This is a genomic window from Roseomonas sp. HF4, assembly GCF_005222755.1.
Classification (GTDB): Bacteria; Pseudomonadota; Alphaproteobacteria; order Acetobacterales; family Acetobacteraceae; genus Neoroseomonas.
On record NZ_STGD01000007.1, the window covers coordinates 1 to 54,191 of the forward strand.

The 54,191-nt window shown below is 72.7% G+C and carries 58 protein-coding genes (1 of these 58 running past the window's edge); 30 read left to right on the forward strand and 28 right to left on the reverse strand.

Annotated features, from left to right (window positions below; genetic code table 11):
• Positions 1-236 precede the first annotated feature (236 nt).
• On the forward strand, positions 237-527 hold the full coding sequence (locus E8M80_RS25945) for a hypothetical protein (protein ID WP_170979362.1): 291 nt from the start codon (positions 237-239) through the stop codon (positions 525-527).
• A 14-nt stretch (positions 528-541) separates the two neighbouring features.
• Here the strand turns inward: E8M80_RS25945 and E8M80_RS12075 are convergent, their stop codons facing one another.
• Complete coding sequence (locus E8M80_RS12075; protein WP_137125954.1) at positions 542-1,888, reverse strand: amidase; 1,347 nt, start codon at positions 1,886-1,888, stop codon at positions 542-544.
• Positions 1,889-2,039: 151 nt separating this feature from the next.
• Between E8M80_RS12075 and E8M80_RS12080 the strand changes: the two genes are divergently transcribed.
• Complete coding sequence (locus E8M80_RS12080; RefSeq protein WP_137125955.1) at positions 2,040-2,600, forward strand: hypothetical protein; 561 nt, start codon at positions 2,040-2,042, stop codon at positions 2,598-2,600.
• On the opposite strand, the gene araD is transcribed toward E8M80_RS12080, so the two are convergent.
• Positions 2,594-4,321: an L-arabinonate dehydratase gene (gene araD / locus E8M80_RS12085; protein ID WP_137125956.1), complete on the reverse strand. Its 1,728-nt coding sequence runs from the start codon at positions 4,319-4,321 to the stop codon at positions 2,594-2,596. The two genes, E8M80_RS12080 and araD, sit on opposite strands and share 7 nt — an antisense overlap.
• Positions 4,322-4,374: 53 nt before the next feature.
• Between araD and E8M80_RS12090 the strand changes: the two genes are divergently transcribed.
• The 5 genes from E8M80_RS12090 (at position 4,375) to E8M80_RS12110 (ending at position 8,952) form a co-directional block, all read left to right on the forward strand.
• Positions 4,375-5,088 carry a GntR family transcriptional regulator gene (locus E8M80_RS12090; RefSeq protein WP_137125957.1) on the forward strand — a complete coding sequence of 238 codons (714 nt, stop codon included), beginning with the start codon at positions 4,375-4,377 and terminating at the stop codon, positions 5,086-5,088.
• A gap of 146 nt (positions 5,089-5,234) precedes the next feature.
• Positions 5,235-6,236, forward strand: a complete 1,002-nt coding sequence (locus tag E8M80_RS12095) for a TRAP transporter substrate-binding protein (RefSeq protein WP_137125958.1) — start codon at positions 5,235-5,237, stop codon at positions 6,234-6,236.
• Positions 6,233-6,799, forward strand: coding sequence for a TRAP transporter small permease (locus E8M80_RS12100; RefSeq protein WP_137125959.1), 567 nt, complete (start codon positions 6,233-6,235; stop codon positions 6,797-6,799). The genes E8M80_RS12095 and E8M80_RS12100 overlap by 4 nt, the downstream gene beginning before the upstream one ends.
• A gap of 7 nt (positions 6,800-6,806) precedes the next feature.
• Positions 6,807-8,105, forward strand: coding sequence for a TRAP transporter large permease (locus E8M80_RS12105; RefSeq protein WP_137125960.1), 1,299 nt, complete (start codon positions 6,807-6,809; stop codon positions 8,103-8,105).
• 4 nt (positions 8,106-8,109) lie between these two features.
• Positions 8,110-8,952 (forward strand): NAD(P)-dependent oxidoreductase, encoded by an 843-nt coding sequence (locus E8M80_RS12110; protein WP_137125961.1) that lies wholly within the window; start codon positions 8,110-8,112, stop codon positions 8,950-8,952.
• Between the two features lie 47 nt (positions 8,953-8,999).
• Here the strand turns inward: E8M80_RS12110 and E8M80_RS12115 are convergent, their stop codons facing one another.
• Entirely contained in the window at positions 9,000-10,076 is a 1,077-nt protein-coding gene (locus tag E8M80_RS12115) for a branched-chain amino acid aminotransferase (protein WP_137125962.1), read from the reverse strand.
• 137 nt (positions 10,077-10,213) lie between these two features.
• On the opposite strand from E8M80_RS12115, the gene E8M80_RS12120 reads away from it, so the two are divergent.
• The 5 genes from E8M80_RS12120 (at position 10,214) to E8M80_RS12135 (ending at position 14,062) form a co-directional block, all read left to right on the forward strand.
• A complete protein-coding gene (locus tag E8M80_RS12120; RefSeq protein WP_137125963.1) occupies positions 10,214-10,765 on the forward strand; it encodes a MarR family winged helix-turn-helix transcriptional regulator in 552 nt (183 codons plus the stop codon).
• 5 nt (positions 10,766-10,770) lie between these two features.
• Positions 10,771-11,469 (forward strand): response regulator, encoded by a 699-nt coding sequence (locus E8M80_RS12125; RefSeq protein WP_137126189.1) that lies wholly within the window; start codon positions 10,771-10,773, stop codon positions 11,467-11,469.
• A 94-nt stretch (positions 11,470-11,563) separates the two neighbouring features.
• The gene (locus tag E8M80_RS12130; protein ID WP_137125964.1) at positions 11,564-12,895 is read left to right on the forward strand and encodes an ATP-binding protein; all 1,332 of its coding nucleotides are present in this window, start codon (positions 11,564-11,566) and stop codon (positions 12,893-12,895) included.
• 67 nt (positions 12,896-12,962) lie between these two features.
• Positions 12,963-13,541 carry a hypothetical protein gene (locus tag E8M80_RS25950; RefSeq protein WP_170979363.1) on the forward strand — a complete coding sequence of 193 codons (579 nt, stop codon included), beginning with the start codon at positions 12,963-12,965 and terminating at the stop codon, positions 13,539-13,541.
• A complete protein-coding gene (locus E8M80_RS12135) occupies positions 13,538-14,062 on the forward strand; it encodes a dihydrofolate reductase family protein (protein WP_170979364.1) in 525 nt (174 codons plus the stop codon). The genes E8M80_RS25950 and E8M80_RS12135 overlap by 4 nt, the downstream gene beginning before the upstream one ends.
• 153 nt (positions 14,063-14,215) lie before the next feature.
• Here E8M80_RS12135 and E8M80_RS12140 read toward each other — a convergent pair whose 3' ends face one another.
• Positions 14,216-16,228, reverse strand: coding sequence for a TRAP transporter fused permease subunit (locus E8M80_RS12140; protein WP_137125966.1), 2,013 nt, complete (start codon positions 16,226-16,228; stop codon positions 14,216-14,218).
• A 103-nt stretch (positions 16,229-16,331) separates the two neighbouring features.
• Positions 16,332-17,309 (reverse strand): TAXI family TRAP transporter solute-binding subunit, encoded by a 978-nt coding sequence (locus E8M80_RS12145; protein WP_137125967.1) that lies wholly within the window; start codon positions 17,307-17,309, stop codon positions 16,332-16,334.
• 142 nt (positions 17,310-17,451) lie between these two features.
• Here E8M80_RS12145 and E8M80_RS12150 point away from each other — a divergent pair, with 142 nt between their 5' ends.
• Positions 17,452-18,150 carry a CBS domain-containing protein gene (locus E8M80_RS12150; protein WP_240790005.1) on the forward strand — a complete coding sequence of 233 codons (699 nt, stop codon included), beginning with the start codon at positions 17,452-17,454 and terminating at the stop codon, positions 18,148-18,150.
• A gap of 111 nt (positions 18,151-18,261) precedes the next feature.
• Entirely contained in the window at positions 18,262-19,167 is a 906-nt protein-coding gene (locus tag E8M80_RS12155) for a transglutaminase family protein (protein WP_137125968.1), read from the forward strand.
• Here the strand turns inward: E8M80_RS12155 and E8M80_RS12160 are convergent, their stop codons facing one another.
• The 6 genes from E8M80_RS12160 to E8M80_RS12185 form a co-directional block, all read right to left on the reverse strand.
• Positions 19,168-19,752, reverse strand: a complete 585-nt coding sequence (locus tag E8M80_RS12160) for a nitrile hydratase subunit alpha (RefSeq protein WP_137125969.1) — start codon at positions 19,750-19,752, stop codon at positions 19,168-19,170. It abuts the gene before it with no gap.
• Positions 19,753-19,754: 2 nt separating this feature from the next.
• A complete protein-coding gene (locus tag E8M80_RS27025) occupies positions 19,755-20,048 on the reverse strand; it encodes an SH3-like domain-containing protein (RefSeq protein WP_137125970.1) in 294 nt (97 codons plus the stop codon).
• Positions 20,045-20,338, reverse strand: a complete 294-nt coding sequence (locus E8M80_RS27030; RefSeq protein WP_137125971.1) for an SH3-like domain-containing protein — start codon at positions 20,336-20,338, stop codon at positions 20,045-20,047. The genes E8M80_RS27025 and E8M80_RS27030 overlap by 4 nt, the downstream gene beginning before the upstream one ends.
• Before the next feature lie 44 nt (positions 20,339-20,382).
• Positions 20,383-21,294 (reverse strand): SH3 domain-containing protein, encoded by a 912-nt coding sequence (locus E8M80_RS12175; RefSeq protein WP_137125972.1) that lies wholly within the window; start codon positions 21,292-21,294, stop codon positions 20,383-20,385.
• A gap of 189 nt (positions 21,295-21,483) precedes the next feature.
• A complete protein-coding gene (locus E8M80_RS12180; protein WP_137125973.1) occupies positions 21,484-21,855 on the reverse strand; it encodes a DsrE family protein in 372 nt (123 codons plus the stop codon).
• Between the two features lie 181 nt (positions 21,856-22,036).
• Positions 22,037-22,858 carry a molybdopterin-synthase adenylyltransferase MoeB gene (locus tag E8M80_RS12185; RefSeq protein ID WP_137126191.1) on the reverse strand — a complete coding sequence of 274 codons (822 nt, stop codon included), beginning with the start codon at positions 22,856-22,858 and terminating at the stop codon, positions 22,037-22,039.
• 79 nt (positions 22,859-22,937) lie between these two features.
• Here E8M80_RS12185 and E8M80_RS12190 point away from each other — a divergent pair, with 79 nt between their 5' ends.
• Positions 22,938-24,203, forward strand: a complete 1,266-nt coding sequence (locus E8M80_RS12190) for a DUF4010 domain-containing protein (RefSeq protein WP_137125974.1) — start codon at positions 22,938-22,940, stop codon at positions 24,201-24,203.
• A 4-nt stretch (positions 24,204-24,207) separates the two neighbouring features.
• Here the strand turns inward: E8M80_RS12190 and ispH are convergent, their stop codons facing one another.
• The 6 genes from ispH to E8M80_RS12220 form a co-directional block, all read right to left on the reverse strand.
• On the reverse strand, positions 24,208-25,134 hold the full coding sequence (gene ispH, locus E8M80_RS12195) for a 4-hydroxy-3-methylbut-2-enyl diphosphate reductase (RefSeq protein WP_137125975.1): 927 nt from the start codon (positions 25,132-25,134) through the stop codon (positions 24,208-24,210).
• A 237-nt stretch (positions 25,135-25,371) separates the two neighbouring features.
• Positions 25,372-25,635 (reverse strand): hypothetical protein, encoded by a 264-nt coding sequence (locus E8M80_RS12200; RefSeq protein WP_137125976.1) that lies wholly within the window; start codon positions 25,633-25,635, stop codon positions 25,372-25,374.
• A gap of 79 nt (positions 25,636-25,714) precedes the next feature.
• Positions 25,715-26,824, reverse strand: coding sequence for an alanine racemase (locus E8M80_RS12205; RefSeq protein WP_240790006.1), 1,110 nt, complete (start codon positions 26,822-26,824; stop codon positions 25,715-25,717).
• A complete protein-coding gene (locus E8M80_RS12210) occupies positions 26,821-28,323 on the reverse strand; it encodes a M81 family metallopeptidase (protein ID WP_137125977.1) in 1,503 nt (500 codons plus the stop codon). Before E8M80_RS12210 ends, E8M80_RS12205 begins: the two co-directional genes overlap by 4 nt.
• Entirely contained in the window at positions 28,320-28,805 is a 486-nt protein-coding gene (locus tag E8M80_RS12215) for a DUF6653 family protein (protein ID WP_137125978.1), read from the reverse strand. The genes E8M80_RS12210 and E8M80_RS12215 overlap by 4 nt, the downstream gene beginning before the upstream one ends.
• Before the next feature lie 4 nt (positions 28,806-28,809).
• Entirely contained in the window at positions 28,810-29,934 is a 1,125-nt protein-coding gene (locus tag E8M80_RS12220; protein ID WP_137125979.1) for a pyridoxal-phosphate dependent enzyme, read from the reverse strand.
• A 51-nt stretch (positions 29,935-29,985) separates the two neighbouring features.
• Between E8M80_RS12220 and E8M80_RS12225 the strand changes: the two genes are divergently transcribed.
• Both E8M80_RS12225 and E8M80_RS12230 read left to right on the forward strand, forming a co-directional pair.
• Positions 29,986-31,086 carry a M20/M25/M40 family metallo-hydrolase gene (locus E8M80_RS12225; protein WP_137125980.1) on the forward strand — a complete coding sequence of 367 codons (1,101 nt, stop codon included), beginning with the start codon at positions 29,986-29,988 and terminating at the stop codon, positions 31,084-31,086.
• A 63-nt stretch (positions 31,087-31,149) separates the two neighbouring features.
• On the forward strand, positions 31,150-31,704 hold the full coding sequence (locus E8M80_RS12230) for an HPF/RaiA family ribosome-associated protein (protein ID WP_137125981.1): 555 nt from the start codon (positions 31,150-31,152) through the stop codon (positions 31,702-31,704).
• A 70-nt stretch (positions 31,705-31,774) separates the two neighbouring features.
• Here E8M80_RS12230 and E8M80_RS12235 read toward each other — a convergent pair whose 3' ends face one another.
• Both E8M80_RS12235 and E8M80_RS12240 read right to left on the reverse strand, forming a co-directional pair.
• A complete protein-coding gene (locus tag E8M80_RS12235; RefSeq protein WP_137125982.1) occupies positions 31,775-32,776 on the reverse strand; it encodes an asparaginase in 1,002 nt (333 codons plus the stop codon).
• A complete protein-coding gene (locus E8M80_RS12240) occupies positions 32,773-34,038 on the reverse strand; it encodes a glycosyltransferase family 4 protein (RefSeq protein WP_137125983.1) in 1,266 nt (421 codons plus the stop codon). The genes E8M80_RS12235 and E8M80_RS12240 overlap by 4 nt, the downstream gene beginning before the upstream one ends.
• Before the next feature lie 125 nt (positions 34,039-34,163).
• On the opposite strand from E8M80_RS12240, the gene E8M80_RS12245 reads away from it, so the two are divergent.
• Entirely contained in the window at positions 34,164-34,898 is a 735-nt protein-coding gene (locus tag E8M80_RS12245; protein WP_137125984.1) for an SDR family NAD(P)-dependent oxidoreductase, read from the forward strand.
• Between the two features lie 4 nt (positions 34,899-34,902).
• Entirely contained in the window at positions 34,903-35,610 is a 708-nt protein-coding gene (locus tag E8M80_RS12250) for a hypothetical protein (protein WP_137125985.1), read from the forward strand.
• On the opposite strand, the gene arfB is transcribed toward E8M80_RS12250, so the two are convergent.
• Complete coding sequence (arfB, locus tag E8M80_RS12255) at positions 35,607-36,029, reverse strand: alternative ribosome rescue aminoacyl-tRNA hydrolase ArfB (RefSeq protein WP_137125986.1); 423 nt, start codon at positions 36,027-36,029, stop codon at positions 35,607-35,609. The genes E8M80_RS12250 and arfB overlap by 4 nt on opposite strands.
• A gap of 172 nt (positions 36,030-36,201) precedes the next feature.
• Here arfB and E8M80_RS12260 point away from each other — a divergent pair, with 172 nt between their 5' ends.
• The 4 genes from E8M80_RS12260 to E8M80_RS12275 are packed head-to-tail and all read left to right on the forward strand — an operon-like array spanning position 36,202 to position 39,729.
• Positions 36,202-36,753, forward strand: coding sequence for a thiamine pyrophosphate-binding protein (locus E8M80_RS12260; RefSeq protein ID WP_137125987.1), 552 nt, complete (start codon positions 36,202-36,204; stop codon positions 36,751-36,753).
• A gap of 4 nt (positions 36,754-36,757) precedes the next feature.
• Complete coding sequence (locus E8M80_RS12265; protein WP_137125988.1) at positions 36,758-37,360, forward strand: thiamine pyrophosphate-dependent enzyme; 603 nt, start codon at positions 36,758-36,760, stop codon at positions 37,358-37,360.
• Between the two features lie 13 nt (positions 37,361-37,373).
• Positions 37,374-38,348 (forward strand): hydroxyacid dehydrogenase, encoded by a 975-nt coding sequence (locus E8M80_RS12270; protein ID WP_137125989.1) that lies wholly within the window; start codon positions 37,374-37,376, stop codon positions 38,346-38,348.
• 10 nt (positions 38,349-38,358) lie between these two features.
• The gene (locus E8M80_RS12275; RefSeq protein ID WP_137125990.1) at positions 38,359-39,729 is read left to right on the forward strand and encodes an MmgE/PrpD family protein; all 1,371 of its coding nucleotides are present in this window, start codon (positions 38,359-38,361) and stop codon (positions 39,727-39,729) included.
• A gap of 13 nt (positions 39,730-39,742) precedes the next feature.
• Here the strand turns inward: E8M80_RS12275 and E8M80_RS12280 are convergent, their stop codons facing one another.
• Positions 39,743-40,537 (reverse strand): hypothetical protein, encoded by a 795-nt coding sequence (locus tag E8M80_RS12280; protein WP_137125991.1) that lies wholly within the window; start codon positions 40,535-40,537, stop codon positions 39,743-39,745.
• Complete coding sequence (locus E8M80_RS12285; RefSeq protein ID WP_137125992.1) at positions 40,537-40,962, reverse strand: ABA4-like family protein; 426 nt, start codon at positions 40,960-40,962, stop codon at positions 40,537-40,539. The genes E8M80_RS12280 and E8M80_RS12285 overlap by 1 nt, the downstream gene beginning before the upstream one ends.
• Positions 40,963-41,045: 83 nt before the next feature.
• Between E8M80_RS12285 and E8M80_RS12290 the strand changes: the two genes are divergently transcribed.
• Positions 41,046-41,669, forward strand: coding sequence for a TetR/AcrR family transcriptional regulator (locus E8M80_RS12290; protein WP_170979365.1), 624 nt, complete (start codon positions 41,046-41,048; stop codon positions 41,667-41,669).
• A gap of 18 nt (positions 41,670-41,687) precedes the next feature.
• On the opposite strand, the gene trxA is transcribed toward E8M80_RS12290, so the two are convergent.
• The 3 genes from trxA to E8M80_RS12305 all read right to left on the reverse strand — a co-directional run bounded on the left by trxA (position 41,688) and on the right by E8M80_RS12305 (position 46,445).
• A complete protein-coding gene (gene trxA, locus E8M80_RS12295; protein WP_137125994.1) occupies positions 41,688-42,020 on the reverse strand; it encodes a thioredoxin TrxA in 333 nt (110 codons plus the stop codon).
• A gap of 77 nt (positions 42,021-42,097) precedes the next feature.
• Complete coding sequence (locus E8M80_RS12300; RefSeq protein ID WP_137125995.1) at positions 42,098-45,259, reverse strand: efflux RND transporter permease subunit; 3,162 nt, start codon at positions 45,257-45,259, stop codon at positions 42,098-42,100.
• A 4-nt stretch (positions 45,260-45,263) separates the two neighbouring features.
• A complete protein-coding gene (locus tag E8M80_RS12305) occupies positions 45,264-46,445 on the reverse strand; it encodes an efflux RND transporter periplasmic adaptor subunit (protein WP_137125996.1) in 1,182 nt (393 codons plus the stop codon).
• A gap of 156 nt (positions 46,446-46,601) precedes the next feature.
• Between E8M80_RS12305 and E8M80_RS12310 the strand changes: the two genes are divergently transcribed.
• Genes E8M80_RS12310 through lpxK form a run of 3 tightly spaced genes read left to right on the forward strand, consistent with a single transcriptional unit; the run spans position 46,602 to position 49,635 of the window.
• Positions 46,602-47,276: a lysophospholipid acyltransferase family protein gene (locus E8M80_RS12310; RefSeq protein WP_137125997.1), complete on the forward strand. Its 675-nt coding sequence runs from the start codon at positions 46,602-46,604 to the stop codon at positions 47,274-47,276.
• Positions 47,273-48,646, forward strand: coding sequence for a 3-deoxy-D-manno-octulosonic acid transferase (locus E8M80_RS12315; protein ID WP_137125998.1), 1,374 nt, complete (start codon positions 47,273-47,275; stop codon positions 48,644-48,646). The genes E8M80_RS12310 and E8M80_RS12315 overlap by 4 nt, the downstream gene beginning before the upstream one ends.
• Positions 48,646-49,635 carry a tetraacyldisaccharide 4'-kinase gene (gene lpxK / locus E8M80_RS12320; protein ID WP_137125999.1) on the forward strand — a complete coding sequence of 330 codons (990 nt, stop codon included), beginning with the start codon at positions 48,646-48,648 and terminating at the stop codon, positions 49,633-49,635. Before E8M80_RS12315 ends, lpxK begins: the two co-directional genes overlap by 1 nt.
• Before the next feature lie 82 nt (positions 49,636-49,717).
• Here lpxK and E8M80_RS12325 read toward each other — a convergent pair whose 3' ends face one another.
• Both E8M80_RS12325 and E8M80_RS12330 read right to left on the reverse strand, forming a co-directional pair.
• A complete protein-coding gene (locus tag E8M80_RS12325) occupies positions 49,718-51,037 on the reverse strand; it encodes an MATE family efflux transporter (protein WP_137126000.1) in 1,320 nt (439 codons plus the stop codon).
• Positions 51,030-51,515 carry a helix-turn-helix domain-containing protein gene (locus E8M80_RS12330; RefSeq protein WP_137126001.1) on the reverse strand — a complete coding sequence of 162 codons (486 nt, stop codon included), beginning with the start codon at positions 51,513-51,515 and terminating at the stop codon, positions 51,030-51,032. Before E8M80_RS12330 ends, E8M80_RS12325 begins: the two co-directional genes overlap by 8 nt.
• Positions 51,516-51,693: 178 nt before the next feature.
• On the opposite strand from E8M80_RS12330, the gene E8M80_RS12335 reads away from it, so the two are divergent.
• Positions 51,694-52,173, forward strand: a complete 480-nt coding sequence (locus E8M80_RS12335) for a GcrA family cell cycle regulator (RefSeq protein ID WP_137126002.1) — start codon at positions 51,694-51,696, stop codon at positions 52,171-52,173.
• 93 nt (positions 52,174-52,266) lie between these two features.
• On the opposite strand, the gene E8M80_RS12340 is transcribed toward E8M80_RS12335, so the two are convergent.
• A complete protein-coding gene (locus E8M80_RS12340; RefSeq protein ID WP_137126003.1) occupies positions 52,267-52,929 on the reverse strand; it encodes a hypothetical protein in 663 nt (220 codons plus the stop codon).
• Positions 52,930-53,080: 151 nt separating this feature from the next.
• On the opposite strand from E8M80_RS12340, the gene E8M80_RS12345 reads away from it, so the two are divergent.
• A complete protein-coding gene (locus tag E8M80_RS12345) occupies positions 53,081-53,932 on the forward strand; it encodes a SirB1 family protein (RefSeq protein WP_137126004.1) in 852 nt (283 codons plus the stop codon).
• A 72-nt stretch (positions 53,933-54,004) separates the two neighbouring features.
• Positions 54,005-54,191, forward strand: partial view of a (Fe-S)-binding protein gene (locus E8M80_RS12350; RefSeq protein ID WP_137126005.1) — the 5' end (the start) only. 587 nt of this gene lie beyond the right edge of the window; 187 of the gene's 774 nt are visible here — the first part of the coding sequence; its start codon is at positions 54,005-54,007; its stop codon lies off the right edge, out of view.

Consider the following 54,191-nt stretch of genomic DNA (forward strand, 5'->3'; position numbering starts at 1 on the left):
GGCCGGCCGGCCGCCCTTCGTGCCGTCCGCCCGCGGCACCGCCCGCTCCAGCTCGGCGCGGAACATGGCAAAATCCACCAGCGCCCCGATCCGCTCGAGGTCATCGCCCTTGGCCGACAGCTCCCGCAGCCGCTCCTCCACATCGAAGAAACCCGGCTGCCGAACCATCGCCATCCCCCGCGCCAATCCGCGTCAGTGAATCAGCCGAACGGCTTCAGGGCGAGGGGTTTCTGGAGGTGTCCAGCTTCTGGGCTGGTCGCGCGCAGGCGGAAATCCAGGTCAACCTCCGCCTCTTCGACCGGACCGGGGCACAAGTCTATTCGCGCGTCTACACTGGCCAGGGGGAGGTTCCCTCCCTCCAGCTCGCGACCGGATCGAACGCGGTGATCGCGCTCCAGGGCGGGCTCGAGCGGCTCGTGCAGGCCGTGCTGGAGGACCGCGCCTTCGTTGCGGCGCTGCTGGCCACCGCGCCGGCCAGCGAGCCGACGCGCGTCCGGGCGCCGCGGGCCGGGCGTCCCGCCGCCTGACGGCCGCAGCCTTATTATGGCCCGAGCGCCGCCTCCACGGCCGCCGCCACCTGGAACAGCCGCGCATCGCCCATGTGCTCGCCGGTCAGCATCAGCCCGACCGGCGGCTCGCCTTCCGCCTGGCAGGGCAGGCTGATCGAGCAGCGGTCGAGGAAATTGCCGACGCTGGTGTTGCGCAGCAGCGCCATGTTGATGCGGTTGTACGCGGCCTCCTCCGCCACCTCGGCGAGGCGGGGCGGGACGATCGGGCAGGTCGGGCAGATCATGGCGTCGAAGGGTGCCGTGCGCGGCGCGACGGCGGCGACGATGCGGGCCCGGGCGTTCACCAGCTCAACGTAGTCGGCGGCCGACATGCGTTCGCCGCGCTGGATGCGCTTGAGGATGCGCGGGTCGAAGGCGTCGCCCTTCTCGGCCGCCAGGCGGTGGTGGATCGCCCAGGCCTCGCTCGCCGCGAAACCGCCGGCGGCGTTGGCGGCGGGGATCTCCTCCAGCTCCGGCAGGTCGAACTCGACGATATGCGCGCCGGCCGCGGACAGCCGCGTCAGCGTCCGGCCGAACACGGCGGCGACGGTGCCGTCCATGCCATCGGTCAGGTAGGTGCCGCGCGGCAGGCCGAGGCGGAGCCCCGCCAGCGGCAGCGGCGCCGGCGGCGCGACATCCTCGGCACCGGCCATGATGGCATCCACGATCGCGCAATCCGCGACGCTGCGCGCGAGCGGCCCGGCGGAATCGAGCGAGGGCGCCAGCGGCAGGATGCCCGCAATGGTGACCCGCCTGGCCGTCGGCTTCCAGCCGACCACGCCGCAGAGCGCGGCCGGGATTCGGCAGGACCCGCCGGTGTCGGTGCCGAGGCCCGCGAAGCCCATGCCGTCCGCCACCGCCACGCCGGCACCGGAGGATGATCCGCCCGGCAGCCGCCCCGTCGCGCGGTCCCACGGGCTCAACGGCGTACCGTGGTGCGGGTTCACGCCGAGGCCGGAGAAGGCGAACTCCACCATGTTGGTGCGGCCGAGGATCACGAAGCCCGCGCGGATCAGCCGCTGCACGGAAGGCGCGGTCGCCTTCGCCGGCGGCGCGTCCTTCAGCACGACCGACCCCGAGGTCGTGGTCACGCCGGCCTCGTCGTACAGGTCCTTGATGCTGATCGGGATGCCGGCATGGGCCGAGGGCGCGCGCCCCGCGGCGCGCAGCGCATCCATCGCCGCGGCCGAGGCGCGCGCGCTTGCGGCATGCACGGCGATGAAGGCGCGCGCGCCTTCGCCGGAAGGATCGGCCATGCGCGCCAGCGCGGCCTCGGTCAGGGCCGCGGCCGTCGTGTGGCCGTTGGCGAGGGCGGCAGCGGCTTGGGTGATCGTCTTCATCGGGCGCGGCTCCTGCGTGCGCCGTCATCTTCCTGCGTTGCCCCGCCACGCGGCAAGACGGGCGCGGTCCATTTCCGCGTGCGCGCTACGGGCGAGAGGAATAAAATGGGTGGCGTAGGCCGGCATACCGGCCACGAGGGAGGACAGGGCCATGTTCGACATCGAACGCTTCATCGCGGAGTGCCGCGACGCGATCGCTCAGGACCGGACGCACCGGTCGGTGCGCGAGGTCGTTGCCCGTGCCGTATCCGATCCTGGCGCCGTGCTTGCCGCGATCGGCGAGCCACGCCGCGCGGGGCTCTTTCCGATCTACCGATCGCCCGGCCTCACGATCCTGAATCTCGTCTGGGGTCCCTACATGACGCTGCTGCCGCACGACCACCGCATGTGGGCCGTGATCGGCATGTACACGGGCCGGGAAGACAACATCTTCTGGCGCCGCATTCCCGGGGGCGACGCGCACCACATCGAGGCCGCGGGCGCGAAATCGCTCGGCGTGCGCGACTGCGCGGTGCTCGGGCGCGACATCATCCATTCCGTAACGAACCCGATCCCTCGCCTGACCGGCGCGCTGCACGTCTATGGCGGCGATTTCTTCGGCGCCGAGCGCAGCGAGTGGGACCCCGAGACCCTGGATGAGCGCCCCTTCGACGTCGAGATGGCCGCGCGGCGCTTCGAGGCGTCGAACGCCGCGCTCGCGCCGGCTCAGTAGATGTCGGGCTCCGGGGTCGGCAGCGTGCCTTCGAGGAAGCGGAGGTCGCAGCCCTCGTCCGCCTGCGTGACGTAGTCGAGGTAGAGCGAGGTCCAGCCCCGCCCGTAGCGCCGCGCGGGCGGCGTCCAGGCGGCGCGGCGGCGCGCCATCTCGGCCTCCTCCACCAGCAGGTCGAGCCGGCGGCCCGCGACGTCGAGGCGGATCATGTCCCCGTCGCGCACGAAGGCGAGCGGCCCGCCGACATGGGATTCCGGGGCCACGTGCAGCACGCAGGTGCCGTAGGACGTGCCGGACATCCGCGCGTCGCTGATCCGCACCATGTCGCGCACGCCCTGCTTCAGCAGCTTCTGCGGCAGCGGCAGCATGCCCCATTCCGGCATGCCGGGGCCGCCCTGCGGCCCGGCCTGCTTGAGCACCAGCACGCTGTCCGCCGTGACGTCGAGGTCCGGGTCGTCGAGCCGCTTCTTGAGGTCGGCGTAGTCTTCGAACACCACCGCCGGGCCGGTGTGCTGCAGCAGGCGCTGCTCGGACGCGCTGGTCTTGATGACCGCGCCCTGCGGCGCGAGCGAGCCGCGCAACACGGCAAGCCCGCCCTCGGCCTGCAGCGGCCTGTCGATCGGCAGGATCACGCTGTCGTCGAAGACCTCGGCGCCGCCAATGTCCTCGCCGATCGTGCGCCCCGTGACGGTGCGGGCGGACAGATCCAGGAAGTCGCGGATCCGGTTCAGGAAGGCGCGCGCGCCGCCGGCGTAGAAGAAATCCTCCATCAGGTATTCGCCGGCGTTGGGGCGCAGGTTCGCCACCAGCGGCACGCGGCGCGACAGCGCGTCGAAGCGCTCGAGGTCAAGCATGACGCCCGCGCGTCGCGCCATGGCGATCAGGTGCGGGATGGCGTTGGTCGATCCGCCGAAGGCCATTGCCGCCGTCACCGCGTTGTCCACGCTGCCCTCGGTGATGAGCGACTGGGGCGTCGCGTCCTCCCACACCATCTCGACGATGCGACGCCCTGTCTCGGTCGCCATGCGCGGATGCGCGGAATCCGCCGCGGGGATCGAGGATGCGCCGGGCAGGGTGAAGCCCAGCGCCTCGACCGCCAGCATCATCGTGGCCGCGGTGCCGGCGGTCATGCAGGTGCCGAAGGACCGCGCGATGCCGCCCTCCATGTCCTTCCACTGCGCGGGCGTGATGTTCCCCGCGCGCAGTTCCGCATGATACTTCCAGACGTCCGAGCCCGAGCCGAGTGTCTTGCCGCGCCAGTTGCCCCGCAGCATCGGCCCGGCGGGCACGAAAATGCTGGGCAGGCCGGAGCTGATCGCGCCCATCATCAACCCCGGCGGCGTCTTGTCGCAGCCGCCGAGCAGCACGAGCCCGTCGCAGGGATGGCTGCGCGCGAGCTCCTCGGTCTCCATCGCCAGCAGGTTGCGATAGAGCATCGAGGTTGGCTTCTGGTACTGCTCGGTCACCGGATGAGCGGGCAGTTCCACCGGGAAGCCGCCCGCCTGCCAGACGCCGCGCTTCACTTCCTCCGCCCGCGTGCGGAAGTGGAAGTGGCAGGGGCTGAGCTCCGACCAAGTGTTGATGATGCCGATTACCGGCTTGCCGCGGAAGTCGCTCTCGGCATAGCCCGCCTGCAGCATGCGCGACCGGTGGCCGAAGGCGCGCAGGTCGTCCACGCCGAACCAGCGGTGGCTGCGCAGTTCCTCGGGGCGCTTGCGGGGCATGGCTTCCTCCTCGTGCTTCCGCCGGAGGCTGCCAACTGCTATGGCAGATGTCCATGGCCGCCGAGACAGCCCGCACGCCACTTGCGCCGCTGGCCGAGGAGGACACGCTCTCCCTCGGCGAACGCGCCTATCGGCGCCTGCGCGAATCCATCGTGCAGGGCGCGCTGCCGGCCGGGCGCCGGATCTCGGAACGCAGCCTGGCGCAGGAACTCGGAATTTCCGCGCAACCCGTGCGCGAAGCGCTGCGTCGCCTGGAACAGGACGGCATGGTGGTCACGCTGCCGCGCCGCGGCACCGTGGTGGCGGAGATGGGGCCGGCGCAGCTCGCCGAGCTCGGCCGGATCCGGGCGGCGCTGGAAGGCGTCGCCGCCGCGCTGGCGGCCGAGCGGCTGGACGCGGGTGACCTGGCGGCCCTAGGCGCCATCGTCGCGCGCATGACCTGCGGGACGGCAGCCGCCGACACCGAGACGCTGGACGAGGCGAACGAGGAATTCCACGCCCTGGTCCATCGCGCGACGGGAAACCTGTTCCTGATCCGCTCGCTGGCCTCGCTGCGCGCCTACGACCACCTCGGCCGGCACCGCGCGGTCGGCAGCACGCCGCGCGACCTGCCCAAGGCGCTGGCCGAGCACCAGGGCATCCTCTCCGCATTGCGCAAGCGTGACCCGGCGCTCGCGGAGGCGCGGATGCGCGGGCACATCCTGCGTTCGCTCGTCACCAACGGGGTGCTGCCGCCGCCGCCGCGCGGCAGCGCAGCGAAGCGGTAAGCGCTCGCATGGCGGGCGCCAGCCGTGGCAGGCTGCCCCGTGCCCGTTGACGGCCAGCCCGCGGACGGTCAACCTGCCATCTGCTATTGCAGTCATAGTCACCCGAGAGGCGGCCCACCGCCCGACCCCCCCAGGAGGAGATGTCCATGACCCACCGGACCAGGCGGCCCCGCCGCTTCCTTGCCGCGGCGCTCGCCGCGGTGTCGCTCGGCGCGCTCGGCCTGGCCGCCGCGCCGGCCGCCGCCCAGGAATGGCGCGGCTGGAACATCCATGCCGCCGACTACCCGAACGGGCAGGGCATGGACGCCTTCACCCGAATGGTCGCGGAACGCACCAACAACCGCATCCGGATGCGGACCTTCCACTCGGCGCAGCTCGGCCAGCAGGACGAGGCGATCCAGCAGATGCGCCTGGGCACCATCGACTTCGCCAACTTCAACCTCTCGCCCTTCAACAACCTGGCGCCGTCCACCAACGTGGTCACGCTGCCCTTCCTGTTCCGCAACGTGGCCCACATGCAGGCCGCGATCGACGGCCCGGCCGGCGAGGCGATCGCCCGCGACCTCGAGAACATCGGCATCATCGCGCTGTCCTGGTACGACGCCGGCGCGCGCAGCCTCTACACGGTCCGCCCCGTCCGCACGCCGGCCGACGTGCGCGGCATGAAGATCCGCGTGCAGACCTCGGACCTCTGGATCGACCTGATGCGCGCGATGGGCGCCAACCCGACGCCGCTGCCCTTCGGCGAGGTCTTCACGTCGCTGCAGTCCGGCGTGATCGACGGTGCCGAGAACAACTGGCCGTCCTATGAAAGCACCCGGCACTTCGAGGTCGCGCGCTACTACACGACCACCGAGCATTCCAACGTGCCGGAGGTGCTGGCCGTCTCCCGCCAGCGCTGGCAGCGCCTGAACGAGGCCGACCGCGCCATCCTGCGCGACGCGGCGCGCGAATCCGCCGTGCTGCAGCGGCGCGCCTGGGCGGAGCGTGAGCGCGTCTCCCGCGACCGCGTGGTCGCCGCCGGCGTCACGGTCATCGAGATCACCGACCGCGCCCCCTGGGCCGCACTGATGGAGCCGGTCTACGCGAAGTACGCCGCCGATGCGCGCTTGGCCGCCCTGGTGCGCCAGATCCGCGAGATGCCGTGACGGCAGCGGACCACGCGGCACCGCGGGACAAGAACGAGCCCGCGGCGCTGCGCGCCTTCTCCCGCGCGCTCGGCTGGCTGTCTGCGGTGACCATCGCGCTGGCCGGCGTGGCGCTGGTGGGTCTCGTGGCGATGATGGGCTGGCTGGTCTTCGGTCGCTACGTGCTGAACGACACACCCACCTGGATCGAGCGGGGCGCGACGCTCGCCATCCTCGCCATCGCGATGCCGGTGGCCGCGGTCGGCGTGCGGGAACGCTTCCATCTCAGCGTCCTCGGCGTGCGGGAAGCGCTGCCGCCGTGGATGCAGCGCTGGGTCGCGTTGCTGTGCGACATCCTGATGGGCGCCTTCGGCGCTGGCATGGCCTGGTGGTCGTGGGAGCTCGTCGGCACCGTCGCGAACTTCAGGATCCCGCTGCTCGGCATCAGCCAGGGCTGGACCTATGCGCCGATGGTGGCCGGCGGCGCGCTGATGGTGCTCTACGCGATCGAGCAGGTGCTGCACGACATCTTCTCCGCGACGCCGCCGGAGAAGCGCGGCGCCGCGGCCGCCTTCCTGGAGTGAGCCGCACGTGGAACCCGGCCTGCTGATCATCTTCTCGGTCTTTGCCGCCGGCATCGTCGCCGGCGTGCCGGTGGCCTTCTGCCTCGGCATCGCGGCCGTCGCGGGCTTCCTGTGGGAAGGGCTCAACCCCGCCGTCGCCTTCCAGCAGATGGCGAGCGGCATGAGCATCTTCTCCCTGCTCGCCATCCCGTTCTTCATCTTCGCCGGGGAGATCATGCTCCATGGCGGCATCGCGCGCCGGCTCGTGGCGCTGGCGGGGGCGAGCGTCGGCTGGATGCGCGGCGGGCTCGGCATGGTGGACGTCTCCACCTCGATGCTGTTCGGTGGCATCTCGGGCTCCGCCGTCGCGGACACGTCGGCCACCGGCACGATCCTGATCCCGGCGATGAAGGCCAAGGGCTACGGCGTCGACTACGCGGTGGGCCTGACGGTCACCAGCAGCATCGCCGGCATCCTGATCCCGCCGAGCCACAACATGATCCTCTATTCGCTGGCGGCCGGCGGCGGCATCTCGGTCAGCGCGCTGTTCATCGCGGGCATCGTGCCGGGCATCATGATGTGCCTGTTCCTGGCCGTCGCCGCCTATGTCATGGCGGTGCGCCGGGGCTATCCGGCGGATGGCTGGAAGGGCTTCCGCCACCTGGCCTGGACCTTCGTCGATGCGCTGCCCGGCCTGCTGACCGCGGTGATCATCCTGGGCGGCGTGCTGTCGGGCGTCTTCACTGTGACCGAGAGCGCGGCCTTCGGCACCATATGGGCGCTGCTGGTGACGCTGCTCGTCTACCGCGCGCTGTCCTGGGTGGACTTCGTCATCGCGGTCAAGGCCAGCGTGCGCACCACCTCGGTCGTTTTCCTGCTGGTCGGCACCGCGACCGCCTTCGCCTGGCTGCTCGCGATGTACCGGCTGCCCGACATCCTGACCGAGGGCATGCTCGCCATCAGCAGCAACCCGGTCGTCATCCTGCTGATGATCAACGTCTGCCTGCTGCTGCTCGGCGCCGTGATGGACATGGCGGCCCTGATCCTCATCACCACGCCGATCTTCCTGCCCGTCGTGATCGCCATCGGCATGGATCCCGTGCAGTTCGGCATGGTGATGATGATGAACCTGGGGCTGGGGCTGACCACGCCGCCGGTCGGCGCCGTGCTGTTCGTCGGCTGCGCCATCGGCAAGATCCGGATGGAAGAGGTGATGCGCACCATTTGGCCGTTCTGGGGCGCCATCCTGGTCGCGCTGCTGCTCACCACCTACTGGCCGGCAATCTCGCTCACCCTGCCGCGCCTGCTCCTCGGCTACGGAGGCTGACGCCATGACCGCTCCCTCGAAGCCCGTGCTGCTCACGGGCGCCTCCGGCAATCTCGGCCGGCACCTTACCGTCGCGCTCGCGCAGAAGGGCTGGCGGCTGCGGCTGACCGACATCGCCCCATTTCCCGACCCGCTGCCGGCGGGCGCATCCTTCGTGAAGGCGGACCTGAACGACGGCGTGGCGCTGCTGCGCCAGGCGGAGGGCTGCGCCGCGATCCTGCATTTCGGCGGCATCAGCGTGGAGCGCCCCTTCGAGGAGGTGCTCGGGCCGAACATCCGTGGCCTCTATCACGTGTATGAGGCGGCGCGGCGGGAGGGGGCGCGCGTCGTCTTCGCCAGCTCCAACCACTCGATCGGCTTCCACGAGCGGCCGGAGGGCAACAACGAGCGGCTCGACCTCGACTGCGCCTTCCGCCCCGATGGCCATTACGGCCTGTCCAAGGCCTATGGCGAGCTGATGGGCCGGATGTACTGGGACAAGCACGGGATCGAGAACGTCAACCTGCGCATCGGCTCCTGCTTCCCGAAGCCGATCGACCGCCGGATGCTCTCGACCTGGCTGTCCTACGGGGACCTGACGCGACTGATCGAGCGCTGCGTGCTCGCCGATCGCGCCGGCCATGCCGTGATCTGGGCGTGTTCCGACAACCCGGCCTCCTACTGGGCGCGCGACCATCGCGACCGCATCGGCTGGGCGCCGCAAGACAGCGCCGAGCCCTGGCGGCCCGAGGTGGGCGGCATCACCGCCGACCCGGTGACCGAGCGCTACCAGGGCGGCGGCTACACCGCGATAGAGTATTCGCGGACCACGCCGTCCCCGCGCGACGCCTTCTCGATCGAGGACTGACATCCGGCGCCGGGCACGACACGCCGCCCGGACGTCCGGCGGCGCGGTCAGGCGGCGAGCGGCACCACCGATGTCCAGCCATGCGGGTCATTCGTCCGCCCGTACTGGATGCCGACGATCGCGTCGTAGAGCCGCTGGGTCAGTTCGCCGGTCTCGCCGCCGTTGATCAGCACGTCCTCGCCCTTGTAGCCGAGCGTGCCGACCGGCGAGACGACCGCGGCCGTCCCCGTGCCCCACATCTCGCGGAGCGTTCCGTCCCGGCCCGCGGCCATCACCTCCTCGATGGCGATCGGCCGTTCGGTCACGGTCAGCCCCCAGTCGCGCATGAGCTGGATGGTCGAGGCGCGCGTCACGCCATCGAGGATCGTGCCCGCCAGCGGCGGCGTGATCACTTCGTCGCCGATCCGCACCATGATGTTCATGGTGCCGACCTCGTCCAGGTAGCGGCGCTCGACGCCGTCCAGGTACAGCACCTGGGTGTAGCCCGCCGCCGCGGCGTCCTGCTGGCCGGCGAGCGACTGCGCGTAGTTCGCCGCGGTCTTGGCCTCCCCCGTGCCGCCGCGCACGGCCCGCACGTGGCTGTCCGAGGCCAGGATCCGCACCGGCTTCACGCCTTCCCTGTAGTAGGAGCCGACCGGCGAGAGGATGAGGAAATAGAGGTAGCTGTGCGCCGGATGCACGCCGAGCATCACGTCGGTCGCGATGATCGTCGGCCGGAGATACAGCGAGGTGCCGGCCTTGCGCGGCACCCAGTCCGCATCCACCGCGACCAGCGCGTCGAAGGAGGCGCGGATCACGTCCACCGGCAGCGACGGCATGCACATGATGCGCGCCGAGCGGTCGAAGCGCTGCGCGTGCCGGTCGGCGCGGAACAGCCGGATCCGCCCGTCCTCGCCGCGGAAGGCCTTGAGCCCGTCGAAGATCGCCTGGCCGTAGTGCAGCACCGAGGTCGCGGGATCGAGGCTGAGCGGTCCGTAGGGCTCGATCCGCGGATTGAACCAGCCCTTTCCCTCCTCGTAGTTCATGAGGAACATGTGGTCCGTCATGACCTTGCCGAAGGCGAGCGAATCATCGGCCGGCTTCTGCTTCGGCGCGGTGGTGCGTGTGATGGGGAACTGGCCCATGCGGCGTGTCCTTCCGGGTTTCTTCTGCGCCCGTGCGGCGATCGTCACGAAAGAATGTTGCTTCAACGAGCCATAAGTTAGAATGACACGTCGGATGCGTCAATGATACTGACCCAAGAGGAGGTCGATCCCGCGACATGCCAGCCAAGATCAGCGCGCAGACCGCCGAGGCGCCGGAGCGCAGCCCGCTGCCGGCCGGGCGCAACCTGCTCTTTCTCCGGGAAGAGGAGCTGCGCCTCGCGCAGGACCTGCTGTTCTTCGGCTACCGCGACTTCACCGCCGGCGCCGACGAGATCCTGGCCGAGCTCGGCATGGGCCGCGCGCATCATCGCGTGCTGCATTTCGTCGGCCGCCGGCCCGGCATCACCGTGGGCGACCTGCTCGGCATCCTCGCCATCACGAAGCAGAGCCTCGGCCGCGTGCTGCAGCCGCTGGTCGAGGAAGGCTACGTGACGCAGACGCCCGGCCGGAACGACCGGCGCCAGCGCCTGCTGGCGCTCACGGACAAGGGCGCCGACCTCGAGCGCCGGCTCTTCGAGCGGCAGCGCGAGACCGTGATGCGCGCCTACCGCGAGGCCGGCCCCGCGGCGGTGGAAGGCTTCCGCCGCGTCATGCGCGGCCTGATGGGGGAGCAGGCGACCGCGGCCCTCGAGCAGCTGGAAGGCCCCGCGCCCGGAGCGCACCGATGAACAGCATGGCCGACACGGCCCATCTCCTCGTCGTCGACGACGACGCGCGGCTGCGCGCCCTGCTGCAGCGCTACCTGACCGAGCAGGGCTTCCGCGTGACCGCGGCCCCGGATGCCGAGGCCGCGCGCCGCGCGATCGGCGCCATGACCTTCGACCTCATGGTGCTCGACGTCATGATGCCGGGTGAATCCGGCCTCGCGCTCGCGGAAGCCCTGCGCGGCCAGGGCAACGAGGTGCCGATCCTCATGCTCACCGCGCGCGGCGCGCCGGAGGACCGGATCGCCGGCTTCGAGCACGGCGTGGACGACTACCTGGCCAAGCCCTTCGACCCGCGGGAACTGGCGCTGCGCATCCGCACCATCCTGCGCCGTGCCGCGCCCGCGCCGGCGCAGCCGCTCGCCACGGCGCCGGTGCAGCTCGGACTGCGCTGGTTCGACACCGAGCGCGCGGAACTGCGGGGGCCCGACGGCGTGGTGCGCCTGACGGGCGGCGAGGCGGCGCTGCTGCAGGCCCTCGCCCGCCGCGCCGGCGAGGTGCTGAGCCGCGAGGATATCGGCGAGGCGCTCGGCACGCCCGAGGCCGGCGAGCGTGCCATCGACGTGCAGGTGACGCGCCTGCGCCGCAAGATCGAGGCGGACCCGCGGGAGCCGCGCTTCATCCAGACGGTGCGGCACCGCGGCTACGTGCTGAGGCCGGGGTCGTGAGCGCGGCCAGCCGCAGGTGGGGAGAGGCAAATTTCCGCCCCCCGTCGACCTTGCTCGGAACGCCGGGGGCGGGCCACCCTGCCGTGGTCGTCCCATGATGGTGGCGCTGCGCCGCCTCGTGCCGCGTGGGCTGCTCGGGCGTGCGCTGCTCATCATCCTGGTGCCGCTGGTGGTCGTGCAGGTGGTGGCGCTTTTCCTGTTCTATGGCAGCCACCTCGACGTCATCTCGCGCCGGCTTGCCGCCGGCGTCGCGGGCGACGTGGCGATGGTGGTCGAGCTGCTCGCGCGCAATCCCCGGCAGGAGGACCGCGGCTGGATCTTCCGCGAGGCCGCGTGGCGTCTCGACCTCTCCCTCGCGCTCGAGGCGCAGGCGACGCTCGGACCCTCGGCGAATCGCGGCGCCTCGCTGCCGCTGCTGCCGCTCGAGGAAGACTTGGCCGCGGCGATGCGCGAACGCGTCGGGCTGCCGTTCGACACCGACTGGCAGTCCGACCCGCGCAGCGTGATCATCCGCGTGCAGTTGCCCGACGGCGTGCTGCACGTGGAGGCGGCGCGCAAGCGGCTGTTCAGCGGCACGCTCTACCTGTTCGTCATCTGGGTGGTCGGCTCCTCGCTCCTGGTCTTCGTCGTGGCTGGCCTGTTCATGAAGAACCAGGTTCGCGCCGTCCGCCGCCTGGCCGAGGCGGCGGACGCCTTCGGCCGCGGCCGCGACATCGGCCCCATGAAGCCCGAGGGCGCGGCCGAGGCGCGGCAGGCGGCGATCGCGTTCAACGCCATGCAGGGCCGCATCCGCCGCTTCGTCGAAAGCCGGACGGAAATGCTGGCCGGCATCAGCCACGACCTGCGCACGCCGCTGACGCGGCTCCGCCTCGGCCTCGCGATGCTGCCCGAGGCGGCGCATGAGGACGCGCAGGGCATGACCCAGGACGTGGAGGAGATGGAGCGGCTGATCGCCGCCTACCTCGCCTTCGCGCGTGGGGAGGGGCTCGAGCAGGCGCAGCCGACCGACCTCGTGGACCTGGTGGGCGAGGTCGCCGCCAAGGCACGGCGCGATGGCGCGCAGGTGGATGTCGCGGCGGAATCGCAGTCGCTCGTGATGCCGCTGCGCGCCGATGCGCTCCGACGGTGCCTTGGGAACCTTCTCGACAATGCGCGGCGCCATGCCCGGCGGATCGCGGTCGGCGTCGCCCGCGTGCCGCGCGGGGAGGCGGGCGCCTGGGCGCAGGTGACCGTGGACGACGACGGCCCCGGCCTCGCGCCCGAGAAGCGCGAGGAAGCGTTCCGCCCCTTCGCGACCTTCTCCGCGGGCGGCACGGGGCTCGGCCTGGCCATCGCCCGCGACATCGCGCGCGCACATGGCGGCGACATCGTGCTGGAGGCGAGCCCGCTCGGCGGGCTCAGGGCGCGGGTGAGGTTGCCTGTCTAGGGCAGCGCCCGGCCCGGCGGAGCCGCGCGCGGTTACGCCGGGCCGGGCGCTGCCCTAGGATGACCGCATGACTTGGCGCCCCACCGTCCGGAGCCTCCTGAAGCCGCCGCTGCTGCTGGTCGCCTTCCTCTGGGTCGTGCTGGAGGAGACGATCTGGACCTGGGCCGAGGCGCTCGGCGCGCTGTTCGCGCGCATTCCCGTCTTCGCGGCGCTGGAGCGCCTGATCCTGCGGCTGGATGCGCGGGCCGTGCTGCTGTTCTTCGCGGCGCCGATCGTCGCGCTGTTTCCGCTCAAGCTCGCCGCGCTCTGGCTCGTCGGCAACGGCCATTGGCTCGGTGGCGTCGCCCTGCTGCTGGGGGCGAAGACGGCGGGCACGGCGTTCTCGGCAAGGCTCTACGTGGTCGCCCTGCCGAAGCTGATGGAAATCCGCGCCTTTGCCTGGGCACGCGGCCATGTCCTCGCGCTGCTGGCGCGTGCGCACGCCTTCCTCGACGCCAGCCCGGCATGGCAGACCGCCCGGCGCGCCGCGGCGCGCGCGAAGGCTGCGGCGCGGGCCGTTGCGGCGGCGCTGCGCGCACGCGTGGCGGGACCATCGCTGCTTGGCCGGGTGCGGGCCGTGCGCGCGCAGTGGCGCCGCCGGGCGTGACCGGATTGTTGCGACTCTATGCCGCCGTCTCGCTCGACGGCTGCCTGGCCGACCGGCAGGGCGGCGTGGACTGGCTCACGCGCTTCGAGGCCGCGGACTACGGCCTGGCCGGATTCCTCGCCGGCATCGGCAGTGTCCTGACCGGGCGCACGACCTATGACCAGGCGCGCGGCTTCGGCGACTGGCCCTATGCCGGCAAGCGCGTGGTGGTGCTGACGCACCGCCCCCTGGACCCCGACCCGCCGCCGGGGGTGGAAGCGGCCGCGGGGGATGTCGGTGCCGTTGTCGCCCGGCTGCGCGCGGAGACGCCAGGCGACATATGGCTGCTCGGCGGTGCCGCCGTGGCGCAGGACTGCCTTGCGCGCGGGATCGTCGATACGATCGATCTTTTCGTCATGCCGGTGACGCTGGGCGCCGGCATCCGCCTGTTTGCGGCGGCAGGGACACCGCGCGACTGGCGGCTGGATGCGGCGCGACCCTATCCGAACGGCGTCGTCGCGCTCGGCTACCGGCGCGGCTGAGGGCTCAGGCCGCGCGCATGAAGATTTCACCTTCGTGCCCCTTATGCGCCGGGCGGGCCACATCCGCGGCCCCTGGCTTCGCGGCACAAGCCGCGGCGCCCGTTCGGGCGCCCGGCCCTTCGGGACGCAGGGCCGAAATTCGTGCGTCCGGTATCAGGCGGGCGCCCGCGCCCCCCGCCCCTGCAGCATCAGGAGCAGCGCGGCGAGCGCGATGCCGATCAGATGCGGATACGGGACCGCATCCGACGCCGCGTGCTGCACGAGGGCCGGGAAGATCATCAGCAGGCCCGCGATGGTGAAGCCGATCCGTTCCCACACCGCGAGCAGGCGCCGCGCGTAGCCCTGCGCCGCCGCAGCCAGCAGCGCGAGCCCGCCCGCCGCCAGCACCGCCTGCCACACGACATCGAGCCAGGTCATGCCGTCGCGGAAGTTCAGCAGCAGGCCGACGCCTTCGGGGTCTGTCACGAACACGAAGGGAAGCAGGAAGGCGGGCAGCGTGTACTTCCACGCCTGCAGCGTGGTGCGGTACGGCCCCGCGCCCGTGATCGCGGCCGCCGCGAAGGGGCTGAGGGCCGTGGGCGGCGAGACCTCGCTCAGTACCGCGTAGTAGAAGACGAACATGTGCGCCGCGTAGTCCGGCACGCCGAGCTTCATCAGCGCCGGCGCCGCCACCACGGCGCAGATGATGTACGACGCCGTGACCGGCACCGCGAGCCCGACCACCCAGACGATCAGGGCCGTGTAGAGGGCCGTGACGACCACCGACCCGCCGGCTGCCTGGATCGCGATGTCGCTGAACTTGAGCCCGAGGCCGGTCAGGGTGATGACGCCGACGATGATGCCGGCGCTGGCGCAGGTGGCCGCGATGCCGACCGCCTGCACCGCGCCGTTGGCCAGCGCCTCGACCAGGCGCTTCGGCCAGAGCGCCTGCTCCGGCCGGATGTAGGAGAGCAGGATCGCCAGCACCATCGCGTAGAGCACCGACAGCGTCGCCGAATACCCCCACACCATGAAGCCCACGATCGCGACGAGGGAGGTGAAGTGGAAGCCGTAGCGGCGCAGCAGCACGCCCATCGGCTCGACCTTCATGGTGTCCGCCACGTCCACGCCGCCCCGCTGCGCGCGGATACGCTTCTGGTCGAGTTCCACCATGAACAGCAGCGACGCGTAGTAGAGGATGGTCGGGATCACCGCCATCTTGAGCACGTCGAGGTAGCCGAGCTTCAGGTATTCCGCGATCAGGAAGGCCGCCGCGCCCAGCACCGGCGGCGAGATGATGGCGCCGAGGCCGCCGGCCGCGAGCAGCCCGCCCGCATCGTCCGCGCGGTAGCCGACCTTCTTCATCATCGGCCAGGCGACGGTGCCGAGCGTGACGGTCGTGGCGACCCCCGACCCCGACGGCCCGCCGAGCAGGAAGGAGGAGAGTACGACCGTGCGCCCCGCGCTGGCCGCCTTGCCGCCTGTCGCCGCGAAGGAGAAGTCGACGAAGAACTTGCCCGCCCCCGTCGCCTGCAGAATGGCGCCGTAGATGGTGAACAGGATGATCAGCGTGGCCGAGACATCCACCGCCGTGCCGAAGATGCCGTCGAGCCCGACCGCGAGATGCGGGATCATGCGGATGGAATCGTAGCCCTGGTGCTGCCAGGGCGCCGGCAGGTGGTTGCCGAAGAAGCCATAGAGCAGGAAGAAGATCGCGACCGCGGGCATCACCGGCCCGGTGGCGCGGCGCGTGGCTTCCAGCACCAGCGCGATCAGCATCCAGCCCACCGCGATGTCCATCGGCTCGGGGAAGATGGCGCGGTCCTGCAGGTCGTCGCCGCCGGCGATCAGGTACCAGACGACATAGATCGCGGCACCGGCCAGCGCCACGTCCCAGGGCATCAGCCGGTTGCGGTGCCGCCGCAGCATCGGGAACAGCACGAAGCCCAGCACCAGCGCGAAGCCGACATGGACGAAGCGCAGCGTCGTGGTGGGCACGATGTCCCATGCCGCCCAGAGGTGGAACAGCGACATCGACAGCGCCAGCGCGGTGGCGCCGTAGCCGAGCCAGCCGGTGAAGCGGTTCTGCGCGCCCTCCTCCTCCTCGATCAGCGCCTCGACCTTCGCGGCGGTCTGCTCGTCGAGCGTGTCGGCCGCCGCTTCGGGCGGGAGGTGGTGTGTCGTCACGGGCGCTGCTCCGGCAGGGCTTCGTCAAGAACGGGGCGGGAGCGGCCCTGCCGGGGCGCTCCCGCATGTCGCGGGCCGGGGGCGCGCGGCCCCCGGGCCGGTCTCAGCCGAGCTGCGCGCCCTGCGCCGTCCAGAAGGCCTGCGCCGCCGGGTGCCAGGGGATGCCGGCCGCGGCGGTCTTCTGTCCTTCCAGCTTGAAGTCACGCGCGGCGGAATGGACGCGCGCCCAGTCCTCGCGGTTGTTCCACATGATCTCGACGATCTGCGTCACCAGCGCGGCCGGCGTGTCCTCCCGCACCGCGACGACGTTCGCGACCGACATCTGACGGTTCGGCGTGGCCTGGCCGGGGTAGGAGCCGGCGGGGATGACCTCGGGGAAATAGACCGGGCCGTACTTCTCGACGATGCGCGGCACATACTCGTCATGGTCGATCAGCACGAGCTGCACGCCCGGCGTCGCGCCGAGGTCTGTGATCGCGCTGGTCGGGAAGCCCGAGACGAAGAAATAGGCGTCGAGCTTGCCGTCCTTGATCGCGTTCGTGCTCTCGGCCGGCGAAAGCCTCTCGCGCGCGCGGAAATCCTTGTCGCGGTCGAGGCCGGCGGCCTCGATCAGGCGGAACGCCATGACCTCGGTCGCCGAGCCCGGCGCGCCGGTCGAGACGCGCTTGCCGCGCAGGTCCGCCATGGTGCGGATGCCCGTGGAGGCGACCGTCACGACCTGCATGCGGTTGGTGTAGAGCACGGCGATGGCGCGCGCCGGCACCGGGCGGCCGCGGAAGCGGTCGTTGCCGCGCACCGCATCCACCGCCGCATCGACCTGCGTGATCACCATGCCGACGCGGTTGGCGCCGAGCAGCTGCAGGTTCGCGACCGACCCGCCGGTCACCTCGACCGTCGCGCTCATGCCCGGGATGCCGCGCGAAAGATAGTTCGCGAGTGCGCCGCCGAGCGGATAGTACACGCCGCCGGTCGTGCCGGTCGCGATCGCGAGCTGCTGCGCCGCCTGTGCGTGGGCGAGGCGCGGCAGCGCGAATGCGCCAGCGCCGGCCGCGATGAGCGTGCGGCGATTGATGCCGTCCATGAACGTCCTCCGGACTTGTTGGGTCTGCGCCCCTGATAGCGACCTTTGTCCGGGCTTTGAAGCCCGCCCCGTTGATCTGGCGCAAGGCGGGGCATCCGGAACGGCGAGAAAAGGGAAAGATCGAATTCCCGGAGGAACCCCGATGACCGGCCCCCTCGCTCGTGACCTGATGACCCCCGATGTCGTGACCGTGCCGCCCGAGACGCCGGTCATGGCCATGGCGCGCCTGCTCGCGGACCGCGGCATCTCGGCCGTGCCGGTCGTGGACGGCGCGGGCAAGGTGCTCGGCATCGTCACGGAGGCCGACCTGATCCGCCGCCTGGCCGGGGAGGAGGACAAGCCGGCCTCCTGGTTCGGCGCGCTCTTTGCCGACCCCGCGAGCCAGGCCGAGCGCTTCGCCCGCACGCATGGCGTCACCGCACAGGACCTGATGACCGAGAAGGTTGTGACCGTCACCCCCGACACCACGGCCGCGCATGTCGCGCAGATGATGGAGCGCCAAGGCATCCGCCGCGTGGTGGTGGTCGAGAACGACAAGCTCAGGGGCATCGTCAGCCGCGCCGACCTGTTGCGCGCCCTCGTGGCGCCGCCGCATCAGGATGTCGAACTCTCGGACGAGCGGGTCCGCCGCGCGGTGATGGAGGCGATGAAGAAGCAGCCCTGGACCGACACCTTCTACACGATGGTCGAGGTCAAGGACGGCATCGTCACCTTCCACGGCTTCCGCCGCTCGGATGCCATCCAGAAGGCGCTGCGCGTGCTGGCCGAGGGCATCCCGGGCGTGAAGGACGTGAAGGACGACACGCAGCCCATGCCGGTCTTCATCTACGGCGGGGCGTGACGCGGGCGGGCCGCGCCGACCGCGCGGCCCCTTGATGCAGCCTTGCGGTGCGGTCTGCGGTAGGATGCGGCGCGGCCGGCCGTACCATCGGTCGCCGCCAGGGAATTCCGCATGGCCCGTGTCCACATCCGCCACGCCACCAGCTATGCCTACAACGCGCCGGTCGGCCTGTCGCAGCACCGCCTGTTGGTGCGCCCGCGCGACAGCCACGACCTGCGCCTGCATGACGCGACGCTGTCGATCTCCCCGGCGCCCGCCTCGACGCGCTGGGCGCATGATGTCTTCGGCAATTCCATCTGCCTGCTCGACTGGGATCCGGAGGAGCGGACTGATCGGCTCGAGATCGTCTCGGCGCTCGACCTGACGCACTACCCGGCCGGGCCCGCCCTGCCGCGCGCGACGCTGGACCCCTCGGTCGAGGTCTTCCCCTTCTCCTATGGGGCGGAGGAAGCGCCCGACCTCGCGCATTTCGTGGAACGGCACCTGCCCGACCCCGAGCGCCGCGTCGATGCCTGGGCGCGGCGCTTCCTTGCCCAGGGCGGGCAGACGCGCACCCTGCCGATGCTCGAGGCGATGACCCGCGCCATCAAGGACGAGTTCGACTACGAGGCGCGCGACGCCGAGGGCACGAACCCGCCCACCGTGACCCTGACCACCGGGCGCGGCGCCTGCCGGGACTTCACCCTATTGATGATGGAGGCGGCGCGCGCGCTCGGCTTCGCGGCGCGCTTCGTCAGCGGCTACCTGTATGAGGCGGGCGGGGAGGGCACGGTCGGCGGGGGCGCGACGCATGCCTGGGTCGCGATCTACGTCCCCGGCGCCGGATGGATCGAATACGACCCGACCAACGGCCTCGTGGCCGGCGAGAACCTGATCCGCGTGGGCGCCACGCGCACGCCGGAACAGGCGGTGCCGGTGGGCGGCGGCTATATCGGCCGCGCGGACGACTTCGCCGCGCTGCACGTGGATGTCTCGGTACAGGTCGGCGAGGACCTGCCGCCGCCCGCCCCGGCCTGATCAGCCGGCCCGCGGCACCGCGACGCCGACCATCGCATCGCGCGTGACGAGCGCGGCGAGCCGTGCCTCGTCCCACCCGTCCGTGCCGGCCGGACGCATCGGCAGCACCATCCAGCGGTAATCGGCGGTGCTGTCCACCACGCGGACCTCGACGCTGTCGGGCAGGCTGACGCCCCATTCGGCCAGCACGACCCGCGGCTCGCGCACGGCACGCGACCGATAGGCGAACGACTTGTACCAGCCGGGCGGATAGCCGAGCACCGCCCGCGGGTAGCAGGAACAGAGCGTGCAGACGACGAGGTGATGCCGCGCGGGCGTGTTCTCGAGCACGCCGAGCGGCGGCGCGCCGGCCATCGACACGCCCATCGCCTCGGCCGCGGCCCGGCCGTCGGAGAGCAGCAGCGCGCGATAGGTGGGGTCGGTCCAGGCCCTGGCCACCATGCGGGCGCCGGTCTCGGGGCTCGCCTTGTCCGTGTTCGACTGGCGATCGGCGATCTCGGCCTCGGTGACGATGCCCTTGGCCTCGAGCGCGGCGACGAGGCGGTCGAGCAGCGCGAGGCTCTCGGGACGCGGGGGCGCGGCCATGCTCAGGCCTCCTCGAGCCAGTGTTCGAAGACCTCGACCATCACCGTGTCTCCGGCCCGGCCCTCGTGCCAGATCGGCTCCTGCGCGAACAGCACGTGGTAGAGCGTGCGCTTCGGCGCGGGGCGCGCGAAGGCGAGGTCCTCGGGGTTCGGGAAGGCGCCGAGCGGGCGCACGACCTGGCCGGTGCGGCCGCGGATATAGTGCGGCGTGCGGATGTGGCAGGGGCCGCGGCGCTCGGGCCAGTCGTCCTTCACGCGCACCGTGGCGCCGGGCGCGAAGCGGGGGGCGTCGCTCATCGCAGCACCTCGGGGCCGACATGGCCCTTTTCCACCATCAGGGCGGCGATCGAGCGCAGCCAGCGCTCGTAGTAGCCGAGGTCGAAATACTCGCCCTCCGGGATGCTCTCGATGCCGCGGCGCAGTTCGTCCACGGTCATGAGCTTTTTCTGCGCAAGCACCTGGCGCAGCGCATCGACGCGCTTGCCGAATCCGTCGGGCGGCGCCTCGTCATGCTCGACCGGGGTGCAGTGGAAGCGGGCGAGGCCGCCGATGTCGTGGGTCGCGGGGGTGCGGGGATCGTCCGGCATGGGCGAAGGCTAGGCCGGGCGGAGGGGCGGCTGCAAGGCGTGCGCTACTTGATCTCCTCCTCCGCTGCCACGCCCCAGAGGTCGGCGCGGCGGATCCAGCCGCGATGTTCGCCGACCTGCGCCTCGCACCAGGGGTTGCGCGCCTCGCAGTGCCGGAGCCGGACGATGACGCCGGGGCGGAGCCGCGCCACCGGCGCCGCATCCTCGGCGGCGCGGCGGCGGAGCGCCGTCTCGCTGCCTGGCGCACCCCGCACCAGGGCGCTGCGGCGGCCCATCAGGGTCGATTGATGGACCCAGCCCTCGGTGCCCTCGGGATCGCGGATGCGGCGCCAGAGCTCGAATTCCCGGATGATCTGCACCGGCAATTCGCGCCGCTGGTAGGTCCATTCGATGGGAAAGCGCGTGCCCGGGCCGGCGCGCAGGTTCACCTCGTCGGACCGGAGCGCGGCGAAGCGGGGCAGCGGCAGGTTGGTGACCGAGCCGACGGAGGGCTGCGGCTCCGGCGCCGGGGCCGGGGGCGTGGCGGGCTCGGCCGGGCGGGGCGGCGCGGCGGCGGCCCCTGCGGCGGCGCCGGCAGCCGCCCCGGCGGCGGCACGGCCGCGGCCCTGGGGCGGCGTGGGCGCGCCGCTGCGGGCCGGGCGGGCATCCGGGCGGCTCGGCGCGCGGACAACCGGGGCCGGCGTGGTCTCGCGCGGGGGCGCGGGGCGCTGCGCGGCGGCCGGCGGGCGCGACGCAGGCGGCTGCGCCGGGGGGCGCCGCGCAGCGGGCGCGGGCGCGGGCGGAGGCGCGGCGCGGGGCGGGGTCGTCGGCGCCGGGGCGGTGGTGGGCGCCGGCGCGCCGCCCGGCCGCTGCGGCGGCGGCAGGCTGCCCGCGCCGCCGAGGCTGGACTGGCCGGCGGCCGGGCCGGCGCCAAGCAGCACCAGGACCACGAATCCGAAGCGGAGCGGGGCTGTCATGGGGACTCTCTCCCCCCGTCGCGGCGTCCGGGTCAAGCGCGGGGCTCAGCGACCGCTTGAGAATAGGCCTTCGGGCGCATTCCGAAGTCCGGCATCGGCCCGCTCGTCCACCCGGCCACCCAACCACAGTATCCTGGATGGGCGCCCGGATGGGGGAGCAGGCCGGTGCCGGTATTCTCGAACGGTCTCCTACAGGGTCACGACCTGCGCGGTGCCGATGGCTTCCAGGAAGGTCGCGATTCCGGCGACCTCGACCCCCTCGGCCAGGGCGGCCGGTGCCAGCCCCTCGGCCTTGAGCCCGGCCTCGCAGGCGATGCGGCGGACGCCGAGTTCGATGCAGGCCGGCATGAGGGTCGCGATGCCGGCGACGCCGCGGGCGGCGACCTCGGCCTCGCGCGGGTCCTGTAGCAGCGGGCAGGGCTCGGCCAGCAGCAGGCAGCCGCGGTTGGTCGCGAAGAGCACCACCTCGCGCCCGAGCGCGGCGGCGCCGGCCGCCACCACCAGCGCGTAGTGGGCGCGGGCGTGGGTGCCGGATTCCAGCAGGATGCCGAGCCGGGTCATGGGTGGGGGGAGAGGGGAACTTCTTCCCCCACTCCGGGCGCCCATCGGCGTTGCGGAGCAACCTCGATGGGACTCGCACCCCCCTCAACCTTCTTTGGAACTTGGCGCCGCCCCGCCAAGGTTGGGCGCCAGGTGCCGGAGAAGGGCGGTGCGGCGGGGGAGGGCAACCTTCCCCGCGCCTTCAAACCGCGCATGCCGGCGCCGCCATGTCCTGATGCCCCGACAGGTCGTGGATCGTCGCGCCCTCCCCGCACAGGGCGCAGCCCGGGTCGCGCTTCAGCCGGACGGTGCGGAAGCGCGCGTCGAGCGCGTCCCACAGCAGCAGCCGTCCCGTCAGCGGCTCGCCGATGCCGAGCGCGAGTTTGAGCACTTCCGTCGCTTGCAGCGTGCCCATGACGCCGGTGACGGCGCCGAGCACGCCCGCTTCCGAGCAGGTCGGCACCAGCCCCGGCGGCGGCGGCTCGGGGTGCAGGCAGCGGTGGCAGGGGTGCGTGCCGTCGTGGCTGGCGAAGACCGACAATTGCCCCTCGAAGCGAAGCACCGCGGCGCTGACCAGTGGCCGACCCATCAGGTGGCAGGCATCGCCCAGCAGGAAGCGGGTGGCGAAATTGTCGGTGCCGTCGCAGACGAAGTCGTAGCGGGGGATGAGCTCGCGCGCGGCCGCGGCGTCCATGCGCCGGGCATGCGTCTCGATGCGGGTCTCAGGGTTCAGCGCGCGCAGCGTCTCGGCGATGCTCTCGGCCTTGTTGCGGCCGATGCGGGCGGTGCTGTGGGCGACCTGGCGCTGCAGGTTCGACAGTTCCAGCGCGTCGTCGTCCACCACCCCGATCGTCCCGATGCCGGCCGCGGCCAGATAGAGCGCGAGCGGCGAGCCGAGCCCGCCGGCGCCCACCACCAGCACCCGCGCCGCGCGCAGCCGGGCCTGGCCGGTGGCGCCGACCTCCTCCAGCAGGATGTGGCGCGAATAGCGGTGCAGCTCCGCCTCGGTGAAGTCGAGATCCATGGCCGGGATATGGGCGCGGCGCGGCGGGGCGCGCAAGGCGGCGCTTGCATGCGCCGCCTTGCCGGCGTGAAGTCGCGCCATGCATGGCGAGGAGTTGATCCGCAGCCTGTTCGTCTCCCTCGCGATCGGCCTGCTGGTCGGCGCCGAACGCCACTGGCGCGAGCGGGAGGATGCGCCCGGACGCCGGACCGCCGGGGTGCGCACCTTCGCGCTGACCGGCCTCTCGGGCGGCGTGGTCGCGGCCCTGGCGGCGCCGATGGGGCCGGTGGGCGGCGCCGTGCTGCTGTCCGCCGGGCTGCTTGCGCTGGTGGCCGTGCTGCTGCCCTTCGCGCTGCGGGAGGCCGAGGCGGAGGGCCGCGTCAGCGCGACGAGCCTGGTCGCGGCCGTTGCCACCTATGCGCTCGGTGCGCTGGCCGTGGCGGGGGAGGCGCGGGCGGCGGGCGCGGCCGCGGTTGCCATGACGGCGGTGCTGGCCGCGCGGGAGAGCCTGCACGGGATGATGGCGCGCATCACCTGGGCTGAACTCCGCTCGGCGATCCTGCTCCTGTCGATGACCCTGGTGGCGCTGCCGCTGGTGCCCGACGCGCCGATCGCCTGGCTTGCGGGCGTCAATCCGCATCAGGTCTGGACCCTGGCGATCCTGCTCGCGGGCATCTCCTTCCTCGGCTATCTCGGGCTCAAGCTCGGGGGCGCGCGGAAGGGGCTGTTGCTGGCCGGCGCGGCGGGCGGGCTCGTCTCCTCGACTGCCGTGACGCTATCCAACGCCGCCGCCGCGGCGCAGGGCGGACCGGCGGGCCCGATGGCGGCCGGCGCGCTGGTGGCCGGTGCCGTGTCCTGCCTGCGCACGGCCGGGCTCGCGCTGCTGATGGCGCCCGGGATCGCGCCGGTGCTGTGGCCGGCGCTCACGGCCGCCGCCGCCGGGATGGGCGCGGTCGCGCTGCTGCTGGCGCGGCGGCGCGCGACGGTGGCGGACGGCCCGCCGCCGCCCGGCAACCCCTTCGAGATCGGCCCCGTGCTGCGCATGGCGCTGCTGCTGGCGGGCGTCGGCGCGCTGGCGCGCTTCGCGTCGGAGCAGATCGGCGGCGCCGCGGTCATCGTGATCGCCCTGGTCACCGGGCTGACGGATGTGGACGCCATCACGCTCTCGGTGCCGGCGCTGGTTCCCGACTCCATCACGGCCGCAGTCGCCGGGCAGGCCGTGGCGGCGGCCGTCGCGAGCAACATCGTTGCCAAGGGCGTCTACGGCGTGGTGCTCGGCTCGCGGGGCTACGGGCGATGGTTTGGGCTGGGCTCGGCCGCGGGGCTCGCGGCCGGCGCCGTCACGCTGCTGCTGACGGCGCGGTAGGGGCCTATTCGGCGGCCAGGCGCGACGGCAGGCGGAAGGTCACGTCCTCGACGATGCCGGGCAGGGCCTCGATGCTCGTGGCACCGAGGCCGCGCAGGCGCTGCACCACTTCCTCGACCAGCCGTTCGGGTGCCGAGGCGCCTGCCGTCACGCCGATGGCAGCGGCGCCCGCCACCCAGGCCGGGTCGAGGGCCGAGGCATCGGCGATCAGGTAGGCGCGCGCGCCGCATTCCGCGGCGATTTCGCGCAGGCGGTTGGAGTTGGAGGAGTTCGCGGCACCAACCACCAGCACGACCTCGGCGATGCGGGCCAGTTCCCGAACTGCCGTCTGGCGGTTCTGCGTCGCGTAGCAGATGTCGCGCGTGTCGGGGCCGGTCACGTCGTCGAAGCGGGCGCGGATGGCGGCGATGACGATGCGCGTGTCGTCCACCGAGAGCGTGGTCTGAGTGATGAAGGACACCGGCCGGTCGCGCGGCAGGGGCAGCGCGTCCACCTCGGCCGGCGTCGCGACCAGATGCACCTCGGCGTCGATCTGGCCCATGGTGCCGATCACCTCGGGGTGGCCGGCATGGCCCACCAGGATCACGGCCCGGCCCTGGGCGGCGTAGCGCCGGCCCTCGTTGTGCACCTTGGTGACCAGCGGGCAGGTCGCGTCGAGCACGTCGAGGCGGCGGAGCGCGGCCTCGCCCTCCACCTTCCGCGCCACGCCATGGGCGGAGAATACGGCGACGGCGCCTTCGGGGATCTCGTTCACTTCCTTGACGAAGACGGCGCCGCGGGCGCGCAGGTCGTCGACCACGTGGCGGTTGTGGACGATCTCGTGCCGGACATAGACGGGCGGGCCGAACTTCGCGAGCGCCTGCTCGACGATGTCCACCGCGCGCACCACGCCCGCGCAAAACCCGCGCGGCTGCGCCAGAACGACCCGCATGGCCGAAGACCCCCGGAAGATGACCTCTGGTAAGATTTGGCGGCGCCGGCCCGATTGCAACCGGGCCGGGCGCGGTCATGCCGGCGGCCGCATGCGCCGGCTCGTGAAGCAGCCGCGCGGCCGCCGGCATGTCCTTGATTTCCCGCGCGGCCGCCACGTCGGGTCGCATCGAAGCGAGCGTCGATGGGCGCCCGCCAACCCTGCGCGCGGAAGCGTCCGGCCATGCGGCCGGCCGTATCAGTCCGCGGCGGGTGGTGCGGCGGCGAGCACGGCCGGCGGCAGGCCCGCATCGGCCTGCGGCGCCAGGGTGCGCGCGGTCAGCGCCCAGGCGACCACCAGCGCCGGCAGCGCCCAGGCTGCGAAGGGCATGAGGTTGGTCAGGCCGAGTGCGAGCGGCACGGCGGCTGCGGCCAGCGCCAGCACGAGGCCGCCGCCGAGGTCGAGGACCGCGAGCGCCATGGCGGCCGCGCCGGCGGCGTAAAATCCGAATCGGGCCATCATCGGCGGGGTTCCCGGTGCATCCTGCGGGCCGCAGACTGCCCCCGCGCCGGTTAACCGAATATTGCCGCCGTCCCGCGCGTCACCAGCCGTTCACGCGGTCCCAGACCGCCACGACATCGCGCCCGCCATTCACCACGTGATAGCGATCATGGGCCGCGACGGTCAGGCAGGTGTGGTTGGGCGCGATCCGCGCCAGCGCGCCGACCGGCAGGCGGTCGAAGGGGAGCGGCGCCTCGCCGCGCACCTCCCCGTGCTCCTGGTGCGTGCGCGCCACGATGGCCTCCCCGAAGGCGGGCTTGCCGTCGAGGTCGAGCACCAGGCCGAAGCCGTAGTCCTTCGGGGCCTTCTCGGTGCTGCGGTCCTTCGACAGCGCGATGGCGCCGGCATCGACGAGCACGGCGTTGCGGTCGGGCTTGCGGCCCGTGACGGCCGTCAGGACCGTCACGGCGATGTCGTCCATGCCATGCGTGCCGATCTGCGCCTGGAACAGGTCGCCGAACATGTAGACGCCGGCCCGGATGTCCGTGATGCCCGACATGTCGCGGCCATACAGGGCGGTGGGGGAGGAACCGAGGGAGACGACCTCCACCGCGAGTCCGGCCGCGCGCAGGCGGTCCGCGGCCAGGACCGCGCCGCGGTGCTCGGCATCGGCCACCGCTTCCATGCCGGCCGTGCTGCGCTCGGCATAGGAATGCCCGGCATGGGTCATGATGCCGGCGCAGCGCGCGCCGAGGCGCCCGGCGATTGCCGTCAGCAGGTACGAATCCGGCGCGACGCCGCCACGCCCCTCGCCGCAATCGACCTCGACCAATGCGCGGAGCGGGCCCGGATGCGCGGCGATGGCTGCGGCGACATCGATGTCGTCCGTGATGACCTTCACGTCGCAGCCCTGCGCGTTCAGCGCCGCGATGGCGTCGAGCTTCGCCGGCGTGATGCAGACCGCATAGATCTGGTCGCGGAAGCCGCCGCCGGCGAAGTAGCGCGCCTCGGCCACCGTGCTCACGGTGATGGGACCCTTGCCCGGCGCGGCGAGGTCCGCGACCGCGAGCGACTTCGCCGTCTTCATGTGCGGCCGCAGCACGAGCCCCGGATGGCGAGCCACCGCCGCCGCCATGCGCGCCAGGTTGCGCTTCAGGATGCCGAGGTCGAGCACGAGGCAGGGTGTCGGCAGGTCGTCGAGCGTGGTCACGGCCAGGTGGTCTCCTTGTCCATCGGCAGCACCGGCCGCGGCAGGTGCTTCCAGGCGAAGGACGCGAGGTTGGGCGAGGTCAGGCCCGGGCAGTCCACCTCCACGATCTGCTCGTGCTTGAAGAACTCGTCGAAGCCGCCGCGGAAATGGCCGCGGGACTTCACGACGACCGCGCGCGCGCGGCCGATGTCGAGGCCGAGATGTTCGAGGAAGACCGGGTCCGCGCATTGCGTGCGGGCCTCGATCACCACCACGGCGATGCCGCCGATCTGCAGCCACGCCGTGCGCCCGAGCCGCACGGTCCGCCCGGCGTAGATGCCGCGCCGGCCGACCACCACGCCGTCGGAGAGCGCCTTGACCTCCGCCTCCGCCGCGAAGGGCTTTGAGAACGGGTCATCCGCCGCCACGGCGCGGTTGAAGTGGGCGGTGAAGCGGGCGCCGACACCCTTCGCATGCGCCTCGGCCGCCAGCGGCGCGTCAGCGATGATGCCGATGATGGCGTCCTGGATGCCCGCCGCGTGGAAGGCCTCCAGGATCCACATGGTGTTGCCGCGCCCGCCGCCACCGGGGTTGTCGGCGACATCGGCGAAGGCGAGCGGCACGGGGCTTTCCTTGGCCAGCCGCACGGCGTCGGGCAGCGATGTCAGCTTGGCCACGAAGCGGCCGCGCCGGTCCCAGGCGGCTTCCGCCAGGCGCTGCGCCAGCGCCTCGGCGGCGTCGCGTTCCGTTGCGGTGACGATGACGGACAACCCGTTGAACGGCGTGTCGCCGTAGGAGAAGCCGCCCATCACCGAGACGTTCGCGATGCGCGGGTCCTGCGCCGCCAGATCCTGGCCGAGGTCGATCACCTCCGCATAGGGCCCCTGCGCCGTCAGCAGCGCCGTCTGCGGCGAGACGATCGGCAGGCGGCGATGGGCGCGGTGGAAGCGTTCCCCGGCCAGCAGCCGGCGCAGCAGGGCCGCGCATTCCGCGCCGCGCTCGCGCATGTCGAGATGCGGGTTGGTGCGGTAGCCGACGAAGGCATCGACCGTCGCGACCATGCGCTCCGAGACATTGGCGTGCAGGTCGTAGGAACAGACGAAGGGGATGTCGCCCAGGATCTCCCGCACCAGGGCCTGCAGCGTGCCTTCCGGGTCGTGGTCCGCGGTCGCGAGGCCGGCGCCGTGCATGATGGAATAGACGCCGTCGGCCTTGCCCTTGAGCGCCGTCAGCCCCGCGCGCCAGACCGCCATCATCGCGTCGAAATCGGCCTGCTCGACGGGGCCGTTGGGCTCGGCCGTGGCGATCATGACCGGCAGCGGCGTCCAGGGCCCGGTGGCGTTCATGCCTTCGAGGAAGCCGGTCAGCTCTGCCGGCGCGCGCGGTGCGGGCTTCGCCGCCTCCTCCAGGATCGCCTGGCCCTCCAGGTAGCAGCGCTGGTCGAAGTCGGCTCGGCGTGCGGCGGGCGCGAAGCGGTTGCACTCGATCGAGAAGCCGAGGATGGCGATGCGCGGTGTCATTCCGTGTCCTTCGTCATGTCGTGGTGCAGCCGGACCATGCGGTCCAGGAACCACATCTTGGCCAGCGTGGCGATGGCCACGCCGAAGACCGTCGCCCAGGGGTCGAGCACCGCGAGGCCATAGGCGGCGACCGCCACGCCCGCGACGTTGGCGCCGGTCAGGATGTTCGGGATCCGCCGGTGCCGCAACGGCACGGGCACCGCATCGCGCGCAAGCCAGATGCGTTCGCCGAGCACGGCGCGCGTCATCCAGGCATCCATGCGCCGCGGCGGTGGAAAGAGCCGCGGGTTCACCCAGATCCAGGCCAGCACGGCCGCGACGGCGGGCAGCGCCCACCAGCCGATCCAGGCACGGCTCCAGGCCGCGAGCGCCAGCAGCGGCAGGGACGGCAGGCGCGTCCAGCCCGACCAGGGGTTCGCATGCCTTGCCCAGGCGGCCTCGTCCATCCGGAAGGCGGCCGCGATTCGTCGTTCCGGCGTCATGCGTTCAGATCGCGACGCCCAGCATCTCCGCGATGCGCGGCGTTGATTTCAGGCCGGTGCCGGTCAGCACCACCACCGTCGTCTCGTCGGCACGGATGGTGCCCGCCTCGACAAGCCGCGCGAAGGCGGCGGCAGCCTGGGCGCAGGTCGGCTCGACGTAGATTCCCGTCCGCGCGAGGTCGAGCGTCGCCTGCGCGATCTCCGCCTCGCCGAGCATCACCGCGCCGCCGCCGCTCTCGCGCAGCACCTGGTTCACTTCCGCCGTGCGCAGCGGCTGGGCGATGGCGGTGCCCTCGGCGATGGTCGGTTGCGCCGGCACGGCGGGCTGGCCCAGGAAGGCGCGGGCGATCGGCGCACAATTCTCCGGCTGCGCGGCGAAGATGCGCGGCAGGCGCGTTATCTCCCCCGCGCGGAGCAATTCCGCGAAGCCGATGCCGCAGCCGAGCACGTTCGACCCCGCGCCGCATGGCACGATGACGTTGTCGGGTGCGACGAAGCCGAGGTCCTCCCACAACTCGTAGGCCAGCGTCTTGGTGCCGTGCAGGAAGAAGGGGTGCCAGTTGTGGCTGGCGTAGAAGATGCGCTCCGCCTCGGCCAGCGCGGCATCGGCGCAATCCTGCCGGCTGCCGGGAATGAGGCGGATCGTGGCGCCGGACGCGCGCGACTGCACGGTCTTGGCGGGCGAGGTGCTGGCGGGGACGAAGATCGTGGCCGCCATGCCGCCCGCCGCTGCATAGGCCGACACGGCGGCGCCGCCATTGCCGGAGGAATCCTCCAGCACGTCGGTCACGCCCTGCGCCCGCAGCAGCGACAGCATCACGGAGGCGCCGCGGTCCTTGAAGGATCCGGTCGGCATGAACCATTCGCATTTCAAAAGCGCCGAGGCGCCGGCGATCACGCGGGGCACGAGCGGCGTGCAGCCCTCCCCCATGCTGATCGGGTCGTCCGGCACGAAGGGCAGCGCGCCGGCGTAGCGCCAGATCGAGCGGTCTTCCTGCCGGATCGCGTCGCGCCCGATGCCGGGCAGCGGGGTCAGGAGAAGGGGCGCGCGGTCGTCGCCGCACCAGCGCGGCGCGTCGAGCGGGTAGGTGCGCCCCGAGCGGGGGTCGAGATAGGCGATGGCGGTCATGGCGGCAGAGCCTCGCTTGCCCGGCGCCGCGCGGCAAGGGATGCTCGGCCCATGACCGATGATGCCGACGCCGTCCTCCGCCTGGCCGCCGATCTCGTGGCGATCGACAGCCGTTCCTCCGTCTCGAACGTCGCCGTGGCTGAACGGCTGGAGGCGGAACTGAAGGGGTTCGACGTCGCCCATGTCGACTACGCGGACGCGAACGGCGTGGCGAAGCGCGCGCTGGTGGCGCATCGCGGCCCGCCCGGTGGCTTCGCGCTGTCCGGCCACATGGACACGGTGCCCGAGACCGGCTGGACCGACCCGCCCTGGACGCCGCGGATCGCAGGCGGCGTGCTGCACGGCCTCGGGTCGGTGGACATGAAGGGGCCGGTCGCGGCCTGCGTCATCGCGGCGCGCGGCATGCCGGCGGAGGTGCCCGTGACGCTGCTGCTGACGGCGGACGAGGAGACGACGAAGCAGGGTGCCCGCGCCGTGGCCGCGTCCGAGGCCGCGCGGGCGCTCGGCCTGAGGGGCATCGTGGTGGCGGAGCCGACCGGCCTCGCGCCGGTGCGCGGCCATCGCAGCCACATCGAATACACTGCCGTCGCCTCGGGGGTGCAGGCGCATTCCTCGACCGGGCAGGGGGTGAACGCGAACTGGGCGCTGATCCCGTTCCTGGCCGAGATCAAGGCGGTGTTCGAGCGCCTGCGCAACGACCCCGCCCTGCACGACGCGGCCTACGACCCGCCCTTCTCGGACTTCAACCTCGTGCTCGACAACCACGGCACGGCGGTCAACGTGACGGTCGCCAGGGCCACGGCGCGGATCAAGTTCCGCCGCAGCCGGAACGTGGATTATTCCGGGATCGAGGCTGCGGTGCAGGCGGCCGCGGCGCGCGCCGGCGTCACGCTGACCGAGAAGCGCGAAGGCACGCCGCCCGAACTGCCGGCCGACCATCCGCTCGTGCGCCTGGCCGTGGCCGAGGCGGGCCAGGCCGCGCGCACCGCGCCCTACGGCACCGACGCCAGCGAATTGCAGGACCTGGCGCCCTGCGTCGTGCTCGGCCCCGGTTCGATCGCCACCGCGCATACGCCGCGCGAATGCGTGGCCGCGGCGGACCTCGCGGCGGCGGTGCCGCTGTTCCGGCGCCTCCTCGCCGCCGGGGCTTGACCTTCCGCAAGGACGCCGCCGCCGGTCTCGTCCAGCCTATGCGCCAAGGCACGGGAGAAGCACATGGCCGTTCCGGTCCGGATCACATTCAACGGCGTGGATTCCTCCGAGGCGATGGAGGCGCGCATTCGCGAGAAGGCCGAGAGGCTCGCCCGCTTCGCGGGATCCATCCTCGACTGCCACGTCACGGTGGAGGCGCCGCACCGGCATCATCACCAGGGCAAGCTTTACCGCGTGCTGGTCGAGATCGACGTGCCGCGCGGGCGCATCGTCGCCGGGGAGAACGGCTCGCAGGACCACGCGCACGAGGACCCCTACGTCGCGCTGCGCGACGCCTTCGCCGCCGCGACACGGCAGCTGGAGGATCATGTCCGCAAGCTGGACGGCGCCGTGAAGCACCATGAGCCCGTGCTGGCCCATGGCCGCGTCGCGCGCTTCATCGCCGGCGAGGATTACGGCTTCATCGAGACCGAGGCGGGCGAGGAAGTGTATTTCCACCGCAACGCCGTCGCGAAGCATGGCTTCGACCGGCTCAAGGTCGGCGATGCCGTGCATGTGGCCGTGACCGAGGGCGAGAAGGGCCCGCAGGCGAGCGCGGTGCATCCCGTCGGCGCGTAGCGCCGCGCCCCGTGCGCGGCGCGGGAATGTCGGGCCTGCGGCCCGCCGGGGGTCCGGCGGAGCAGAGGCGTCAGGCCGGCAGCGTGACCCGCACCTCGCCGACTGTGTGCCCATTGCTGTCCCGGATCGCGCCTTCCGCCGCGGCGGCCACCGCCTCCGCCGCGTCGAGCAGGCCGAGGCGGCCGAGCAGCGCCGCGAAGACGCCCATCTTCGCCCGCGCCGCGCCGTCGGCGAGCTTGACCGCGATCCCGAGCCCGCGCTCCGGCACGAAGCCCACGACATAGCCCTCGGCGCCGCCCTTCAGCAGTACGCGGCCCTGAGTCGCCCGTACGATCTGCCCGGTCGGGCTGCCGCGCCCGGAAAGATGGTCGGGATAGGCGCGGATCGCCGATTGCAGGCGGCGGATCGCGCTGCGCCGCTGGTCAGTCGCGACCTTCGCCGCGGCCCAGCGCGCCGCGGCCTGCGCCATGCGCGCCATCGGCAGCGCGAGCGCGGGCAGGCCGCAGCCGTCCACGCCCCGCGGCAGCCGGGCGGCATCCTCGCCCAGCAGTTCCGAGAAGGCCTCGAGATAGAGGCGCTGCGCCGGATGCGCCGGGTCGTCGTAGCCCGCGACCGGCGCGCCGATGTGCTTCGCCAGCGTGAGGAAGCCGCAATGCTTGCCCGAGCAGTTGTGGAAGACGCGGGACCGATCGCCGCCCGCGCGGATCACGCCGATCTGGTCGGCCTGCGCGCGCGGCAGGTCCGGGCCGCAGACCAGCGCGGATTCGGCGAGCCCGAGCCGCTCCAGCCAGCCGCGCACCAGCGCGACCTGGAAATCCTCCGCGCTGTGGGAGGCGCAGGCCAGCGCGAGATGCTCCTCGGTCAGGCCGGCCGCGTCCGCCGCGCCGCTTTCCACCAGCGGGATCGCCTGGAACGGCTTGAGGGAGGAGCGCGGGAAGGTGACGAAGGACGGGTCGCCCCAGGAGAGCAGGATGCGCCCTTCCGCATCCGCGACCACCGCGACGCCGTGGTGCAGGCTTTCCAGGATTCCGCCGCGGCGGGTCTCGGCCATCGGGACGAAGGTGGAGTTCACGGCATGTCCTCGGATTCGGGAATGGCGTCGGTGCCGGGCCTGCCCTCCAGCACGGCGTCGAACAGCGCGACCTGCTTCGGGAGGCAGATGCCGTGCAGGTCGAATCGTTCGAGCATCGTGCGCCGCGCTGCCTTGCGCAGCGGCATGTGGCGGTCGGGGTTTGCCAGCGCGTCGACCACCGCATCGGCCAGGCGCGCATGGTCGAAGAAGGGCAGCAGGATGCCGTTCTCCCCGTCGCGCACCACCTCGGCCAGCGGCGCGGTGTCGGAGCCGATGATCGGCGCCTCGCAGCCCATGGCCTCCACCAGCGACCAGGACAGGACGAAGGGGTAGGTGTAGTAGATGTGCGCCCGCGTGATGCGGAACAGCGCGACCAGCCCTTCATGCGGGATGCGCCCGGTGAAGTGGACGCGCGCCATGTCGAGCTTCGCGCCGACCTCCTCGAGCATCAGGGCCTTCCAGGACCGGCCGTCGGCGGGCATGCGCCCGTAGCCGCGCTCCTCGCCGCCCACGATCACCGCATGCGCCTGCGGGCGACGCGCCAGGATCTCGGGCAGTGCGCGCATGAAGACGTCGAAGCCGCGATAGGGCTCGAGGTTGCGGGAGACGAAGGTCAGGATCTCGTCGCCCCTGGTCACCGTGTGCCCGTCCGGCAGCTTGACCGTCCCCGGGCCGTCCGGCGTCGCGAAGGCGGCATCCACGCCCTCGTGCACCACCGAGGTCCGCGCCCGGATGCCGGCGGGGTAGCGGCTGCGCTGCCAGAGCGTGGGGGAGACGCCCCAGTCGGTCGCCTCCAGCGAGGCGAGCTGCGTCATGTTGAGCGTGCGCACCCGCGCGGCCTCGTCGAGCGTGACCTCCTGCGCCGGGTCGAAGCCGATGTCGCCCTCCGCCGGGCGGTAGAAGTACTCGCAGTACTGCAGCTGCTTCGCATCGGGGAAGACGTCGCGGAGGTAGAGCGCCTCCCCCCAGCCTGGGTGGCAGCAGATGATGTCGGGCACGAACCCCTTCTGCTTCAGCGTGATGAGAGCGCGCGCGACGGCCTGCCCGCGCCGCACGGCGGCCTCGACCGGGCGGAGGTAGCGGTGCGTCTTTTCGCCCGCGCCCTCCGGCGTCGGATAGCGGAGGTGCTGCGGGCCGGGCGGGACGGCGTTCGGACGTTCGCCCAGGCCGATCACGCGGGCCCCCTTCCGCTGCGCGATCGCGGGGGCGAGGTGCCGGTACTGGCCCGGGAAGTTCTGGTGGATGAACAGCGCCTGGACCACGCGAGCCCTTCCTCCTGACGTGCCTCGCTTGATGCCGCCAATCGCCGCGTGCGGCAACGGGGCGTCTGGCGGCGCGCGGCCGCTGGGGTCAGGATGACAGCGACTCAGGACATGGGATGGCGGCGATGGCGTTCGATTTTTCGGGAAGGCGCGTGCTGGTCGCAGGCGGCAGCCGCGGCATCGGCCGGGCCATCGCGCTCGGCTTCGCGCAGGCTGGGGCGGCGGTCTCGGCCTGCGCGCGCGGCGCCGAGGGCCTGGCGGCGCTGCGGGCCGACGGCGTCGCGCATGTGCAGGCGGCGGACCTCGCCGATGCCGGCCAGGTCGCTGGCTGGGTCGAGGCCGCGGCCGCCGCGCTCGGCGGCATCGACGTGCTGGTGAACAACGCCTCCGGCTTCGGCATGGGCGACACGGAGGAAGGCTGGCAGCGCGGCCTCGACGTCGACGTCATGGCCACGGTGCGGGCGAGCCGCGCCGCGCTGCCGCATCTGCGCGCGGCGAAGGGCTGCATCGTGAACACGACATCGATCTCGGGCCTCGGGCCCTCGGTGCGCACGCCGGCCTATGCGGCGGTGAAGGCGCTGGTGATCAACTACACGGCGTCCCAGGCGGCGGCGCTCGCGAAGGACGGGGTGCGGGTGAACGCCATCGCGCCCGGCTCGATCGAATTCCCCGGCGGCACCTGGGAGAAGCGGCGGAAGGAGGACCCGGCATTGTACGGCCGCATCCTGACCGGCATCCCCTTCGGCCGGCTCGGCACGCCGGAGGAGGTGGCGGATGTGGCGCTGTTCCTCGCCTCCCCCTTCGCGCGCTGGGTGACGGGGCAGACCATCGTGGTCGATGGCGGTCAGATGCTGGGCTAGCCATATGGCGGATGCATCGCTGTTCGAGGCCTGGTCGCCGGTCACGCAGGATTTCGGCCTCGTGCGCGGCGACCACGCGGAGGTGGCCGACGCCTACGCGGCCATGTTCGCGGGCGAGCCACCCTTGCGACGGCGCAACCTGGCCGGCGGCCTCGCCGAGGCGTTCGAAGCGCTGGCGCCGCTGACCCACGCGAAGTCCCGTCGGCTGTTCCTGGCCACGCCTTGCGGCTGGACGGCGTTCTTCCAGAACGGCACGCAGGGGTCGGACCCTTTCCTGATCATGTTGAGACTCGCCCAACGCCTGGGCACGATCGCGATGCGCGTGTGCTGCACGCCCACCGGCGCCCGGTGGCCCGGCGTGATCTGGGAAGTCTACGCACCGCCGCAGCTGGGCGGGGATGCTTACGGCTACCGGCGCAGCATTGCCGCGTCGAATGACGGCGGGCGCTGGGTCTTCTCGGAGTCGGGCGAGAGGTTCGCCTTCGAGCGCCCCGAATGCTACGCACTGGCTCGGAAGCGGGATCGTTTCACGCGACCCATGTTGTTGGATTACCTGCGCGCGTTCGGCATTCCGGAGTTGGACGACGACCTCTTCCTCGTCTCGCCGGCGACACCCGCGATCCTGTTCCACGATGCCACACGCGACCGGCGACTGCCCGAATATTCGCTGGAGGAGGTGAAGCGTGGCCTGCCCTGGCAGCGCGGCGCCTAGTCTTCGGAATGACGTCCGCGCAGCCGCTTGGTCGCACCGCGGCGTGTCTTCTCGTCCACGCGGCGGGCCCTGGCGGCCCGTGACGGCTTGGTCTCGCGCCGCGGCGGCGGCGGCGGCGTCGCGGCCTCCCGGATCAGGTCGAGCAGGCGCTCCAGCGCATCCTCACGGTTGCGTTCGCGCGTCCGGTGGCGCTGCGCGGTGATGACCAGCACGCCGTCCTTCGTCATGCGCCGGCCGGCCAGCGTCGCGAGCCGCACCTTGACGGCCTCGGGCAGGTTGGGCGACGCCATGGCCGCGAAGCGCAGTTGGACCGCGGTCTCGAGCTTGTTGACGTTCTGGCCGCCGGGGCCCGAGGCGCGCAGGAAATCCTCCTGCAGCTCCGCCTCGTCGAGGCTGATGCGGCCCGTCACGCGGATCATGGCGCGCCGCGCGCCGCGCCCGGCCTCCGCTGCCCCGGCCCGTCGACCGGCCGCCTCATGCCGCCGATGCCCTGCGCGGTGACCATGGCAGCCATGATGCCGCGCGCCCGGGCCACCTTGCCAGCCTGCCGCCCCGGCCTAGGATGCAGGCCAGAAATTTCCGAGAAAACGCATGCAAGACGACGCGATCGACAAGGCTCCTGATGCGGCCGCCACTTGGCCCGACCAGATCTACGACCTGCTGAAGAAGCACGAGATCCGCCAGGTCTGCCTGGTGCCCGATGCCGGCCATTCCCGCCTGATCAAGCGCTGCCTCGCCGACAACGACATCAAGGTCACGACCCTGACGACCGAGGAGGAGGGCATCGCCCTGCTCCAGGGCGCCTGGCTCGGCGGCGACAAGGGCGTGCTGCTGATGCAGTCCTCCGGCGTCGGCAACTGCATCAACATGCTCTCGCTGTCGCATATCCACCGCTGCCCGATGCCGATGCTGGTGACCATGCGCGGCGACTTCGGGGAGTTCAACCCGGCGCAGATCCCGATGGGCAACGCGACGCAGGCGGTGCTGGAGGCGATGGGCACGTTGGTCAAGCGCGCCGACACGCCGGAGGACATCGCGCCTACGGTGGACGCCACCATCCGCATGGCCTTCAACACCTTCCGCCCGACCGCGACGCTGATCGGCCAGCGCGTCATCGGCGCCAAGACCTTCGGCAAGGACTGAGACGATGCTCGCAGCATCCGGAAAGCTCGACCGTCGCGAACTCACCCGCGCGCTGCTGGCCGACCGCGGGGAGATGGCGGTGATCGCCGGTCTCGGCGCGCCGGCCTGGGACATCACGGCGGTGGGCGACCATCCGCTGAACCTGCCGCTCTGGGGCGGCATGGGGGGCGCGGCCATGATCGGCCTCGGCCTCGCGCTGGCGCAGCCGGATCGCAAGGTTCTCGTGCTGACCGGGGACGGGGAGATGCTGATGGGCATCGGCGCGCTCGCCACCATCGCGGTCAAGGCGCCGCGGAACCTCTCGGTCGTGGTGCAGGACAACGAGCATTACGGCGAGACCGGGATGCAGGAAACCGCGACGAAGCACGGTGTCGACCTCGTGACCATGGCGAAGGGCGCCGGCTTCGCGCACACCATGTTCGTCACGAAGGCGGAGGAGGTGCCGGCGCTGCGCGCGGCGATCCATGCCGGCCGCGGCCCGTTCTTCGCCGTCGTCAAGATCGACGAGGGCAGCAAGAAGCTGGTGCTGCCGCCGCGCGACGGCTCCATCATCCAGAACCGCATGCGGGAAGCCATCCTCGGCCCCGCGGCGCATCACCAGCTTTAGCGGGGGACGCGCCATGCCGCATGTCGTCTGCCTCCGCCCGCTGCATCCGGATGCCATGGCGCGGCTGCGCGCCGAGCCCGGCTACACCGTCACCATGCTCGACCCCGTGACGCCGGAGACGCTGGCCGCGCCGATGCAGACGGCCGATGCCATCATCGTCCGCGCGACGCGCATCGACCGGGGCTTCCTGGCGAATGCGCCGATGCTGTCGATCTGCGCGCGGCACGGCGTCGGCTACGATGCGGTGGACGTCGATGCGTTGACGGAACGCGGCATCCCGCTGACCGTGACGCCGGACGCGAACGCCGTCTCGGTCGCCGAGCACGCGCTGATGCTGATGCTGACCACGGCCCGGCGCACGCTCGACTACGACCGCAACACCAAGGCGCTCGACTGGGGGCCGAAGCCCGCGCTGCGCACCTTCGACCTGGCCGGCCAGACCGTGTTGGTGATGGGCTTCGGGCGGATCGGCGGGCGCGTGGCGCGGCTCTGCGCCGCCTTCGGGATGGAGGTTCTGGTCCACGACCCCTACATCCCGCAGAACACCATCAAGGGCGCGGGGTTCCGGCCGGTGAAGGTGCTGCACGAAGGGCTCGCGGAGGCGGACATCGTTACCACGCACTGCCCGTCCAACGCCGAGACGCGCGGCATGGTCAACGCGACCTTCCTCGCGGCGATGAAGCCGGGTGCCACCTACGTCAACACCGCGCGCGGCACGCTGGTGGACGAGGCGGCGCTGACCAATGCGCTGAAGTCGGGCCATCTGGGTGCCGTCGGGCTCGACGTGTTCTGGGAAGAACCGGTCACGACGAAGCTGCCCTTCCTCGAGTTTCCGAACGTCGTCGTCTCGCCGCATTCGGCGGCGGCGACGGAACAATCCACGCGGCGCATGGGCCTGTCCTGCGCCGAGAGCATCTTCGCCCACTTCCAGGGCCGGCTCGACCCCGACGTCGTCATCAACAAGGAGGTGCTCCGCGGCAACGCGTGAGCAGCGCGCCATGACGAACCCGCTTCTCGTCCTTGCCGACCATGCCGCCACCTGGCGGTCCCGCGACCTGCCGTCGGATGTCGCGCACCATGCGCGCCGCGCGCTGGTGGACTGGTTCGCAGCCCTTCTCGCCGGCGCCTGGCGTCCGCCGGCCACGCTGATGTCGGCGGGCCTCGAGGACGAGACGCGCGGCGGCGGTGGCGCGGTCTGCTACGTCTCGGGCCGCCGGGTGCCGGTGCGCCATGCGGCGCTGCTGAACGGCACGGCGTCCCACACCGTCGAGTTCGACGACATCTACCGCTACGCCGTCTATCACCCGGGCTGCCCCACCATCGCGGCCGCGCTGGCGGCGGCGCAGGCCAACGGCGCGGACATGGACGGGCTGCTGCGCGCGCTGGCGGCGGGCTACGAGGTGTCCTGCCGGATCGGCCTCGCGGTGCAGCCCTCGCACTACGATTTCTGGCACACCACCGGCACGGTCGGCACGTTCGGCGCGGCGGCCTCGGTCGCGGTGCTGCTCGGCTGCGACGCGGAGCGCACCGCCCATGCCATCGCCACGGCGGCGACCATGGCGTCCGGCCTGCAGCAGGCCTTCCGGGGCGAAGGCATGTCGAAGCCGCTGCACCCGGGCCACGCCGCGGAAGCGGGCGCTCTGGCGGCGATGGCGGCGGCGAAGGGCATGACCGGCGCGCTCGACGTGCTGCACGGCCCGGCCGGCTTCGCGGCCGCGACCAGCGAGGACACCGGCAAGTGGGAGAAGTCGCTGGCGCGGATCGGCCAGCCCTTCGCCATCACCGACATGACCTTCAAGAACCATGGCTGCTGCGGGCATATCTTCGCGGCGCTGGATGCCGTGCGGGACCTGCACCTCGAGCACGGCTTCGCGGCCGAGGATGTCGTGTCCGTCGCCGTCGGCGGCTACAAGGCGACCAAGGAGGTCTGCGACCGCCCGGACGCGCGGACCGAACAGGATTGCCGCTTCTCGACGCAGTTCACGGTGGCGACGATGCTGCTGCATGGCGGCGTGCGGCTCGCGGCCTTCGAGCCCGCCCGCCTGGCCGACCCGGCGATCCGCGCGATCATGCCGAGGGTGACGGTGGCGCTCGACCCCGAATGCGCCGCGGCCTTCCCGTCCAAGCGGTCCGCCAAGGTCGAGATCCGGCTGAAGGACGGACGTGTGCTCAACCGCCACCAGCACACGCGCAAGGGCGACCCCGACGCGCCGCTGTCGGACCAGGACCTGTCCGACAAGTTCCTGGAACTGACCTCGGACGCCGTCGGCGCCGGCCAGGCGAAGGCGCTGCTCGCGCACCTGTGGGAGGGCACCGCGCTGCCCGGCATCGTGCCGCTGGTGGTCAACCGGGCGTACGCGGCGGAATAGCCGCGCCGCGCCGTCAGGCGAAGGGCAGCCCGGCCCTCGCCTGCACGAAGGCGGCCAGGGTCAGGCCCGCCCAGAGCGCGGCGCCCGCCAGGATCCAGGCGCGCGGCCGCGGCAGCGCCGCCGCGGCCCAGCCGGCCAGAGGGATCGCCTGCATGGCGTGCACGCCGATGAAATGCGCCACGCGCAGGTCGCCGCCGGCGCGCGACCAGAAGAACGGCGCGATCCCCCCGGCATCGGTGGCGGCGCCGTCGACATAGGGTCCGTCCGCGCCCGAGATGGCCGCGCCCGTCAGCCCGCCCAGGACCCCGCCCAGCAGGAAGCCCAGCGCGACGGCGAACCGCCACGCGCCGGGCAAGGCCGGATTGCCGCGCAGCGCGACCAGCACCCCGAACCAGGCGGCCAGGGCGCAGCCGATGACGGCCACGGCGCCCATCAGCGGGTAGATCGCGCCCCCCAGCGGCGTGCGCGCGAAATGGGACGGCACGCCGAGCGCGGCGGACAGCGCGATCCAGCAGATCTCGAGCACCATGAATGCGATCGTGCCCGCGACGATGATCCGCGCCGCGCGCCCCCGGCGTGCCTCGGGTGCGAGCGCCGGCCAGAACCAGGCGAGCGTCCAGGCCCAGAGCGCGAGCGACGCCGCGAACTTTGCCGGCTTCAACCAGACCGACACGCCGCGGATCTCCCGCCCGTCGAGGCCCATGGCCAGCAGGCAGGCGGCCAGCACGACAAGCATGCCGAGCCCGGCGCGCGCAAGGCCGCGCTGGCGGCCCTCGATCGCGCCGTAGGCCCGCCGGATCGCACCCATCAGGGGACCCCCTGGCGCCGCGGCAGGGCGCGCAGGCCGAGGAAGACGAGCAGCCCCGCCGGCCCCGCGAGGAAGGTCAGCGGCAGTGCCGGATAGAGCCGCCACGGCGACAGGCCCTCGGCCGTTGCCCGGCGGCACATCCAGGCCCCGAGGAACAGGTCGAAGGCGAGGTAGTGCACCCAGCCCGCCAGCAGCAGCCCATCCCGCGCGAACAGGGCGCGCACGCCGGCGAGCGTCGAGAAGCCGCCCTCGGCGCCCGGCGCATGCATGGCCAGCAGCACGACATAGAGCAGCGACAGCAGCGCCGGGATGCCGACGCCCGCCAGATGCCAATGTGCCCAGCGCCGGCGCGGGAACAGCAGCAGCGCGAGCCATCCCGCCGTGGCGAGGCTGCTGGCGGCGGTGAAGATGGCCTCGGGATGCATGGCGCGCCCTTGATCTGACCATTGGCAAGATGTCGATCAGACTGACCATTGTCAAGTTTGGGCCAAAGGGTCAGGCTGTGGTGATGCCCGTCGCCCGCAAGCCCGAAGGCCGCCACCATCACGGGGCGCTCCGCCGCGCCCTGCTCGACGCCGTGGCCGAGATCCTGCGCGAGTCCGGCCCGCATGGCATGACGTTGCGCGCCGCCGCGCGCCGCGCCGGCGTCTCCCATTCCGCCGCCACGCCGCATTTCCAGGACCTGGCCGGGCTGCTCACCGCCTTCGTCGCCGAGGGCAACGAAAGGCTGGCCGCGACCATGCGCCGGCATGTCGAGGCCGATCCCGGCCATCCGCTGCTGGCGTGCGGGCGCGGCTACATCGCCTTCGCCGCGGCCAACCCAGCCCATTTCCGCATGATGTTCGGCACCGCGCCGAAGGATGACGGCGACCCCGCGCTGCAGGCGGCGCGCCAGGCGGCCTTCGCGCCGCTGCGGGAGGCGATGGCCGCCCTCCATCCCAGCGTGCCCGAGGCGGCCCTGCGCGACCGTCTCGGCCTCGCCTGGGCGGCGGTGCACGGCTTCGCCGCGCTCAGGGCGGAGGGGGCGGGGGCGAAGCTCTGGCCGGAGCCCGATGCGCTCGCCGCCGCGGAGGGGATGCTGCGCCTGGTGGTCGCGGCCTGCGCCGCGCCGCCGTCCGGCCCGGGCGCGTGAGGCGCGCCCGGCCGGGGTTCACTCCCCGATCGCGCCCGAGATCCAGGCCTTCAGCGCGCCCTTCGGCATGGCGCCGACCTTGGTCTCGACCGGCTTGCCGTCCTTGAAGAGGATCAGCGTCGGGATGCCGCGCACGGCGTATTCGTTGGGCGTCATCGGGTTGTCGTCGATGTTCACCTTGGCGACCGTGAGCTTGCCGGCGAACTCGCCAGCGAGTTCATCGAGGATCGGCGCGACCATCTTGCAGGGGCCGCACCACTCCGCCCAGAAATCCACCAGCACCGGTCCCGGCGCCTCCAGGACATCCTGCTTGAAGGTGTCGTCGGAGACGGGCTTGGTCATGTCACCCATAGGGGGGTCTCCATAGGGAAGGGGGGGGCGGAAGGCCCCCCTGGTTGTAGCAGAGATCGTGCAGCGCCCGCGCCGGGTCAAGCGTGCGGCGCAGCACCGCCCTCGGCCGGCGCGGCGCCACGGCCGAACAGCCTCGCCTTCAGCCTCTCGCGCAGCGTCTGGAACACGACGTAGAGCATCGGGATCATGAATATCCCGATCGAGGACGCGGCGATCATGCCCCAGAACACGGGCGTGCCGACCGCGCGGCGGCTGATCTCGGACGCACCCTCGGCCACCACCAGCGGAAAGAGGCCGAGGATGAAGGCGAAGGAGGTCATCATGACCGCGCGGAAGCGCAGCTTCGCGCCGAGCGTCGCGGCCTCGGCTATGGACTTGCCGTGGTGTTCCCGCTGCTCCTTGGCGAATTCGATGATCAGGATGCCGTTCTTGGCCGCGAGCGCGATCAGCACGACGATGCCGACCTGGGCGTAGAGGTCGAGCGCGAGGCCCGCCGGCCCGATCGAGACGATGGCCCCCAGCACGCCCACCGACACCGAGAGCAGCACCGGCACCGGGATCGTCCAGGATTCATAGAGCCCGACCAGGAACAGGAAGGCGAACAGCACGGCGAGCGCCAGGATCGTGCCGGTCTGGCCCGCCGCCGCCTTCTCCTGGAACGCCGTGCCGGTCCATTCGAAGGAATAGCCGGCCGGCAGCGTGGCCGCCGCGACCCGCTCCATCGCCGCGAGCCCGTCGCCGGACGACCGGCCCGGGGCGGGCTCCCCGTTGATCGTCAGGCTGCGGACGTTGTTGTAGCGGATGATGGATTGCGGCCCGAACTCGATCCGCGCGTCGGCCAGTGCCCGCAGCGGCACCATCTCCCCGTCGCGGTTACGCACATGCACGCGGTAGATGTCGGGGATGCCGGCGCGGTCGGCCTGCTCGGCCTGCAGGCTCACCTTCCAGGTGCGGCCGAACAGGTTGAAGTCGTTGACGTAGGCTCCGCCCATCGCGGTCGAGAGAGCCTGGAAGATGTCGTTGAGCGACACGCCCAGAACCTGCGCGCGGTCGCGGTCGATCTCGAGGAACACCGACGGCGTCGAGGCCGCGAAGGTCGAGAAGACGCGCGTCAGCGCCGGGTCCTGGTTGGCGGCCAGCACCAGGGCGCGCATGACGCCCGCCATCTCGGGGATCGGCCGCCCTTCCAGGTTCTGCAGCTGGAACTCGAAGCCGCCCGCGGTGCCGAGGCCCTGGATCGGCGGCAGGTTGAAGGGGATGACGCGGGCCGGGACGTCGTTGGTGCGCGCGATGGTCTGCGCGATCAGGGAATTGACGTCGAGGCCGGGCGCGGAGCGTTCCGCGAAGGGCTTCAGCGTCGCGATGATGATGGCCGAGTTCGACTGCGCGAGGCCCGAGAGCAGCGAATAGCCGCTGATCACCATCACGTCCTCGACGCCCGCGATCCCGCGGATCGTGGCGCCGACCTGCTCGGCGATCTCGCGCGTGCGGTTCAGCGAGGCGCCGTCGGGCAACGCCACCTCCCCGAAGAAGGCGCCCTGATCCTCCTGCGGCAGGAAGCCCGTCGGCGTGCGGGACCCCGCGCCGATGATGCCCGCGGCGAAAAGCGCAAGCAGCGCGATCGAGACCACCGCGACGCGCACCAGCCGCGCCACCCCCGCCGCATAGCCGTCCCGCACGAAGTCGATCCCGCGCGAGATCCGCCCCATGATCCCCTTGCGCGGCCCGTGATGCGCCGACAGCAGCACCGAGCACAGCGCGGGCGACAGCGTCAGCGCATTGATCGCCGAGAAGAACATCCCCACCGAGACGACCACCGCGAACTGGCGGAACAGCTCGCCCGAAATGCCAGGAATGAAGGCCAGCGGCACGAAGACCGAGAGCAGCACCAGCGTGATGGCGATGATCGGGGCCGTGATCCCCTCCATCGCCGCCTTGGTCGCATCCGCGACCGACAGCGAATGGTCCTCCTCCATCTTCGCCTCCACCGCCTCGACCACCACGATGGCGTCGTCGACCACGATGCCGATGGCGAGCACCATTGCGAGCAGGGAGACGGTGTTGGCCGAATAGCCCATCGCGTTCATCACGACGAAGGTCGCGATCAGGCTGACGGGCACGGCGATCAGCGGAATGAGCGTCGCGCGGAGCGAGCCGAGGAACAGGAAGACCACCAGCACGACCAGCACGAACGCCTCGATCAGCGTGTGGATCACCACCTCGATGGTCAGGTTGACGAAGGTCGTGGTGTCGTAGGTGACGGCGTATTCCATGCCCTCGGGGAAGCGCGCGGCGAGCCCGGCCATGGTGCGCGACACCGCCTCGGCCGTGCCCACCGCGTTCGCCCCGGGCGCCAGGTAGATCTGGATGCCGACGGCAGGCTGGCCGTTCAGCGTCATCGCCTGGTCCTGGTTCCAGGCGCCAAGCTCGATGCGCGCCACGTCGCGCACGCGCAGCACGCTGCCGTCGGGGTTCGCGCGCACCAGGATGTTGCCGAACTCCTCGACATCCGCGAGCCGGCCGGTGGTGCGGATGTTGAGCTGGTAGGAGGTGTCGTCCGACGCCGGCTGCGCGCCGACGCGCCCGAGCGGCGCCACCTGGTTCTGCGCGCGGATGGCGTTCACGATGTCGGCCGGCGTGAGGCTCAGCGCGGTCAGGCGGTCTGTCTCGAACCAGATGCGCATGGCATAGTCGCGCGCGCCGAACATGGCCACGTCGCCCACGCCGGGCACGCGCTTGAGCACGTCCAGGATGTTGATCGTCGCGTAGTTCGACAGGAACAGCGTGTCCTGCGCCCCGCTTGTCGACCGCAGCGTGATCACCTGCAGCATGGCCGAGGATTTCTTGCGGACGGTCAGCCCCTGGCGCTGCACCTCCTCGGGCAGCTGGGCCAGGGCCAGCTGCACGCGGTTGTTCACGTTCGTCGTGTTCTGGTCGGGGTTGGTGCCGACGCGGAAGGAGATGGTGAGGTTGTACGACCCGTCGTTGCCGCTGGTGGAGCGCATGTAGATCATGTCGTCCACCCCGTTGACTTGGCTCTCGATCGGCTGGGCGATCGTCGCCTCGACCACCTCGGCCGAGGCGCCGGGGAAGAACGCGGTGACCGAGACCTGCGGTGGCACGATGTCCGGGAACTGCGCGACCGGGATCTGCCGCAGCGACACCAGCCCCGCGATGGTCATGACGATCGCGATGACGACCGCGAGCCGCGGCCGGTCGACAAAGACCTTGCTGATCATGGGCTCAGCCGCCGCGTGCGGGGCTGGCCGGCGCGGCGCCGGCGGGCGACGCCTGCTGCGGGCGCGGCGTGACCGGCTGGCCGGGGCGCGCGCGCTGCGACCCCTCGGTGATGACGAGCGCCCCGACCTCGAGCCCCTCGGTGACGACGACCCCGCCCGCCGGGCCCGGCGCGCTGCGGATGCGCTTCACCTCGACCTTGTTCTCGGCGCCGACGACCAGCACGAATGGCCCCTGCTGGTCGATCTGGATCGCCGATTGCGGAATGACGATCGCCTGCTGGGGCTCCGCCTCGCGCACGACCACGGTCACCGCCTGGCCGTCGATGAGCAGCCGGTTCGGGTTCGGCATCACCGCCTGGACCATGACGGAATCGGTCGATCGGTTGGCCGTGACGTCGAGGAACTCCAGCCGCCCGACCTGTTCGAGCATCGTCCCGTCCGGCAGGCGGACCAGCACCTGCACACGGTCGCCGCCGGCGCCGCCGGCGCGGCGCACCCGCAGCAGTTCGCGCTGCGTCACGGGAAAGGAAACGCGGATCGGGTCGTCGCGCACGACCGTCACGAGCACGCCCGTGTCCGGCCCCACCACGTTGCCCGGGCTGAGCGGGGAGCGGCCCGCGCGCCCGTCGAACACGGCGCGGATCTCGGTGTAGCCGTACTGGATGCGCGCCTGCTCGAGCTGCGCCTGCGCCGCGCCCAGCTCCCCCTTGGCCTGGCCCTCCGCGGCGATGCGCTCGTCGAGCGTGCTCTGCGGGATGTTGTTCGTGCGGACCAGCTCGCGCCCGCGCTCGACCTGCAGCGTCGCGTTGCGCAGTTCGGCCTCGGCGCGTTCCACCTGCGCCTGGCGCAGCGCGACCTCGGCGGCGAAGGGCGCCTGCTCGATGGTGAAGAGCGGGTCGCCCGCCTTCACCTGGTCGCCCTCGTTGAAGTGGCGGGCCTGGAGGAAGCCGGTGATGCGCGCGCGCACCTCGACCTTGTCGATCGCCTCGACTCGGCCGATGAACTCGGCGCCCTGCGCGATCGGCTGGCGTTCCACGCGCGCGACGAAGACCGCCGGCGGCGCGGCGGATTGCTCGGGCGGGCGCGGCGCCTCGTCGCAGGCCGCGAGCAGCGCCATCGCCGCCGCGCAGGCCATCGCCGGGGTCCGCAGGCCCGCCCGCGCCGAACCGTTCTTCCACCACGCCATGCCGCCGGAACCTCGTGCTGCCTCGACTTCCGACCACACTAAGCGGAAGCCCGGCGCTTCGCCACGCCCCCGCGGGGGCGGCCGGGGCGCCCGGCTTCGCCCGCGGGCGCGGCCATGCTACGGCGCGATGGTGCCCGTCCTGTCCTGCCGCCCCGCATGGCGAAACGCCTGATCCGCCATCCCGCCGTGCAGGGGCTGCTGGCGCGCGCCATCGCGCTGTATCTCCGCCTGGTGTGGGCCACCACGCGCTGGACCCTGGTGGGGGAGGAGCATGCGCGGGCCTTCGGCGACCGGCCCATGATCCTGGCCTTCTGGCACGAACGCCTGCCGCTCGCGGCGCTCGGCTGGCGCCTGCTGGCGCGCCGCGTGGCGCAGCCGGGCGGGCGGCGTGCGCAGGTGCTGATCTCGCGCCACCGGGACGGGCGGCTGATCGCGACCGCGGTCCGGCCGTTCGGCATCGACGTGGTGCATGCCTCCTCCTCGCGCGGGGGGGCGGCTGGGCTCCGGGGGCTCGCGCGCATTCTGGCCGATGGCGGCGTCGCGGTGATCACGCCGGACGGGCCGCGCGGGCCGACCCGGGTCGCGGCGCCGGGGGTCGCGCAGCTTGCCGCGCTGACCGGCGTGCCGGTGCTGCCCTGCGCCGTCGCCTCGTCCCGCATGCGGCTCGCGCGGTCGTGGGACCGGATGCGCTTCCCGCTGCCCTTCGGCCGCGGCGTCGCCGTCATGGCGGCGCCCATCGCCGTGCCGCGGGACGGTGCCGAGGCCGCGCTGCCCGCGATCGCGGCGGCGCTGACGGCCGCCTGCGCGCAGGCGGATGCGCTGGCGGCATGAGCCTCGCCGCGCCCCTCTGGCGCTGGACCGCCGCCCTGCTGGCGCCGGTGTTGCGCCTGCACCTCCGCCGCCGCGCCGCGCGCGGCAAGGAGATCCCGGAGCGCATCCCGGAACGCTTCGGCCACGGCGCCGCGCGCCCGCCCGGTCGCCTCCTGTGGCTTCATGCGGCCAGCGTCGGCGAAACGCTGTCGATCCTGCCGCTGCTCGGACCGCTGGCGGCGCGGGACCCGGGGCTCTCTGTCCTGGTGACCACGGGCACCGTGACCTCGGCCACGCTGCTGGCGCGGCGCATCCCGCCCGGGCTCGCGGGGCGGGTCCTGCACCGCTTCGTGCCGCTCGACGTGCCGCGCTGGGTGGCACGCTTCCTCGATGGCTGGCGGCCGGACGCGGCGGTCTTCGTCGAATCCGAGCTCTGGCCCAACCTGATCGCCGCCGCGGCCCGGCGCGGCGTCCCGCTCTGCCTCGTCAATGCGCGGATGTCGGTGCGCTCTGCCCGCTGGTGGGCGCGCGCGCCGGGCTTCGCGCGGGGCGTGCTGGCGCGCTTCCGCCTGGTCCTGGCGCAGAGCGAGGCCGATGCCGCGCGCCTGCGTGCGCTCGGCGCCGCGGCGACCTGCCCGGGCAACCTGAAATACGCCGCGCCGCCATTGCCGGCCGACGGCGCGGATCTCGCGCGGCTCCGCGCGCTGACCGCCGGCCGCCCCATCTGGCTCGCCGCCAGCACCCATCCGGGGGAGGAGGCGGTGGCGATCGCCGCCCACCGCCGCCTGGCCGCCCTGCATCCCGGCCTTCTGACGGTGATCGTCCCGCGCCATCCGGACCGCGGGCCGGAGGTCGCGGCGCTGGCCGGCGACCTGCCTGTCGCCCGCCGCGCCGAGGGCAGGGAGCCAGACCCGGACGTCGCCCTCTACGTGGCCGACACGCTGGGCGAACTCGGCCTGTTCTACCGCGTTGCGGCAGTTGCCTTCATCGGCGGCTCGCTGGTGCCGCATGGCGGGCAGAACCCGCTGGAGCCCGCCCGCCTCGGATGCCCGGTGCTGGCCGGCCCGCACACGTGGAATTTCGCTGAGATCGTGGCGCGGCTTGAGGCCGCCGGCGGGCTTACGCGGGTGGTCCCGGGGGAGGACCCGGCCGGGGCGCTGGCCGAGGCGGTTTCCGCCATGCTAACGAGTCCCGGTCGGGGGCAGGGTCAGGCCGGGGCCGCCCTCCGCGTTGCGGCCGACGAGGCCGGGTTGCCGGACCGGGTCGCGGAGGCGATCCTGGCCCTGTTGCCCGCCCCGCCGGCGGATGCCGTCGGGGCTGGCGGTTGCGTGGCGGCGGCACCGGAAACGTCCGGGCCGCCCGTGTCGAGGAAGGTGGACGGGTCGGACTGATGCGCGCTCCCGAGTTCTGGAGCGGCGGCGGCGGGGGGCTTGCGCCCATCCTGCTCTCGCCCGTCTCCGCCCTCTATGCCGCCGCGACGGCGCGGCGGATGTCGCGCGCCGGCTGGCAGGCGCCGGTGCCCGTGATCTGCTGCGGCAATGCGACCGCGGGCGGCGCCGGCAAGACGACGCTCGCGCTCGACATCGGCCGCCGGCTGGGCAACCGGGGGATCGGCGCGCATTTCCTGCTGCGCGGCTACGGCGGGCGGCTCAAGGGGCCGGTGCGCGTGGATCCGGCCAAGCACGACAGCACCGCGGTCGGCGACGAGGCGCTGCTGCTGGCGGCCGAGCGCCCCACCTGGGTGGCGGCCGACCGCGCCGCCGGCGCCAAGGCCGCGATCGCCGCTGGCGCGCAGGCCATCGTGATGGATGACGGGCTGCAGAACCCGACGCTCGAGAAGGACCTCTCGCTGCTGGTCATCGACGGCAACTACGGCTTCGGCAATGGCCGCGTGATCCCGGCCGGACCGCTGCGGGAGCCGGTGGCCAAGGCCGCCGAGCGCTGCCGCGCCGCCGTGCTGATCGGGGAGGACGAGACCGGCGCGCTGGCGCAGCTGCCGCCCGGCCTGCCGGTGCTGCGCGCCAGCCTGAAGCCGGGGCCGGAGGCCGAACTGCTGGCCGGCCAGCCGGTCTTCGCCTTCTGCGGCATCGCCAACCCCCGCAAGTTCTTCGCGACCCTGCAGGAAGCCGGCGCGTTCCTGGCCGGCCGCCAGGCCTATGCCGACCACTACCCCTTCGACGAAGGCGACATGCGCGACCTGCTGGCGGAGGCGGAGAGCCTGCGCGCCACGCCGGTCACGACACGCAAGGACTTCGTCCGCATCCCGCCGGCCTTCCGCAACCGCGTCACGGTGGTGACGATCCGACTGGAATGGGAGGAGCCGGCGGCGATCGAGGGGCTGATCGATCCGTTGGCCGCACGGGTGCCGATGCCGGCGTGAGGCGCCGCCCTCCCGGACCCGCCCGTCTGGGACCGCAGGGCCTTTCGGCCCTCGGCGGGGAGATCCGGAGGGTCGGCGCCCCTCAACGCCCTGGCCACACCCCGGGCCTGACCGCCGCCGCGCAGATCGCCCCATAGGCCGTGACGCCTAGCGCCACCGCCACGAACTGCCCCGCCAGCCCGAACCCCGCCACATCCGCCAGCAGCCAGCCGCCGCCCACCGCCAGCCCGATCCGCGCCAGCCCCGCCGCCACCGGCCAGGCCATGCGCCCCGCGCCCATCGCCGCGAAATAGAGCGCCATGCCGACGCCGAAGCCCGGCAGTGCCCAGCCGATGATGGCCAGTGCCTCGGCCGCCACGGCCTGCACGGCCGGGTCCGCCGTGAAGGCGGCGGCGGTCGCGGCCGGGAACAGCGCGACCGGCACGCCGACCGCGGCCGAGACGGCGAAGGCGAGCCCCGCCCCGGTCCAGGCGATGCGCCGCGCTTCCGCCCAGTCGCGCTGCCCGACCGCCCGGCCGACCAGCGCCGTCAGCGCCGAGCCGACGCCGAAGGCGAGCGGGATCATCAGGAATTCCATGCGCGCCGAGATGCCGTAGCCCGCCACCGCCGCCGCGCCATGCGCCGCGACGCGCGCCGTGACCAGGATGGTCGCGAGGTTCGCGATCGTCGCCATGGCGCAGGCGACCAGCCCGACCGAGAGGATGCGCCGGAACAGCGGCCAGCGCAGGTCCGCCCGAAGGTGCGGCGTGAAGCCCGCGCCGCCCCGCATGACCACCGCCGCCATCGCCGCCGCCGCGCCCCACATGGCGATGGCGAAGGCAAGGCCTGCGCCCGCCAGCCCCATGCCGAGGGGTTCCATCAGCAGCCAGGCGAGCGGCGGGTAGGCGATCCAGCCGCCCACCACCCCGCGCGCCGCCAGCGCATGCCGCCCGCCGCCCCGCAGGATCGAGGCCAGGGTGTTCGCGAGCCAGGCCGGCAGCGCGCCGGCGCCGAACATCCAGGCGGAATAGGCGGCCGCCGCGCCCGCCGCGCCCTCGCCGCCGATCAGGCCGAGCACCTGGTGCGGAAACACCGCGAGCGGCACGGCGAACAGCAAAGCCCCGGCGCAGGCGATGACCAGCGCATGGGTGGCGAGGTCGGCCGCCTCGTCCCGATTGCCGGCGCCGAGCGCGCGGGCGATGGCCGAGACCACGCCGCCGCCCATCGCACCTGCCGACATCTGGCTCAGCAGGAGGGCGAAGGGCAGCACCACCGCCCAGCCGGCCAGCGCGAGCGTGCCCTGCCGGGCGGCAAGCCATGGCTCGATCAGCTGCGCCGCCACCTGCGTCCCGGCGAGCAGCGTGGTCGGCGCGGCGAGTGCGAGGATGCGGCCGAGGCGCGATGGCGGGGCGGGCTCAGCCATGCCCGGCCTCGGCGCCGAAGCGGCGGCGGATGGCGCCGTTGGCGCCGGGTCCGGGGAGGATGCGGACATCCTCGGGCCCGATCGGCGTGCCGTCCGCGCGGCACGGCACGGGGGCCTGGACCGGCGCGCCGGTCGCGGCGTCGAGCATCACGGTGGGCGGGCCTTCCGGCCCCGAGAAGTGGCGCGCGCCCCAGTCACGGATCGCGAGGTAGAGCGGGAAGGCGTCGCGCCCGCGCGCGGTCAGCCGGTAGGCGTGGCGGCCGCCCTCCGGCACGCGGTCCAGCAGGCCGTGGCGGACCAGGGCGCCGAGGCGGGCGGAGAGGATGTTGGGCGCGATGCCGAGGTTGCGCGCGAAGGCGTCGAAGCGGGTGGTGCCGGCGAAGGCCTCGCGCAGGATGAGGATGGCCCAGCGTTCCCCCAGCACGGCCATGGCGCGCGCCACCGGGCAGCGCATGCGGGCGAAGTCGGTCGGGCGCATGGCGCGGGCTCCCCGGCGGTTCCCGGTATCGGAGGCGAAAAGCTTTCAAATTGCAAGCCAGTGCCCGGCACAGGGATTGTCCACAGGAATTTGCCGGCCGGTGCATCGCAGAACTTGTGTCCCGCCCGGGGTCTGCCCTACCGTATCTTGTGTCGGGGGACACCGGGGGATCCAACAGATGGACTGGACGGCCGAAGCGATCGAGCGCCTGAAGGCGCTCTGGACGGAAGGGCACTCCACGGCCGAGATCGGCCGGCGGATGGGCATCTCGAAGAATGCGGTGGTCGGCAAGGCGCACAGGCTGAACCTGTCGGCGCGGCCGAGCCCTATCCGGCGCGACGCGACGCCGCGCCCCGCGCCGGCGGCACGCCCGGCGCGCCCCGCGCTGGTGCCGATGCAGCGCCTGGTTTCCGCGCCGCCGCCGCGGCCGGCGGCGGCGCCTGCCCCGGCACCCGTGGCCGTGGCGCCGGTGGTGCGCAGCTTCCCCGCCGCGCGGCCGCGCATGGGCGCGCGGAGCTGCTGCTGGCCGCTCGGCGAGCCGGGAACGCCGGGCTTCCATTTCTGCGGCGCCGATCCGATGGCCGGCAAGCCGTACTGCACGGAACATGCGGCGCTCGCCTACGTGAAGCCGCGCGACCGGCGCGAGGACGCCGCCTGACCCTGCGGCGGCTCGGCGCGCGCGCATCGCCATGAGGAAACCGCCCGGATGGCGCCATCCGGGAGGTTTTCGCGTTCGCGGGGCGTGGGCTCGTCAGCGGCGGCGCGGGGCCGCCGGGGCCTCGATCGTCGCGGCCGCCTTCTGCGCGTCGAGCCGCGCCAGATCCTCGGCGAGGTAGCGGCGCAGCGTCTCGGCGCTGTCGATCGTCGCCTGCGGGGCGCGCTCGGCGCGCGCGATCGCGGGGGCGGCGGCGCGCCGCATCTGGTCGGCGCGGTCGGCGAACCACGCGTCGCGCGCCGTGGCCGAGGCGAAGGCCGCCGGCGGCAGGTGGACCGTCGTGTCGTTGTAGCGGCGGGTCGAGCCGGTGCGCAGCACGGTCGCGATCTGCGCCATGGCGGTCGGGCCGGTCGGCTGCGGGTGGTGGATGCCCTCGGCGAAGTCGCGCACCGGCCGGAGCAGGGCGGTCGTCTCCATCCGGCCGGCGGCAGAGCACCGCGCCTCGACGATGTCATTGCTGCGCGCCAGTGGGACCGTCGCAGGGGTCGTGACCGTGCCGATGCGGGCTTGGGTGGCGGCATTGGTCAGCACGCAGGCTGCCCCGGCCGGCTCGGAGGCGAGGGTGATGCCGCCGGGATAGGCCGGCGGCCGCGCCTCCCCCGCCAGTGCCGCGGAGTCGGATGCCGCGCTGCCGCAGCCGGCCAGGGCGAGCAGGCCCAGGGCGGCGGCGGCGGTAAGGGCGTGGGCGATGCGGCGCATGCGGTCCTCCGTGGTCGGTGGTGCCGGCGGAGCCGCCGCCCACATGGCAGTGTTGCCGAAGTGCAAGCACGCCGGAAGCCGGAAAGCCCGCGACGCCCGCGGCCCGCCAAGCCGCCTTGATGCCGCGCGCCGCCGCCGCGAGACTGCGCGCATGCCCCTGCCCCCCGAGGACGAGGCCCGCGCCGCGATCGACGCCGCGGGCCAATTGCCGGATGCCGAGATCGACCTGGCCGGCACCGCCCTGCAATTCGCGCGCGTCGATGCGCCCGGCGCCGACTGGCGCGCGGCGGCGGCCACGCTGACCGACCTGGCCCGGGCGGCGGTCGCGGCGGCGGCGGCCGCCCCCGCCGCTGATGACGGCGACCTCGAGGCGCGGCGCGGCGTACTCGCCGCCGTGATCCACGACCGCTTCGGCTTCGCCGGCGACGCCGAGACCTATGACGACCTCGCCAATGCCAACCTGATCCATGTACTGAACCGCCGGCGCGGGTTGCCGGTCGCGCTCGGCCTGCTCTGGCTGCATGCCGCCGAGGCGGCGGGCTGGGGTGCGCACGGCGTGGATTTCCCGGGGCACTTCCTGCTGGCCCTGGAAGGGGGGCGGGAGCAGATGGTGCTGGACGTCTTCGCCGGCGGGCAGCGGCTGGAGGCGCCGGCGCTGCGCGGCCTGCTGAAGCGGATGGAGGGGGACGCGGCGGAGCTTCGCCCCGGCCTCCTGCGGCCGATGGGCAAGCGGGAGGTGCTGCTTCGGCTGCAGAACAACATCAAGCTGCGCCGACTGAAGGCGGGCGCGTTGCCGGCCGCGCTGGCCTGCACCGAGGACATGCTGCGCCTGGCGCCCGATGCCGCCGCCCTGTGGCGGGAGGCCGGGCTGATGAACCAGCGGCTGGAGCGCATCGGCGCCGCGCTGTCCTGCTTCGACCGCTTCCTGGTCCTGGCGCCCGAGGGCGAGGCGGCGGCGCGCATCCGCGCGCTGGCGGCGGAGTTGCGCCAGCGCCTGAACTGACCGCCGCGCGGGGCAGACCGGCGTGCAACGGGGGCTGTGCGGGCGGCGGGCGGCTCCCTATTCTCCCGTGCCATGTCCGCATCCAAGCCGCGCGTCGCGCTGTTCGTCACCTGCCTGGTCGATCTCTATCGGCCCACGGTCGGCTTCGCCGCGATCCGTCTGCTGGAGGAAGCCGGCTGCCTCGTCGAGGTGCCGCCGGTGCAGACCTGCTGCGGGCAGCCGGCCTTCAACACGGGCGACCGCACGACGGCGCGCGACC

Coding starts and splice junctions, on each gene's coding strand:
- E8M80_RS12340 (WP_137126003.1), bottom strand. CDS start 52,929: ATGCGCCGCATCGCCCACGCCCTTACCGCCGCCGCCGCCCTGGGCCTG.
- trxA (WP_137125994.1), bottom strand. CDS start 42,020: ATGGGTGACATGACCAAGCCCGTCTCCGACGACACCTTCAAGCAGGAT.
- E8M80_RS12275 (WP_137125990.1), top strand. CDS start 38,359: ATGACGAACCCGCTTCTCGTCCTTGCCGACCATGCCGCCACCTGGCGG.
- E8M80_RS12075 (WP_137125954.1), bottom strand. CDS start 1,888: ATGAAGACGATCACCCAAGCCGCTGCCGCCCTCGCCAACGGCCACACG.
- E8M80_RS12150 (WP_240790005.1), top strand. CDS start 17,452: ATGACCGGCCCCCTCGCTCGTGACCTGATGACCCCCGATGTCGTGACC.
- E8M80_RS12115 (WP_137125962.1), bottom strand. CDS start 10,076: ATGGGCCAGTTCCCCATCACACGCACCACCGCGCCGAAGCAGAAGCCG.
- E8M80_RS12290 (WP_170979365.1), top strand. CDS start 41,046: ATGCCCGTCGCCCGCAAGCCCGAAGGCCGCCACCATCACGGGGCGCTC.
- E8M80_RS12160 (WP_137125969.1), bottom strand. CDS start 19,752: ATGGCCGCGCCCCCGCGTCCCGAGAGCCTCGCGCTGCTCGACCGCCTC.
- E8M80_RS12145 (WP_137125967.1), bottom strand. CDS start 17,309: ATGGACGGCATCAATCGCCGCACGCTCATCGCGGCCGGCGCTGGCGCA.
- E8M80_RS12110 (WP_137125961.1), top strand. CDS start 8,110: ATGACCGCTCCCTCGAAGCCCGTGCTGCTCACGGGCGCCTCCGGCAAT.
- E8M80_RS12335 (WP_137126002.1), top strand. CDS start 51,694: ATGGACTGGACGGCCGAAGCGATCGAGCGCCTGAAGGCGCTCTGGACG.
- E8M80_RS12210 (WP_137125977.1), bottom strand. CDS start 28,323: ATGACACCGCGCATCGCCATCCTCGGCTTCTCGATCGAGTGCAACCGC.
- ispH (WP_137125975.1), bottom strand. CDS start 25,134: ATGCGGGTCGTTCTGGCGCAGCCGCGCGGGTTTTGCGCGGGCGTGGTG.
- E8M80_RS12305 (WP_137125996.1), bottom strand. CDS start 46,445: ATGGCGTGGTGGAAGAACGGTTCGGCGCGGGCGGGCCTGCGGACCCCG.
- E8M80_RS12245 (WP_137125984.1), top strand. CDS start 34,164: ATGGCGTTCGATTTTTCGGGAAGGCGCGTGCTGGTCGCAGGCGGCAGC.
- E8M80_RS27025 (WP_137125970.1), bottom strand. CDS start 20,048: ATGAGCGACGCCCCCCGCTTCGCGCCCGGCGCCACGGTGCGCGTGAAG.
- E8M80_RS12225 (WP_137125980.1), top strand. CDS start 29,986: ATGACCGATGATGCCGACGCCGTCCTCCGCCTGGCCGCCGATCTCGTG.
- E8M80_RS12190 (WP_137125974.1), top strand. CDS start 22,938: ATGCATGGCGAGGAGTTGATCCGCAGCCTGTTCGTCTCCCTCGCGATC.
- E8M80_RS12215 (WP_137125978.1), bottom strand. CDS start 28,805: ATGACGCCGGAACGACGAATCGCGGCCGCCTTCCGGATGGACGAGGCC.
- E8M80_RS12120 (WP_137125963.1), top strand. CDS start 10,214: ATGCCAGCCAAGATCAGCGCGCAGACCGCCGAGGCGCCGGAGCGCAGC.
- E8M80_RS12280 (WP_137125991.1), bottom strand. CDS start 40,537: ATGGGTGCGATCCGGCGGGCCTACGGCGCGATCGAGGGCCGCCAGCGC.
- arfB (WP_137125986.1), bottom strand. CDS start 36,029: ATGATCCGCGTGACGGGCCGCATCAGCCTCGACGAGGCGGAGCTGCAG.
- E8M80_RS12090 (WP_137125957.1), top strand. CDS start 4,375: ATGGCCGCCGAGACAGCCCGCACGCCACTTGCGCCGCTGGCCGAGGAG.
- E8M80_RS12125 (WP_137126189.1), top strand. CDS start 10,771: ATGGCCGACACGGCCCATCTCCTCGTCGTCGACGACGACGCGCGGCTG.
- E8M80_RS12250 (WP_137125985.1), top strand. CDS start 34,903: ATGGCGGATGCATCGCTGTTCGAGGCCTGGTCGCCGGTCACGCAGGAT.
- E8M80_RS12345 (WP_137126004.1), top strand. CDS start 53,081: ATGCCCCTGCCCCCCGAGGACGAGGCCCGCGCCGCGATCGACGCCGCG.
- E8M80_RS12230 (WP_137125981.1), top strand. CDS start 31,150: ATGGCCGTTCCGGTCCGGATCACATTCAACGGCGTGGATTCCTCCGAG.
- E8M80_RS12300 (WP_137125995.1), bottom strand. CDS start 45,259: ATGATCAGCAAGGTCTTTGTCGACCGGCCGCGGCTCGCGGTCGTCATC.
- E8M80_RS12130 (WP_137125964.1), top strand. CDS start 11,564: ATGATGGTGGCGCTGCGCCGCCTCGTGCCGCGTGGGCTGCTCGGGCGT.
- E8M80_RS12095 (WP_137125958.1), top strand. CDS start 5,235: ATGACCCACCGGACCAGGCGGCCCCGCCGCTTCCTTGCCGCGGCGCTC.
- E8M80_RS12200 (WP_137125976.1), bottom strand. CDS start 25,635: ATGATGGCCCGATTCGGATTTTACGCCGCCGGCGCGGCCGCCATGGCG.
- E8M80_RS12310 (WP_137125997.1), top strand. CDS start 46,602: ATGGCGAAACGCCTGATCCGCCATCCCGCCGTGCAGGGGCTGCTGGCG.
- E8M80_RS12265 (WP_137125988.1), top strand. CDS start 36,758: ATGCTCGCAGCATCCGGAAAGCTCGACCGTCGCGAACTCACCCGCGCG.
- E8M80_RS25950 (WP_170979363.1), top strand. CDS start 12,963: ATGACTTGGCGCCCCACCGTCCGGAGCCTCCTGAAGCCGCCGCTGCTG.
- E8M80_RS12325 (WP_137126000.1), bottom strand. CDS start 51,037: ATGGCTGAGCCCGCCCCGCCATCGCGCCTCGGCCGCATCCTCGCACTC.
- E8M80_RS12270 (WP_137125989.1), top strand. CDS start 37,374: ATGCCGCATGTCGTCTGCCTCCGCCCGCTGCATCCGGATGCCATGGCG.
- E8M80_RS12175 (WP_137125972.1), bottom strand. CDS start 21,294: ATGACAGCCCCGCTCCGCTTCGGATTCGTGGTCCTGGTGCTGCTTGGC.
- E8M80_RS12285 (WP_137125992.1), bottom strand. CDS start 40,962: ATGCATCCCGAGGCCATCTTCACCGCCGCCAGCAGCCTCGCCACGGCG.
- E8M80_RS12185 (WP_137126191.1), bottom strand. CDS start 22,858: ATGGATCTCGACTTCACCGAGGCGGAGCTGCACCGCTATTCGCGCCAC.
- E8M80_RS12080 (WP_137125955.1), top strand. CDS start 2,040: ATGTTCGACATCGAACGCTTCATCGCGGAGTGCCGCGACGCGATCGCT.
- E8M80_RS12180 (WP_137125973.1), bottom strand. CDS start 21,855: ATGACCCGGCTCGGCATCCTGCTGGAATCCGGCACCCACGCCCGCGCC.
- E8M80_RS12315 (WP_137125998.1), top strand. CDS start 47,273: ATGAGCCTCGCCGCGCCCCTCTGGCGCTGGACCGCCGCCCTGCTGGCG.
- E8M80_RS12260 (WP_137125987.1), top strand. CDS start 36,202: ATGCAAGACGACGCGATCGACAAGGCTCCTGATGCGGCCGCCACTTGG.
- E8M80_RS12155 (WP_137125968.1), top strand. CDS start 18,262: ATGGCCCGTGTCCACATCCGCCACGCCACCAGCTATGCCTACAACGCG.
- E8M80_RS27030 (WP_137125971.1), bottom strand. CDS start 20,338: ATGCCGGACGATCCCCGCACCCCCGCGACCCACGACATCGGCGGCCTC.
- E8M80_RS12330 (WP_137126001.1), bottom strand. CDS start 51,515: ATGCGCCCGACCGACTTCGCCCGCATGCGCTGCCCGGTGGCGCGCGCC.
- lpxK (WP_137125999.1), top strand. CDS start 48,646: ATGCGCGCTCCCGAGTTCTGGAGCGGCGGCGGCGGGGGGCTTGCGCCC.
- araD (WP_137125956.1), bottom strand. CDS start 4,321: ATGCCCCGCAAGCGCCCCGAGGAACTGCGCAGCCACCGCTGGTTCGGC.
- E8M80_RS12220 (WP_137125979.1), bottom strand. CDS start 29,934: ATGACCGCCATCGCCTATCTCGACCCCCGCTCGGGGCGCACCTACCCG.